Genomic DNA, 42,206 nt, shown 5'->3' on the forward strand with positions numbered 1-42,206 from the left:
GGTGACCGCCGGCCACTCTTCGTCTGAATCGATAATGTTAGTCAGACCGAGCGTCTGGCTGATCCAGCCCGGTGCCCCTTTATTGCCGGCGACCCAGGGATCGCCTTTCAGGCGCGGGCTGGAAAACCAGTAAACCACCTTCAGCGGCGCTGACGGCGATTTGTGCAGCTGCTGCTGAACCTGTGCTATACGAGCGGCCAGCTGCTGTTTGAGCGCTTCGCCACGCGCCGGCACATCAAAAATGCGCGCCAGCGCGGTGATTTCCGCAAAGATCACCTCGATCCCATACGGTGTGGTGCGTGCACCGTCGCTATTGGACGTGGTGGTGACGGCTTTGCCGATGCAGTCGGCAGGCGAAATCCAGGTTCGGATGCCGAGCTGTTCAAACTGTTCACGCGTGGCGACTTCACCCTGCGGCCCGACGTGCCAGCTGTACTGCGCCAGCACCAGCTCCGGGCGCTGCGCCACCACCGCTTCAAAGCCTGGGGCGTTATCGGCCAGCCGTTTAAGCTGGCTGCCCTGCCCTTGCAAATCGGCGGGCAGCGCGCCAAACCACACCGAGGTTGCGGCAATTTTATCTGCCAGACCGAGCGCCAGCAGCAGTTCCGTTTCATGCTGGCCAACGGTGACGACACGCGCAGGCGGATGAGCGAAGGTCTCTTTGACACCGCAGTTATCAACGGTGAGCGGATAGTTACTGGCATTAGCATTGAATACAGGAAGCGACAGCAGCGCCGCAATAATCAGGGAGAGCGAGTTTTTCATCATGGTACTTTCATTGTTACGTTATAACATAACAATATGCATGACCAGGCGTGGACTGTCAATAAACAGGATTGGGCATACCGACCGGAACTGCGCGCATCATGAAGAGGATGACGTTAGGGTATAAGCAAGGCTGCAACAGCAGCCTGCCCAGTTCTGATGATTAAATAGGCTCTGATGATGCCATCGAATGAAGTAGTAGCTGAAACAGAGATTTTATTCAGGATGTTGTGCGGCTGGCTTTAAAGTCCGGGCCACATACCGCCATCAAGCCTTAAATTTGAACCCGTTATGTAACCCGACAACGGGCTGGCCAGAAAGGTGATGGCGTCCGCTATTTCTTTGAGCGTCCCTACGCGCGCCATGGGCACATTGGCATACAGGGGCAATACGGCCTGTTCAATATCTTCCCATGGCGCGTCAGCTGAAAGCCCTGCATCTTTGGCCGTTTGACGAAATGCTTTTTCCAGGCTTGCACTATGAATAGTACCCGGTGAGAGAGTATTTACGGTTACGCCATCGTGTGCGACCGCTTTTGCCAGCGATGAGGTCATGGCAATAATCCCTGCTTTAGCAGCAGCATAATCCGGACGCCTGGCGGGAGGCATCAACGCTGCCAGGCTCGAAATATTAATGATTCTGCCCCATTTTTGTTCACGCATCCCAGGAAGAAAAAGATTAATGACACGTAAGGCTGAAAGGACATTTTTATCATACCCAGCCGCCCAGGTTTCTGGCAAAAAAGACGTCCAGTCCTCTGTGGGGCCGGAGCCACCCGCATTATTAACAACAATATCAACGGATTGTACAAGCGAACAGACTTGCTGATAAAGCAGTTGAATATCTGCCTCACGGGTTAAATCTCCCGTTACTGCGTATGCTTGTCCACCTTGCTTTAAGATATCGCTGGCGATATTTTCAGCTTTAGCTGGATCCCGGCCATGTATAATAACGCGGGTGCCTTCAGCGGCAAGCCCTCTGGCTACCGCTTCTCCAATACCTTTGGTGCTACCCGTTATCAGAGCAATTTTGCCGTCGAGTTTCAGATCCATTACTGTTCTCCAGAATACGTGAAAAATCTATTGGAAAATAAACTGATGAATGAATCAATTACGCACCTGAAAGTGCCTGTAGGCGATGATGAGAAAACACGTTGTCTCGGACCAGAAGGTTCGGTCGCTTATGTCACGCAATGTTTAACTATTATTTCCGGCAGATGGACACTGCAGATTTTATTCAGGTTATTTGCGGAGCCTGCGATGCGTCACTCGCAATTCATGAAGAGTATGCCGGAGATATCGCATAAAGTCCTGACTCAACATCTGCGCAAGCTTGAACGTGATGGGCTGATAACCCGCACTGATTTTGGTGAACTGCCCCCGCGTGTTGAATACGCACTCACGCGTGCAGGCCATAATCTGATGCCCGTGCTGCTCTCAATGCGTGAATTCTCACGAGACAACCTGCCAAAACCGGGACAGGATTAATAGTGCAAAAAAATTGCACTATTGGCAGCAGGGAAATAATCACGCATCCTCAGCAAGGTCGTCATCACGCAATTTAATGCCATTACTGAGGAGGAGTATCAAACGTAATTCTGCTTTGCTTAAAATAGTCGGCCGACGAAATAATCCACGCCCAGAGCGGCATCATTTTCATCATCATTTCTTCGCCCGCGTCCGTGGCCGTATAGACGACACGCGGTACTTTTTCCTGATAATCACAACGGGAAATAAGGCCGTCACGCTCAAGCGTACGCAGTGTGCGTGTCAGCATTCGTTGCGTGACGCCATGGAGTAAACGACCAATTTCTGCATGGCGCAACGGTCCATGGGTGACCAGAATATGCAATATACCCAGCGACCAGCGATTGCCGGCGTGTGAAAGAATTTCACGCTTTAATGTTTCATCATCGTGACTCAACGCCTCACAAAATTGTCTGGAAAACTGCAGCAGGGCTTCGCGATTGGGTTCCATCTCTCCTCCGGTATCACGGGTGTACCTGATTGAATCAGGGTTTGTCCGCTGTCAGGATGACGGATATAACCTAAGGAGACAAGCATGCTACCCGTTGATCAACATGTCGAAAATATTCTTATCCTCGGCGCAGGAGAATTAGGCATGGCGGTGTTAAACGCCATGGCTAAAAAAGTGCAGCAGCATCCTCTGATCAAAATAAATGTATTACTCAGAAGCGAGGCTGCACATGCCACGTCCGGCCCACTTAAAACCCGGCTGGATGCGCTGCAAAAGCTAAATATCACCGTTGTGGAAGGCGACCTGCAGAAAAATAGCCTGAGCGAACTCTCAGCATTATTTCGCACTTATGATGCCATCATTAATTGCAGTGGTTTTGTCGGCGGGCCGGGAACACAGCTCAGAATCACTCAGGCCGTGCTCAAGGCGGGTGTCGCCCGCTATTTTCCCTGGCAGTTTGGCGTGGATTATGACGTTATCGGCAAAGAGAGTGGGCAACCGGTGTGGGATGAGCAGCTTGAAGTGCGCCACCTGCTGCGCGCCCAAAGCAACACTGACTGGGTAATTGTTTCGACCGGTATTTTTACCAGCTATCTGTTTGAACCCGATTTTGGCGTGATCGATGCCGGGAATAAAACGGTTTATGCCCTCGGTGACTGGAACTATGCCCTGACACTCACCACGCCAGACGACATCGGGCAGCTGACAGCCGATATCTTCTTTCATCAGCCCGCTTTTCAGAACGACATTGTTTATATTGCTGGCGATACGCTGACTTACGCAGAGCTGGCTGACCTGATGCAATCTCACTGGAAAAGCGCGGTCAGGCGAGTATTACTTAGCCGGGAAAGGCTAAGGGAAAATGCAGAACGTCATCCCCATGACACTGGCGCGGCCTACCGGCTGGCCTTTGCCCGTCCGGACGGTGTGGCATGGCCTAAACAGGAAACGTTTAACTACCGCGAGCACATTGCCACCACCAGCGCCGCTCAGTGGCTGACGAATCAGCCAGCGGATTCCTGAGGATTTCAGGCGTAGCGGAATGTCCTCAGGCGCAACGCCTGGCCTGAGGGCTATCGGGCCATTCGCCTGAAATCCCGGCGCTTTGACAAACCGGCAGGTTGCGTCAATACTTTCCCCCGCACCGCTATCCGCCAAAATCAGTACCAGCATAAAACAGAAAATTCGAGCTCCCCGCCTGCCCTACCGTTGCAACCCTTCCCCTAGCATAGCTCATCTAATAAATTCAGGTGATTATATGTTTTTTAATTATTTTAATTGAAATTAACCATCTCCCTGCCGATAACGCCATTGCCATCAGGCAAAAGCGTGGACAACAACAACCAGGGAGATTCACCTTAATGAAAAAAATACGTGTTTTTTTGGAAGATATCAGAGTCAGCAGAAAACTCATGCTCGGGTTTGGTGTGCTGCTTATCCTCAGCATTGCTGTAGCTTCCTGTGGCATCAAAAACCTGCACGACATCGCGGAACGTGCGGAAAAACTCAGCCAGTTGAAAGGCATTAACGATCAGTTCGCGCAGGCTAAAGATGCCCGCCTCCAATACGTAAAAACCCACGATGAAAAATTCATTGCCGACAACGAATCGCGACTGCAGGCGATTGAGGGCAGTATCAACCAGCTGAAAACCTGGCGATGGGATAGCGCGCAGACCGCGCTGATTGCCTCTCTGCCGGCTGCGATGAACCTTTATCGTCAGCATCGTGCAGAAACGGTGAACGAAGTGCATAAGCGCCAGAGCATTCTGCAGGCGCTGCGCTTCAGTGACGAAACCACGGCGGTTGCCGCGCTGGCCAGAAACTACGTCAGCACACAGCAGGATACGGCAACCGCGCTCAATGAAATCGCTAAATATCTGAATGGTATCAGTATTCGTGTAAAGCTGATGGCGCTGGACAACAGTGAGGAAAACCGTCTGGCTTTGTCAGGCTTTATAGCTGAAACGATTCAACTCATTGACCAGGCTCGACCACGCCTGAGCGCTGATGACAGCAACGCGCTGGATAAAATTGCCGTAACGCTGGCGGCCAGACGCGACAGCGTGCAGGACTACAACGCCTCCGCGGAAGAAGAAGTGGAAGCGACCCGCCAGCTTGCCATCGCGGGCCTGCATCTGACTAATACCAGTAATCAATTATTTACCCAGCAGCTGGCCGCCACGCACCAGGATATCGCCCGGGCAATCCTGTGGATGTCGCTGATCCTGGCGGCGGCTGTGGTAATCAGCATTCTGATTGCGGTGTTTATCACCCGGCAGATTACCCGTCCTTTAGCGGTAACACTGAACGTCGCGCGGCAGATTGCGCAGGGAGACTTGAGCGTACAGCTGCAAACTTCGCGTAAGGACGAACTGGGCGAGCTGATGCAGGCGGTCGGTGAGATGAGCAACGATCTGCGCGGCATCATTGGTAACATTCGCAGCGGCGTGATGCAGGTCAGCCACGCTTCCGCAGAAATTGCTGCAGGCAATAACGATCTTTCCGCCCGCACCGAGGAGCAGGCGGCCGCGCTGGAGCAAACGGCAGCCAGCATGGAGCAGTTAACCGCTACCGTGAAGCAGAACGTGGAAAACATTCATCACTCCAGCGAACTGGCGCGTGCCACTTCGGAGAAGGCCAATCAGGGCGGCTCGCTGGTCAAAGGCGTGGTTGAAACCATGGACCAGATCAGCGCCAGCTCCGGCAAAATCGCCGAAATCACCACCGTCATTAACAGCATTGCTTTCCAGACCAATATCCTGGCGTTAAACGCAGCAGTAGAAGCAGCGCGCGCCGGTGAGCAGGGACGCGGCTTTGCCGTGGTCGCCAGCGAGGTGCGCAGTCTGGCGCAGCGCAGCGCTCAGGCGGCCAAAGAGATCGAAACCCTGATTGGCGAATCGGTGGCGCGTATCAGCAGTGGTTCACAGCTGGTGGGTCAGGCCGGTAAAACCATGGATGAAATTGTGCATTCCGTTGGCAACGTAACCAGCATCCTCGCCGAAATCGCGCAGGCATCCGATGAGCAGAATCGCGGCATTTCGCAGGTCGGCGTCGCTATCGTTCAGATGGACAGCGTGACGCAGCAGAACGCCGCGCTGGTGCAGGAATCATCGGCCGCCGCCAGCGCACTGCGCGATCAGGCGTCGACACTGGAAGGCTCAGTCGCGCGTTTCGTGGTGCAGTAAGCGGATTTTCACTGACAGAGAGAGCGGGCGGGATGCCCGCTCTTGTCGGATCACGGCTCATCAGCGGGCTGCTGATCACAGCGAATCCGATTGCGGAATGAAATAACGTTTGATGCGTTGTCCATATAACCCAACCGCCAGCCCGGTAATAATCAGTACCAGCGCCACGATTTTCATCGGAGAAATAGCTTCACCAAATATCATCATCGAACCGAGAATGCCGAATACCGGCACCAGCAGCGATAATGGCGCGACGGTGGAGACAGGATACTGTTTAAGCAATGAATTCCAGATCCAGTAGCCTAATAACGTATTGGGGTAGACCTGAAACAGAATGGACAATATCGCATGGGTATCCATATGGCTGATTAATGCGCTGTAGCCCGCGCTGCCATTAATTAATCCGTCCAGCAGAAAAAGCGGAAGCGGCGAAAAGGCGCTCGACCAGACCAGAAACGCGAATACCTGCTTCGTGCCGGCTTTTTTCATGATGATATTGGCAATACTCCAGGCTATGGCGCCTGCCAGCACCAGCAGCAACCCGGCAAACATCACCGAGCCGTCGGTAATAAACACAATGCTCATCAATCCGCTGCACGCCAGCACAAAGCCAGCGATCTGATAGCGGCTGAGCTGTTCTTTGAACACATAACTGCCGAGCAGCAGAGTGAAAAAGGCACTGAACTGCAGCACCAGCGAGGCGATCCCCGCCGACAGCCCGGTTTTTATCCCCAGATTCACCAGGCCCCACAAGCCAATGCCGAATACCAAGCCGTAACCAATAAGGTAGCGCCACGGGACGTCAGGTTTTTTAATAAAGAAGAGCGCCGGGATGGCACACAACGTAAAACGCAGCCCTGCCAGAATAAACGGATCGATGGCGTGCAGCCCTAATTTAATCACCGAAAAATTAATGCCCCAGATGGCGGTAATACCGATGGCCAGCAGCAGGTGTGATAATTTCATGATTGACGTGTTCCATACCAGAGAATAAGTGCGCAGGCACTGACCAGTGCCCCGCCGCCGCACACGGCATACCATCCCCAGTGCGCATAGAGTTGGGTGGCAGCAATAGCGCCCAGCGCGCTGCCTGCCGCATAAAAACACATATAGGCACCGATAAGCCGGCTGGTGATAGCGGGTTTGCCGGCAATCAGCATGCTCTGGTTGATGACATGCACCGTCTGCACGGCGAAATCCAGCATGATCACACCAATAACCAGCAACAATAATGAGGCCTGCGCGAAGGCGATCGGGAGCCACGAGAGCGTTAATAAAACCAGTGCGCATCCGCTGGCGCGCTGCCCGGTTCCCCTGCCAGCCCAGGCGCCACTTCTGGAAGCCGCCAGCGCTCCGGCTATTCCAGCCAGACCAAACAGCCCTGTTTGCGTATGGGAAAGCGACATGGCCGTGAGCGGCAAAACCATGGAACTCCACAACATGCTGAACGCGGCAAAAATCAGCAGAGCCAGCGCGCCACGCTGACGCAGCAAAGGCTCGGTGACAAAAAGACGCGGGACAGACCCCAGCAGCCCGGCCACGGAAGTGGCTGTGTTCTGCGGACCGGCAGCAGGTATCACTTTCACCAGCAGCACGGTAATCAGCAGCATCAGCGCGGCTGAGGTCATATACACCGCCCGCCAGCCGGCGATATCGGCGATGATGCCAGAGACCAGCCGCGCCAGCAGTATGCCCATGACGATGCCACTGGTGACGCTGCCTACCACCTTGCCACGCTGAGCCGGTGCCGACAGGATAGCGGCCCACGCCACCACGGTTTGCGTCACCACCGCCATCAGCCCCACCAGCAGCATCGCCACCAGCAGCGCCAGCAAACTCTCTGCTAACGCCGCCGCGATCAGGGCCAGCACCGACAGCAGCAGGTGCGTGACCACCAGCTTTTTGCGATCAAAGCGATCGCCGAGCGGCACCAGCAAGAACAATCCCATGGCATAACCCGCCTGCGTTGCCGTGATGACCAGGCCGATGGTGCCGGGCGAAACCAGCAGCGTTGCGGAGATGGATTCCAGCAATGGCTGCGCAGAATAGACATTGCCGACAGCCAGCGCGCAGGTCAGTGAGAACAGAAAAATGATGTGAGGCGACAGCACTGAGGTCGTCGCTGGCGAAAGAGGCGCCTCAGAGGTTGCAGGGGTATCACTGGTGCAAGTCATGTTGCATCCTTATGTGGTTTTTTTTTGAAACCGATTTATTCTATAAGTAGCAGCGGAGGTTTTTTTTTGCAACTTGTTTTACTGAAGGCTAAGCTGCCGTCAGTAAATCAGCAGAGTGAGAGAGAAGATGGCCAAACAGGAAGCGCTCAGAACCAGCGAATGCCCGGTCGCCCGGACCGTGGAGGTGATTGGCGAACGCTGGTGTCTGATGATCATCCGTGAAGCGTTTGATGATGTGCGCCGCTTCAGTGATTTCCAGAAAAACCTTGGACTGGCAAAAAATATCCTGGCGTCACGGCTGAAACTGCTGGTCGAAGTCGGTGTGCTTGAGAGTTGTCCGGCGTCAGATGGCAGCGCCTACAAGGAATATGTGCTGACCGAACGGGGACGAGCCGTCTTCCCAATCGTCGTGGCGATGCGCCAGTGGGGAGAGCGTTATTTATTTGAAAAAGGCGAGACACACTCGGTATTGCTGGATAACGCCAACGGCGAACCGTTACCTGAACTGGCCGTTTATTCTGCCCGGGGAGAACGGCTCGATCCCGCCGACTGTCATCGCCGGCGCGTCATAGCCGGTAATCGCGCTGATCAGGCTTCGTCGATCGTGAAATAACCGGGGTTTAGGCGTCGCATCAAACCGATCCCGCTTGTTCAATCACCAGCACCCGGGCTACACCCTGCGGATGTGCCACGTGTTCAGTGCCTTCGCTGGCATAAAAAATATCGCCGGTGGTTAATCGTTGGGTTCTCACTTCACCCGCTTGTTTGTAGAACATGTCAACGCAACCATCCATAACGGCAAACACCTCTTGTCCGTCATTGATATGCCATTTGTAGGGTTGATCGGTCCAGTGCAGTTTAACGCTGGTGTTATCAAAGCTGGCAATATGCTGAGACTCCCAGGCTTTGGAACCCGTAAATTCTCTGCTGCTGTAAAAATTCATGTTTGCGTCCTGTGTGCTGCTGCGGTGATAGCTCACACATGAAATAGCAAAAGGCAGCGCCACGTACCAGATTCAGGGATTGGTTTGTCCTGATTTGGCACCAGCGCGTCCCGTTTTTGCTGCCGGGATGCCTGCTTAATGCACAATGCGTTCATTAAGCAGGCTGTCAAACCGGTGAATGGAAGGCATAACCGCGCGGCGGCGTCGCTGCCGTTCAGAAGGGAATGAAATGGCTGCGAATCACCGTGGTGGCGTCGGTAAAATGCACCACATCTGCCATCACCCTTTTGGTTTGTTCGGACTCCAGCGCCCGGTTGACATCCTGCTGACAGCCAAACGTGTAAACACCGATGGAAAGCCAGCCGCTGCGGTCTGAAGCGGGATAGAACGCTTCCGCCGAAATGAGCCCATAATCCTGCCAGCACGCCAGCGCCAGCGGCAGGTGCGTGTGGGTATAATAGTCGCGGTCAAAGCGATGGGTTTCATCGCCGACACATACCACCATCATCTGATGCATCCTTTTCTCCCGTTAACGCATGCCGCCAGACGCCATCATCACCTCGCCCGTCACCCATCCGGCATCGTCGGAAGCGAGATAAGCCACAATCGGCGCAATATCCTGCACCTGGCCAATACGGCCAAGCGGCGTCTGGCTTTCGTTCCAGCGCTGAAACTCCGATCCCATCGCGCCGGTGCTGTGCGTGCCTTCGGTTTCGATTAACCCCGGATTGACCGCGTTGACGCGGATGCCGCGCGGGCCGAGTTCGCGCGCCAGCACGCCGGTAATGGCATCAATCGCGCCTTTGCTGCCGCTATAGATAGCGCTCTCCGCCAGAAATACCCGCGTTACAAATGAGCTGATATTAATAATGCTGCTGCCCTCGCCCAGATGTGGCACGGCGGCGCCCGTCACCAGCAGCGGCCCGAGCACATTGATGTCAAATTGCTTGCGATACAGCGCTTCGCTGCTCTCTTCGATCTTCGCAAACTGATACACGCCGGCATTGTTCACCACGATGTCCAGCCGGCCAAACTGCGCGAGGGTAGATTGAATGAGTGCCTCAACCTGCGACTGATCGGTGACATCCGCTGCCAGCGCCACCGCCGAGCCACCGGCGGCCTCAATAGCGGCGACCACCTTATCCGCCCCGTTTTTATCGGCGGCATAGTTGACGACGATCTTTGCGCCGTCGGCGGCCAGCTGGCGGGCAATCGCCGCACCAATGCCTTTAGATGCGCCGGTTACGAGGGCAACTTTGTCCTGAAGCTTTTTCATGTTCTGCAATCCTCAATCAGTTCAGTCTGTATGATGCCGTTATGGTGATAGCTACAAAGTTGTTTGAGAACTGCCATTTTTGTATATTCGACGTTCATTTTTGAACGGGGGCGAGCGCAATGGAATGGAGCGATGTACGGATCTTTCTGGCGGTGATGCGCAGCGGATCTTATGGCGAGGCCGCGCGCCGGCTCGGCGTCAGCCATCCGACCGTGGGTCGTCGCATTAAGGTGCTGGAAGCGCAGGCCCATCAGGCGCTGTTTCGCCGCACGCCGGATGGCCTGGTGTTAACCGATGCCGGTGACGCCGTGCTGGGCCTGGCGGAAAGTATGGAAAATGCTGCGCTGGCGATGGAGAGACGGCTTGCGGGCAATCACCCGCGACTGGAAGGCATTTTGCGCATCTCCTGTGCCGAGTGGTTTGCCACCGCCGTGCTGGCGCCGGTACTGAGCGAGCTGACACAGCGCCATCCCGCTATCGTGCCCGAAATTATCGCCAGCTACCGTTTGCTCAATCTGTCGCGACGCGACGCCGACGTGGCTTTTCGCATTGTGCCTTTTACCGAGCCGGATATTGTCCAGCGGCGCCTGATGAGCATGCCCTATGCGTTATACGGCACGCCTGAAAATGCCCGCGCATTGCAACACGACCCCGCCTCAGTGGGGCTGATCCTGATGAATACCGCACAAGCCCATTTTCCGGACGTCGTCTGGCTGCTCGATCAATTTCCACAGTCACGGCGGGCTTTTACCAGCACCAGCCGGGCGGTGCAGGCGCAGATGTGCCGGCGCGGCATGGGCGTGGCGGTGTTACCCCAGCCGCTGGGCGATGCCACCGCCGGACTGCAGCGGATTCCTACCCCACAGCCGCCGCCTTCACGCGATATCTGGGTAGGCTATCATCAGGATCTGCGGCACATGGATCGCCTGCGCGCCATGCTGGATATCGCCGATGCGCTGCTGATTGCGAAGTAACTGTAGCAGCAATTCAGGCGGGCCGCAGACCCGGTAACGGCTCTAGGCTGCGCAGCGCATTTTCCATCAGTCTGGCCAGCAGGTTTTGCGCATTCGGTTCAGTCTGGCTGCCACTTTTTTGTTCCAGCGTAACGCCCAGCGCGCCCAGTGGCGGCAAAACATTGCCGGCGCTCACCAGGTTAGCGGGCATGCCGACCCGCGTGCGCACGGTGATCCCCAGACCGGCCCGCACCGCCGCCCAGATGCCGCTCAGGCTATGGCTGACAAACACGATTCGCCATGCAATGCCCGCCCGGTCCAGACTGTCGATGGCGCGCGAGCGCATCAGGCAGGGATTATCAAACATCACCAGCGGCAGCGGTTCGCCCTGGCTTATCATCGCGCTGACGTCGCAGTCGGGGTGGGCGATCCACTCCAGCGGGAACTGGCCGATCAACACGCCTTTACGCTGCAGCGGTTGTGCCTGCCACAACAGCGCCATATCAAGAGCATCGCTGTCCAGCGCTGCAAGCAGCTCCTGATTACGCGCCACGCGGGCGATAATCTGCAGCCCGGGATGGTGACGTGTAAATTCGCCCAGAATACCGGGCATCAGAGTGTCACCAAAATCTTCCTGCATGCCCAGGCGCACTTCCCCCTGCAGCCCTGTACCGCTGAAGGTGCACAGTGCTTCGTCGTTCAATGCCAGCAGACGGCGGGCATAACCCATCATCACTTCCCCCTCACGGGTTAACGCCAGATGACGCCCGCTTTTCTCCACCAGCTTGCTGCCACATTGCTGCTCCAGCTTTTTCAGCTGGGCGCTGACCGCCGAAGTGGATCGACAGAGCCGCACGGCGGCCTGCGCAAAACTGCCACACTCCATGCCGGTGACAAAACTGCGCAGCGCATCGAGATCCAGCGTCTGAGCTAACTTTTGCATGATCGTCCTGATTTATGGGATGAATGACGGTGTTTTATTTGATTTTCAGGATGGTTATGTTTCGCCACAATCGCGGCTGAGTCAATACGGAGAAACATCATGGCAAAAACACTCGATAGTAAAACGCTGGCGCGCATCGCGCCAAAGCTGGCCGAACTCAGTCAGCAGGTTCTTTTCGATGACATCTGGCAACGTGACGCGCTTACGCCGCGCGAACGCAGCCTGATTACGCTGGCCGCACTGACGGCGCTGGGGCGGGTGCAACAGCTGCCGTGGCATATCGAATTCGCGCTACAGAATGGCCTGGCACGAGAAGAGATCGTCGAAGTGTTCACCCATCTGGCCTTTTATGCCGGCTGGCCGGCGGCGGTGTCAGCGCTAAGCTGTCTGGAAGAGGCGTAACCCTCATGCCTTTTACCCGCATCATACTGCGTCAGGGTTATAGCGACGCGCAATTAACGCAGATTTCCGACATCCTGCAACAGAGTCTGGAGGACGAATTTGCCGTTCCACCCGGCGACCGCTTTCAGGTATTTGAAGAACTGCCGGCGCGGCTAAGGGTGTTTGATCGCCACTATAAAAGTCGCGGGCGTTCAGAGAATTTTGTTCAGTTCATGATTACTGCGGGCAAGCCGCGCAGCCGCGAACAGAAGCACAAGCTGTGTCGCAGATTGTGTCAGCAACTCTCGCAATCGCTGGATATCGATCCGCAGGATGTGATGGTGATTATTCAGTTTAACACCGTCGATGACTGGAGTTTCAGCGACGGATGTCTGATGTCCGAAGAAGCGCGTTTCCACGAGTAACATAGTCAGTATTGCTGGCAGCGCAGGTTAGCGCGCTGCCAGCAATCACTGTACGGCTTCAGTGATGGGCTGTGGAGATTAAAAATACCACCTCATTGACGACCAGCAGATTGCAAAGCGGCGCGCTGGCGGTCGCGCGTGAAGATCTGCCACGTCACCGCGTCATCACTCAGGGTAAAAATAGCCGTGGCGAGGGTATTTTCCTCATCCGGATCCTGCGGCGACAGCCGGTAAATCGGCAACGCTGCATCCTGCTGATCCGATAAAATCGCCCTGGCCGCCGCGCCATCTACCGCTGTTTGCGTCGTCAGCCATGTATCCAGACGCTGCTGGCGCGAGCCGGAACTGGCGGTGACCACCTGTTCGACGGCGGCAAGCTGCGGGTGAATAAGATGGTTAGCGTGCCCGAAAGGCGCAGTCAGTGCGATCACTGAACAGCCTGAGCCTGTCGCTTCAATACTGATCAGGCGGCTATCGCCCTGCTGCCCCAGCGTATGGTGAAACGCGCCGGCGCGCGGCGTGGCGCTGAGTATGGCGATCGCTTCATCCAGCGTGGTCGCGTTCAGCGACGCGCGGGCGATGATCTGGCGCGGCATGCCATCCGGACGATGTTGAGCGCGAATGTTATTGACGGTGTTAACGATGCCCTTTTCATTAACGGCAAAAGTGTGACCGCAAAGTGATGCCGGATAGGCGAAGCTGGTGAACGCGAGCCCGTCATCGGGGGTCACGGTGACCAGCGCACAGTCGTCACGCAGCTGGGGAAAGCCATCTTCGTTGTGCGCAATGATCAACTCCCCGCTGGCACTTTTCCCCGCCACCGTGGTGCAACCATCCGAAGTTGAACGCACCAGATCGCCCCGGCAGTTCCACGCAAACACCTCGTCAATCGGTGCCTGTAATCCTTCAGCCAGCCCTTCCAGCTCCTGCCAGATCAGCGGAAACTGGCGCTGGACCCGCGCGCGCATATTGCGGATTTGCTGCGTATCTTTCATGGCGGTGACCGTTTGCCAGAGACGGGTATGCCTGAGTTTGTTATGCCAGGCATCACGGCTAAAGTCACCGAGTTGCTGACCAATAACAAAAGCCGAACCACGGAAGTCGATTTTTTTCATAGCGTTATTTCACTTCATTTCAGGATACATGTTGCAAAAATTCTTTCAGACGCGGATTACGGCTGGCAGTCAGCAGCATATCAGGTGGCCCATCTTCGGCAATGGTACCGCCATCAATAAAGATCAGCCGCGAAGCCACATCGCGGGCAAAGCCAATCTCATGCGTCACAATCACCATGGTCATGCCCTCTTCAGCCAGCGAGCGCATCACTTTCAGCACTTCATGACGTAACTCCGGATCCAGCGCGGAGGTTGGCTCATCGAACAGCATCATTTTCGGCCTGACGGCCAATGCCCGGGCAATCGCCACGCGCTGCTGCTGGCCCCCCTGAAAGTTCAGACGGATAATGGCTGGCGCGATCGCGCAAGCCGACGCGCTCCAGCAACGCCAGCGCCTGCTCGCGCGCCGCGGCTTTCGTTTGATGACGCACGCGAATCGGGCCGAACATCACGTTTTCCAGCGCAGTCAGATGCGGGAACAGGTGGAACTGCTGAAACACCATGCCGGCTTCGCGGCGGATATCACATTCATTCGCATGCGGATCGGTGATGTGCATTCCGGCGACCAGCAGCGTCCCGGATGAGATCTCTTCCAGTTTGTTGATGCAGCGTAACAGCGTTGATTTACCCGAGCCTGAAGGCCCAATAATCACCACCACCTCGCCGGACTCAATTTTTAAATTGATATTGTGCAGGACCTGCGTGGCACCGAAATTTTTCGACACTGCGTTAAATTCAACCATGCTCATAAAATATGGATCCTTTTTTCCAGCTGCTTCAGTAAAAAGCTCAGACATAACGTCACCAGCAGATAAATCATGGCCACCGCCGTCCACACTTCCAGCGCACGGAAATTACCCGCAATGATCTCCTGCCCCTGACGCGTCAGTTCTGCCACGCCAATCACAATAAACAGTGAGGTATCTTTAATACTGATAATCCACTGGTTACCCAAAGCCGGAATCATGCGGCGTAACGCTAAAGGCATAATGACATACCACAGCGTACTGCGCTGCGATAAGCCCATCGCCAGACTCGCTTCTCTAAAGCCTTTATTAATTGAGAGGATCGCGCCCCGGGTAATTTCAGCAATGTAGGCACCGGAGTTAATCACAATGGTTACGATCGCGGCGGTGACAGGATCTATTCTTATCGGCAATACCATCGGCAGTGCAAAATAGATGAACATTACCTGCACCATGATGGGCGTACCGCGAATAAGCTCGACAAAAATAAGTGATAGCGTTTTGGCTATTTTTCCGCCCAGAGCACGGCAGGTTCCCGCCAGTAAGCCAATAATAAAACCGCCCAGCAGACCTGACAGCGAAATAATCAAGGTCAGCTGCAGACCCTGCAGCAGTAGCGGCAGAGATTCCCAAATATATTTACTGTCAAAATTCATAATTTAACCTGTAAACGCTAAACAAGGCCGGAGAGCTCCGGCCTGGCAGGATTATTTCGGCTGCTTAGCAAACCATTTCACGTAGATTTTGCTGTAAGTCCCATCCGCGCGCAGGGCCTGCAGCGCGGCGTTGATCTTAGGCGTCAGGCTGCTGTTTTTCTGCATGGCAAAGCCATACTGCTGCGGCAGAATCGTGTCGTTTTCACCGCTGGCTTTGACTTTGCCATCGCCCGCCGTTTTCACGTAGTACAGCACATTGGGCGAGTCGTGGACCACCGCATCAAGGTTGCCAGCCTGCAAATCCAGATAGGCGTTGTCGATATTAGGAAACTCAACATAATTTGCCTTGTATTTACTTTTCATAAAGCTGGCTGCGGCCGTGCCCTGTTTCAGACCCACTTTCTTGCCGGTTAAATCGCTGAATTTCTTAATGCTGTTATCATCGCTTTTGACAGCCATTAATAAGTCGGCGTCATAATAACCGTTGCTGAAATCCACCACCTGCTTACGCGCATCGGTAATGGTAATGCCTGCCATCGCGACATCCAGATTCTGTGATTGCAGCCCCGGAATCAGGCCACCAAAGTCCATTGGGTGTAATTCATAGCTGACATGCATTTTCTTCGCGATGGCATCCCATAAATCAATGTCAAAGCCGACGTATTTATCACCTTGCTTAAATTCAAAAGGAACAAAAGCCGTATCAACCCCGACGGTTAATTTATCCTGCGCCGCAGCGATAAAACTGGCGGAACAGGCAACCAATGCCAGTGTAACCTTTAATTTATTTAAAAATGCAGACATAATAACCCTCAGCGTCAGTAATGTAGCGTGCAATGATTGTCATCCAGCGAAATAACCCGGCGGACATGGTCAAAGAAGGTGGTTAATATAATGGGCGCATCAGGTACGCCCGGGGTAATGCGACAACTTATGCAGGAAGCAAGTGATCCTGCGTAAAGGGTACCGGCGTCTGTGCGCCGTTCATGATCATCGAGAGAAAACTGTAATAGCCGTTAATGCCTATCAAATCCACCACGCCTTTCTCGCCCCATAAATCGATGGCTTGTTGCCAGGTAGCATCACTGATTTTCTGTTGCTGATGTAACTGCTGGCAAAACTGATAAATCACCCACTCATCAGGCTGCAAATCCGCGGGCTGACGTTTTTCATTGATGGCCTGCACCGCTGCAGCAGAAATCCCCTTTTCGCGCGCTATCGGCGCATGGATTGCCCACTCTACCGGCTGTGACCAGTGCCTTGCCGTCATTAAAATCGCCAGTTCCGATAACCGCTGGCCCAGCGCACTGCGATAGCGCAGATATTCCCCCATACGCTGTGCATGTGCCATTAACTCGGGGCTGCGCAGCAGCGGCTCAAACGGTGGCAGCAGCGCGCCGCGCGGCCCGTTGATAATCTCTTCCGCGAGCGGACGTTGCTGCTCATCCCAGTCCTGCTCCGCCAGCGGCGGTAATCGGTTAATCATAATTTGCCGGTCTCTTCACGTATCACGGTGTTCAGCGTATCCACGACAAAATCCAGTTGTTGCGGGGTGACGATAAACGGTGGGGCAATTAAAATATGGTCGCCATATTGCCCGTCCAGCGTGCCGCCCATCGGATAGACCAGCAAACCGCGCGCCATACAGTTGGCCTTGATGGCTGCGTGAAGTTTCATCGCCGGATCGAACGGGGTTTTTGTGGCTTTATCACGCACCAGCTCCACACCGGCAAACAGGCCGCGGCCGCGCGTATCACCCACGTGCGGTAACTCCCCCAGCACGTCGCGTAGCGCCTTGTGCAGATAAGCGCCCTGCTGCTGAACCGCCTCCAGCAGATGGTCGCGCTCAATCACCTGCTGTACTGCTAACGCCGCCGCAGCGGCTGTCGCGTGACAAATATAAGTGTGTCCATGCTGGAACAGACCGCTGCCGGCCTGCAGCGCAGACACGATCTTCTCACTGGCCAGCACCGCGCCGATGGGTTGATAACCGCCACCCAGTCCTTTGGCAATGGTAACCAAATCAGGTACCACGCCATCCTGTTCGAACGCGTGCAGTGTGCCGGTACGCCCCATTCCGCACATCACCTCATCGGCGATAAACAAAATGCCGTATTTGTCGCACAGGCGACGTACCCCCTGCAGATAGCCCGGCGTCGGCGGCGTGGCACCGCTGGTCGCACCGACCACCGTCTCCGCGCAGAAGCCAATAATCGTTTCCGGGCCCGCATCGATAATCGCCTGCTCCAGCTCGCTCAATAGCCGCTGGGTATACTGCTGCTGGGTTTCATCGGCACGGCGATCGCGATACTCATTGCAGGCGGAAACACGAATCACGTCGATTAACAGGGGCGCGAACTGACGCCGGCGCCATTCGTTGCCACCCACCGCCAGCGCGCCCAGCGTATTGCCGTGGTAGCTCTGTTTGCGGGCGATGAAACGGGTACGCGCGGGCTGTCCGATCTCAACAAAGTATTGCCGGGCCAGTTTCAGCGCGGTTTCCACCGCCTCAGAACCGCCCGATACGAAATAGGCATAGTTAATATCGCCCGGTGCGGTGCGCGTTAACTGTTCAGCGAGCTGTTCAACGGTATCGCTGGTGAAGAAACTGGTATGCGCATAAGCCAGTTGATCGATTTGACGATGCATGGCTGCGAGGACGTCAGGATGGGCGTGGCCCAGGCAGGAAACGGCGGCGCCACCGCAGGCATCAAGATACTGTTTTCCCTGTGCATCAAAAATGTAGGCCCCGTGTGCGCGCGTAGCCACGGCGGGCACGCTGCGCAGACTGCGGTGAATGATACGGCTCATGCTGGTCCTGCTCCTGAATACGCTTCGTTGTTGAAACGTATCTTGCAGGATCCATTTGAATCACGTCAACGCAATAATGATTCAATCGCATTCAATATTCTTATGACAGATACAAATGAATCATCTGTCAGGATTTGCCGGCATGCACGTAAGCGCCGGAATCGATTAAATAGCGTTCGGCGTTTTCAATTTTACTGACCGCATCACGTCCATGACGGGCCACCAGCATCGCCAGCAGGCACTCGGCCAGGCCCATGCCAGAGACGACTGACGGGAAGAACGATGGGCTGTCCAGTGAAAACCGGAGCGAGCAATCAGCGGCCTGCGCCAGCGGCGAGACCGGTGAGTCGGTAATGGCGATGATCTTTGCGCCCGCCTGCTGCGCTGCGCGCAGTACATCAAGTGATTCGCGTGAATAAGGGGCAAAGCTGGTAAGTAACAGGCAATCCGCGGCGGTCAGTTCACGCGTGAAAACTTCGATATTGCTCGCCAGACCATCCACCAGTGATACCTGACGATTGAACAGCCGATACACATAAAATAATGACCAGGCGATCGGAAAGCTGGCGCGGAAGCCGCAGATGTAAACATTGTCAGCCGCATCGAGTAAGGTCACCGCCTGTTCCATTGCCTGGCGGTTTTCGTTCTGCGTAAAGGCCAGGTTGGTCTGGTGGGCCTGAAACATCGCATCATACAGCTGCGGTTGCGTGCCGGCGGCCACCAGCTTTTCCGCTTTCGAGACATAGGTATCATTGCGCAGGCCGATGTCATCGATGAATGCGTCTTTGAGTTCACTCCAGCCGTTATAGCCCAGCCGTTTCGCCAGGCGCAGCAGCGTTGCCGGTTTCACTCCGGCCTGCTGCGCAAAGGTGCGCATGGATTGCACCACCAGTTGATTGGCATTCTGCAGTGAGAATTCGGCAGCCCGCTGTAGTTCTGGCGATAATTCACTGAACTCACGGACGATAGTTTCCTTTAGATTCATGGCAACAATTCACTGGCTTTGACGTTGAGGTATCTAAACACATTTGAGATCAAGACTCTAGGCGCGGATATCACACCGGAGTGACGGCCTGAAGCAGGGCGCGATGCGTCGCGCCGCGACAATCAGGCTGCTCATGGTGGTTTACTTAACTGAGCGGCCTGTTGCTATGGAGGGCGAACCTGAGGTTAAAAATTTACTTTATTGACGACTCAACACCAGTTTCAGTCCGGCAATGGCAAAACAGCAGGCTAATAGCGCATCTAATCCCCGGCGGATACGACGGTAAAACGCGTTCATTGCTGCGGTGGAAAATATCAGCGCATAGCCGCAAAATACCGCGACGCAAATTGCCGCACAGCCGAGAATAATCAGCGGTAAGGTCGAGGCTGCGGCGTCCGGTTTGAGCGCGACGGACATGATTGCGACCCAGGTTAAAATGGCTTTAGGATTACCGACGTGCATCAAAATTCCCTGCCGAAATAACGCGCCATATGCAACGCGGTGATCGCTGATAACGGTTTTATCGGCAGCGGTGCGGGTTAACGCAGATTTACCGGCTTTGTATGACAGCCACAACAGATATAACCCGCCGCCGATTTTCAACACCAGCAGCAATTGGGCAAACGTCGTCAGCACGGTTAATACCCCGCAGGCCGCCAGCAGCGCCCACAGCATTGAGCCGCCAATTACCCCGCACGCAAGCGCTAAGGCGGCACCGCGCCCTTTATTCATCGCCGTTCCCATAATCGCCATATTACTCGGACCAGGGCTGGCCGTTGCCACAAAATAAGTGGTGTAAATCAGCATTAATTCGTGTGAAAGCGCCATGATATCCTCTGCAGGTGAAATGTCCTGAACCTGTTATATCGGCTTGCTCAGAAATTTACTATGTCTTGTTGATATGAAGAAATGCCGGACGCTGTTCTATTCTGTGGACTGCTGCATGAGCCAGGCTCTTACTTTTACCACGGCAGAACGCAGCAGCGCTTCGTGGGGCGTAATAAGCCAGTACGCGTGTCCGGTATTCAGCGTATTTGGAAACGGTGCCACCACTTCACCGGATGCCAGATTCGCCTGAACAAATCGCCTGCGCATCAGCGCTACGCCCATGCCAGCAAGCATCGCCAGCCACGCCCCGCTGCCATCGCTATACAAGGGCCCTTTACCGGAATCAATGTGCCCGACGCCGGCTTCAGCGAGCCAGCGCTGCCAGTCTTCCCGGTGCATATCATGCAGTAACGTGACGCGACCGAGTGCGGCAAGTGCCGGCGGTTCCCCCAGCTGCTGCGCCACAGCAGGAATGCAGACTGCAAGGTAGTCGTCGTCGATCAGCTTCTCACTCACGCAACCCTCACAGAAACCATTGCCATGCCGTACGGCCAGGTCGATACCATCCGTGGCGAAAGACTGAATGCGGGAAGTAGCACTGATGCGCAGGTCGATCTCCGGACAGGTACGTTCAAAATCAGCCAGTCGCGGCAGTAACCAGTGGGTCGCAAATCCGGTGGTGCAGGCCAGCGTGATGGTATTTTTTTGTGTCTCCTGCACCAGCGTTTCAGTGGCTTCACGTATCAGGCTGAAAGCTGAAGCAATCGAGTAGTAATAGCCCTGACCGGATGCCGTCAGCGCCAGCTTGCGTCCATTTCGCTGAAACAGTGGCAGGCCCAGTTGCCGTTCCAGTTCCCTGATGTGCAGACTGATCGCGCCGGGCGTGACGTGCAACTCCTGGCCTGCAAGGGTCATGCTGAGGTGCCGGGCAACGGATTCGAACGCCTTCAGGGCGTTAAGAGAAGGCAGGCTGTTTCGCATTGTTTAGTTTTCCTAAAAAACAGGCGGAAATTAAATCGTTTTTATTTCCGCTCCGTCAACGTTATTAATAGGCATATAGCACGCGATGCCGTGTCGCTTTTATTCCAAAACTGTTGAGTTATATTGAAATTTTAAGAGAAAGTACCGTTTCACGCACCACACCTCCACACGAAAAAATGATCAGCTACCACGCCCTTTATGGCGATTAACCTCTATCAGGCTTGAGTTTTTATCGTGTCGGGGAGGCAACAAATGGAGACAGGATGCAGATGAAGGATATCGATGTGGGATTTACCCACGTTGCGTTTATGGTGAGGGATCTGGAGAAGAGCATGGATTTCTACCGCCGCTATGCAGGAATGAAGGTGATACACACCCGTGAACCTGACGTCCCGGCTGCCCGCAAGGTGGCATGGCTGAGCGATCATACCCGCCCTTTCGCACTGGTTCTGGTGCAGGCGGATGACGTGTCAGATACGCCACTGGGTAAATTTGGACACTTAGGCATTGCCTGTGCGTCACGCGAAGAGATCGATCGTAAAACAGCGATGGCCGTCGCCGAAGGCGTGTTACGTAAAGCCCCTGAAGAGGCTGGCGAACCGGTGGGATATTACGTATTTTTTGCCGATCCTGATGGCAATACGCTGGAGCTGTCTTTCGGGCAACGCGTCGGGCTTGAAGCGATACGCACCGCTCCCGGTTTACTTTAACTCGCCTGCACGCAGGCAGCGGAGAACATATGGCACTCACGTTGCCGATTTATACTCAACGCCTGGTGTTGCGCAAGCTGATAGTGGCTGATTTGCCGCATCTGTCGCGCTATCGCAATCTGCCAGACGTTGCTCGTTATCAGAGCTGGGAAGAATTTACCCGGCAGGACGCTGAGAAATTATATGCGCAGCAGGATGCGCTGCCATTCAACAGCGATAACACCTGGTTTCAGCTTGCCGTAGCACACCAGGAAGACGACCGGCTGATAGGGGACATCGGAATTCATTTTTTTGATGAAGGAAGACAAGCTGAACTCGGCATGACATTTGATGCCGGATTTCAGAAACAGGGTTTTGCGCTTGAAGCAATGAGTGCCATGGTTACCCTGCTTTTCACGCAGTTTGCAAAACACCGGCTTACTGCCGTGGTAGACACACGTAATATTCGCGCCATAAACCTGCTGGAAAAGCTGAATTTTCGCCGTGAAGCGCACTACCGGCAGAATATTTTTTTCAAAGGGATGTGGGGCGATGAGTATCTTTATGCGCGGCTGGCCAGCGATTAGCGCAGGCATTGCGTTAAGCCATCGCGTTAGCATGTTAAGGAGGCATAGTGACAATTAGCGAAGTAAGCAAGGAAGAGTATCACTTACTGATTCAGGTCTGGGAGGCTGCCGTCAGGGCAACGCATCATTTCCTGAATGAACAGGATATCCTGCGGCTCAGACAGCTTATTCTGGAAAATTATTTTGATGCTGTTGTTTTGAGAAAAGTGAGCGATGAAAACCATGACATTGTCGGATTCATCGGCGTGCATGATGAGAATATCGAGATGCTTTTCGTCTCGCCTGCTCATCACAAAAAAGGGATCGGTGCACGGTTAGTCCGTTACGCTATCCGTCATCTTGCAGCGAAGAAAGTGGACGTTAACGAACAAAATACCGCTGCGCTCGGGTTTTATCAGCATCTGGGCTTTCAGGTGACTGGACGGTCTTCCGTTGATGGTGAGGGGAAACCGTTTCCCCTCCTCCATCTGAAGCTGATGCAATAATCCGGCAGAGGAATCAGGAGAAAAAATGAACGGAAGTTGTCTCTGTAAACGTGTGCGCTACGAATGCGATCGCCTGGCGGGCAGCATTACGCATTGCTGCTGTCATACCTGCAGGAAAGCGCACGCCGCCGCTTATACCTCCACAGCGCGCGTGCGGCGTGAGGATTTCAGGTGGACCCAGGGAGAAGAATTTCTGACGGCATTTAACTCTTCCCCGGATAAGTTGCGTTATTTCTGTTCAGTCTGCGGATCTCATCTGATGGCTGAAAGACCTCATCAGAGCCACGTGATTCTGCGTGTGGCCACGCTGGACGACGATCCCGCTCAGACGCCGGTTTCCTATATCTGGTGCTCGCACACCGTGCCGTGGCTAACAGAACGCGACGATGTGCCTCAGTATCAGCAGGATAAAGAGACATGATGGCTGGTCAAAACGCCGCGGGCGAAACGGTGCACCATCAGTGCCGGTGGATCATTCACCGGAGGAACCTGCTGGCTGCCGAACCACAGCGGATTCGCCGGGCAAATTGAGCCACAAATATAAGCCGGAACCCCTGCAAACATGCCTGCTGCGGGCCGGTGCACATGCCCGGCTGCAATAGCCAGTATTCTGACCCGGCTGCGTCTGAGGATCGACTCAAGCTTATCAAGCCCGCGACACATTGATTCATCCAGCGTCGGTATGCCCGATGCGATAACCGGATGATGCAGAAAAAGCAGCGCTGGCAATCCATGCGTATCGCTGAGTTGTCTTTCCAGCCATTCCAGATGCTCCCCGACGCTGCCAAAATTCTGTTTATTCACCGTGGAGTCCAGCCCCAGCATACGCAAACCGCCCATATCCTGAACAAAATGCAGCGCGTCTGCCGGGGTGTTTTTCGCCCAGTGATTTTCATGCCATGTCGTTTGCATGAGTCGTCGATCATCGGCGTTGCCCGGCAATATAAATGCAGGGTAATGCTGCTGGCGCAGTTGCTCAGCTATCTGCCAGTAACCCTGCCGCCACTCGCCATCAACAAGATCGCCCGTTAACACCAGCACATCCGGTTGCACATGAGTGAGCCACGCCAGTGCCCGCTCCAGGCGCAGCAGGTGATCATTGTCCGGTGCGGCATGGATGTCTGAAATCTGAGCGATTAACATAATGTCTCCGGAAATACACAAGCGAACCAACAGGGCCGTCTGGCAGCATAGCACCCGCACCGTCACGCGACGCTGGCTGCGCGCCGCATTAAAATTCAGTATTATAGCGGTTCCTGCCGCTGACCCGAGTGAGTGCCCTGCCCGCTATGACTGACCACAATGCGCTGTTGGCGCGGTTGACCACCACGCTGGCGACAGAGAGTCGCACGCCGCTGTATAAACGCTTTGCCAGTGCGATTAAAGATGCGGTGCGCGATGGCACGCTGGTGCACGAAGAGATCCTGCCGGGCGAGCGCGAGTTCAGCCAGTCGCTGAACATTTCACGTATCACCGTGCGTAAAGCCATGGACGAGCTGGAAAAAGAGGGCGTCGTGTTCCGTTCCCGCGGCTACGGCACGCAGATTTGCAGCCAGTTTGAATATTCACTCAAAGAACCAAAAGGATTGTCGCAGCAGGCGGTGCTGCGCGGTAAAACGCCGGACACCGTGTGGATCAACAAAAGCAAAATTGCCTGCAGCGCAGAGATCGCCGAAAAGCTGGGGCTGAGCACAGGCAGCGATGTCTATCTGCTGAAACGTATTCGCTATGTCGACCGCCAGGCGGTCTCGGTTGAAGAGTCATGGGTGCCGGCGCGCTACATTGCCGATGCCGATGAGATTGGTATTTCGCTGTATGACTATTTTCATCGCCAGCAGATCCTGCCGGTGAAATCCCAGAGCCGGGTCAGCGCGCGTATGCCGGACGAAGCCCTGCAGCAGCAAATTGCCCTGCCCGCCAATGTGCCGGTGCTGGTGATTAAGCAGCTGGCACTCGACGCACAGGGCAATCCGCTGGAGTACAGCATCAGCTACTGCCGCAGCGATATGTACGTGTTTATTGCTGAGTAAGGCGTTGCTGCCAGTAAGCGCGCAGGGTGGCGCGATCGGGCGCACAGTCGCCACCGCGCCGGGAAACCACATACGACGCCACTGCGTTGCCCAGCGCAACGCTCTCCGCCAGTGACCAGCCGGACGCTAATCCCGCCAGTAATCCGCCAGCATGGCTGTCGCCCGCGCCGATAGTATCGACCACCGTAGTCGCCAGTGCGGGCACCCAGCCCTGCGCCTCAGCGTCGATGTATCCGGCACCTTCGCTGTCCAGCCTTAACACCATTGCGCCGTCAAACTGCTGCTGCCAGCGCGCCATCAGCTGATGGGCGTCGAAAGGTTCGGATGCGCGCAGACGCTCATGCCACAGCAGCTCCGCTTCCTGCCTGTTCACTGTAATCAGTGGCTGCAACGCCATGATACGCGCAAACTGCGCCTCACCGATGTCCGCCAGCCGCGGGCCAAAATCCACCAGCAGCTGAAACGGCGGTGCCTGCTGCTCCAGCCAGTCGATCAGCACCTCGCCGCTTTTGCTGGTGAGCTGATAACCGGAGAGATAGATCCAGCGCTGCGCCGGCTGCGGCAATGTGCGCAACAGCGCGGCGTCCCACTGGTTTTCCACGCCACTAACGGAAAGAAAGGTGCGCTCGCCATCCGGCTCGACCAGCGCCAGACACCAGCCATTATCACCGTGCGCATTTTCCAGTACGCTCTGCACACCGTATTCCGCCAGCTTTTGTCGCACGATACTGGCCCAGATACCGTTCCCCAGCGGCAGCGCGTTGATAGAAGGAATGCCGAGACGATGCAGCGCAATGGCGACGTTAAGCGCACAGCCGCCAACGTTCACGCCCTGCTGATGCAGTTCGATGTCGCTGCCGCGATACGGCAACGTCCAGGCATCGGCAATCACATCCACGACCGCCGCCCCCACCACGCACACCGGCAACCGGCCCGCCAGTCGGGACAGATCGTCAGGCGTCAGCATAGGCGGCCTCGCGCTGCTGGCGGAAACGGACAAACGCGCGGCTGTAGTGAGTGAAATCCAGCACGTTAGCGGCATCCAGCTCCGCTTTTAGCTGCGCATCGATCGCGTCGATACCGTGCAGCGCGCCGCAAATGGCAACCGCCATCGCGCCGATGGTGTCCGTATCGCCGCCCAGATTGGCGCACAGAATGGCGCAGCGGTTGGGATCGGTGGCTGCCAGTTCGACCATAGCGATCGCCGCCGGTACCGATTCAATGGTGCTGGTACCGGTACCGACCAGATCGTAGATCTGCTGCATGGTCGACTCGGTGCCCCTGCCCTGCGCCACCACCTGCAACGCCAGTTCGATGCGGGCCGCCATCGCCGCACTGAAAGTGGTGACGCGCCGCTCCTGCGCCGCGCGGGCAATCGCCGGCAGTTCGTCACGAATTGTTGCCCAGTCGCTACCGTCAATCGCGCGGGAGATTGCCCAGGCGATCGCGGTGGCACCGGCAATCGCCACGTCGGATTTGTGCGTCGGGCTGGAGGCCAGCGCGACAGCGTCAATAAAAGCCGGCAGGTCACGTGCTGGTAGCAGACAGCCCAGCGGCGAGACGCGCATCGCCGCGCCGTTGGTCAGGCCGTTATTTTCCAGCTGCGCCACCGGCGTGCCGTTTTTCAGCGCGTTAAGCGCGATTTTGGAGGTCGGCCCGAGCACATTTTTGTTAAAGGCATCAAACGCTTCCGCCCAGCGCAGAATATTGGCGCCGATGGTTTCCGCATCAATTTCGCCGTCGTGGCTGATAATGGCATCGGCCAGCGCCAGCGCCATTGAGGTGTCGTCAGTGAAAGCCGCCCGGCCAAAGTAGCAGGCGGCATTGTTTTCTGCCGGGCCGGGCAGGAAGCGATCGATCCAGCCGAAGTGCTGTTTCACGCGGCTACGCGGCCACAGTTCCGATGGCATGCCCATCGCATCGCCCAATGCCTGGCCGTAAAATGCGCCCAAAATCCGTTTTTCCTGGTGTGTCATCGTCATGGTTACATCTCTTATTTATGGCTGTCAGCGGTTGCTGAGTGTTCAAAAGCGGTTAATTCATCACTGCGTTTTTTGCCGTCGCGGAACAGAACGATAAAGGCGATGGTGATGATGACTATCATCACGCTGCCAAACATCCACATTCCCGCCCAGTTGAAGGTCTGACCGTTGCGCGGCTGGTCATACGCGAACATCTCCTGCATCAGATAGCCGCCCAGGCGGTAACCCAGCAGGCTGCCGATGCCCTGACAGGCCAGGGTGATCAGGCCCTGCGCAGCGTTACGCATCGCCACCGGCGCTTTCTTATCCACATAAATGTAGGCGGTGATGAAGTAGAAGTCGTAGCTGACGCCGTGCAGCAGAATGCCCATAAACAGCAGGCCGAAGGTCAGCAGGTTTTGATCGCCGCCGAACACAAAGAACACGTAGCGCAGCGCGGCGGTGACCAGGCCGAGCAGCAGCACTTTGCCGATGCCGAAGCGTTTAATGAAGAACGGCAGCGCCAGCAGGAAGAAGATTTCTGATACCTGGCCGAGCGTCATCCAGCCGGTGGCGTGTGGCAGACCGACTTCGGTCAGATATCCCTCAGCGAAGATGTAGTAGAACGCCAGCGGCATACTGAACAGGAATGAACAGACGAAAAATACGAGGAAGCTGCGATCTTTCAGCAGGTGCAGTGCGTCGAGGCCGAGCGCCACGCGCAGGCTGAACTTGCCGGTGCTTTTGGGTTCGGTGGCTGGCAGGGTCAGGGCGAACAGGCCAAGCAGCAGCGAACTGGCCGCGGTGATCAGCAACGGTACATTGCTGGCGGAGATATCGCCAAAGCCGAGCAGCGGCGGCAGGAAACCGCAGGCGATGCCGGAGGCGATCCAGCCGATAGTGCCCATCACGCGGATGCGCGGATAGTCGCGCTCCACGTCACCGACGTGGGAAAACGCAATACTGTTGGTCAGCGCAATGGTCGGCATGTACGTGAGCGCATACAGCAGCAGCAGCGGAAAGAAGCTGCTGAAGTGCGTCTGCTGCGCGGCAAAGAACATCAGGATCGCGCCGGCGATGGTCAGCAGCGATAACACTTTCTGTGCCTGGAAGAAACGGTCAACCAGCGAGCCGACCAGAATCGGTGACAGGATGGCAGCGATGGAGGTACAGGCGTAGCACCAGGCGATCTCAACCGGCGAAAAGCCGTTTTTGCTGAGAAACGCCCACAGCGGCACGAACCATGCCCCCCAGATAAACCACTCTAAGAACATCATGAACGACAGCTTTGGAATTGTAGTTTTCATCGAAATAGACTCCCCGGTGTTGGTAGAACCAATCTAGCACCAGAATGGATACCTTTATAATACCTTTAGCTGATAGTTTGAGCTATCCCACAAGATTTTTACCTTATGGATAACCGATTAGCGAGGAGGATTGGGTGCGGATGGGCGTGACGGTCTGGCGGGGTGTGGAGCTGTATTCTGCGGCTGTGAGGCGGTCGCCATGAATGGCGACCCTACGGCGATAATTGCAACGAAATGCGCACGGTTTTGTAGGGTGCGCACTTGGTTGTGCAGATTATGCAACCAGGTCGCCATGAATGGCGACCCTACGGCGATAATTAGAACGAATTCGCACTGTTTTGTAGGGTGCGCATTGATGCGCACCTGGTTATGCAGATTATGCAACCAGGTCACCATGAATCGCGACCCTACGGCGATAATTACAATAAAATGCGCACGGTTTTGTAGGGTGCGCACCTGGTTATGCAGATTATGCAACCAGGTCGCCATGAATGGCGGTCCTGCGCCGATAATTGCAACAAAATGCGCACGGTTTTGTAGGGTGCGAATTGATGCGCACCTGGTTATGCAGATTATGTAACCAGGTCGCCATGAATGGCGACCCTACGGCGATAATTACAACGAATTCGCACTGTTTTGTAGGGTGCGCATTGATGCGCACCAGGGAATAACAAGTGCTTTAACGCGCAGGTATCTTCTACCGATTCACCAGCTTCGCTGGCAGCGCGACCACTAACAGCGAGCTGAGCAGCAGACACACGGCGAAGAACCACAGCGCGCCGTTGCTGCTGCCGGTGAGGTCCAGCGCCACGCCCATCACGGAATTACTCACCAGTCCGGCGATATTGGCGATCGAACAGGCCAGCGCAAAACCCGCCGCGGCCGCCGTGCCTTTCAGGAACGTAGCGGGCAGACTGAAAAACACCGGCACCGCCCCGATAATCATTGCCTGCGCAATCGAGAACAGCAGCACGGTCATCGCCACGTTATGAGCAAAGAAGGTGCTGGTGCCCATCGCTGCCGCGCCAATAATAAACGGAACAATGATGTGCCAGCGGCGTTCACGCAGGCGGTCTGAGCTGGCACCGATCGCCAGCATACCAATCAACGCCGCCAGACTGGGGATCGCCGTCAGATAGCCAATGGTGGTGATATCGGTGGTGCCGGCATTCTTAATAAAGGTCGGCATCCAGAAACCCATGGCGTAAGCGCTGAGCAGAATCGAGAAGTCGATGCCGCCGAGCATCACCACGCGAATATTCAGCAGACCATCGCGCAGGCTGTGTTTCAGCCCTTTGGCGTCACCTTCGTCGCGCGCCAGTTCGCGCAGCACCGCCTGCTTCTCACTGCTGCTGAGCCAGCTGGCGCTCTCGACGCTGTTCGGCAGCAGCCAGAACGTCAGCACACCCAGTAACACGCTGGGCAGACCTTCCAGCAGAAACAGCCACTGCCAGCCGCGCATGCCGTAAACCTCATGAAAATGCCCCATGATCCAGCCGGAAAGCGGTCCGCCAATCAGGCTGGAGAGCGGCAGGCCAATCATAAACAGCGCAATGATGCGGCTGCGGCGCCACGAGGGAAACCATTTGGTGAGATAGAACAGCACGCCAGGCAGAAAACCGGCTTCGGCCGCGCCGAGGAAAAAGCGGATGATGTAGAACTGGGTCGGCGTTTGCACCAGCAGCGTGGCGGTCGAGAGCAGGCCCCAGGTAATCATAATGCGCGCGATCCAGATCTTTGCGCCGACCCGCTGCAGGATCAGGTTGCTCGGCACTTCAAACAGGATATAGCCGACAAAAAACAGCCCGGCACCCAGACCAAACGCGGTCTCGCTCAGCGCCAGATCGCTCGCCATCTGTAGCTTGGCCAGGCCGATATTGATGCGATCAAGGTAGGCCGCGAGATAACACAGGCAGAGAAACGGAATCAGCTTCCAGGTGATTTTACGATAAATCGAAGCGGTGTCTTCGGCTGCCAGCGCAGCAGGACGGGTTGAAACGTCAGTCATGGTGTTCTCCGGGCGCAATAACCCCGTCGTCGGGGAGATGTTGTTATGCGTCTCAGCCGCAGCCGAAACGGACTGTTTGTGCGCACTCCGTGCAGGTGAAACGCGCCCTTAACGGGCGCTGAACTTCCCGAGATACTCCAGCGCCGCGGCTTTACTTACCACGTCGCCATATTTACTGTCGATATCAAACAAATTGGCCTGATGCGGCGCATCATGGCGATCGCCCACGCATTCGCGCACCACCATGGCGCGAAAACCGTATTGCAACGCATCCACTGCGCTGGCGCGGATGCAGCCGCTGGTGGAGCAGCCGGCGATCAGCAGCGTATCAATGCCCTGCGCCACCAGCATCGATGCCAGAGACGTGCCAAAAAACGCGCTGGCATACTGTTTGGTGATCACCACTTCTGCGGCAAGCGGCTGCACCGCCGGACAAAACGCGGCGAGCGGATTGCCCTCCACCATGTCACGCATTACCGGAGCTTTCTGCACCCAGATCCCGCCGTCCTGCTGATGCTGCGGATGGTAGCGAATCTGCGTATGGATCACCGTAATCGCGCACTGGCGCGCCGCCAGCAGCAGGCCCTGTGAGGCGGCCACCGCCTCTACCACGCCCGGGGCAAACAGCGCGGCGCCCGGCGTGGTGTAGCCCTGCAGAAAGTCGATCATCAGCAGCGCCGGACGCTGACCAAAACCGATGCGGTTGCCCCAGACACCGGCGTAGTTATCACTGACACTCTGGCTCATGCTTTCTCCTTACCACGCACCGGACAGCAGTGCGCCCGCGCCCGGCACCACCGGCTCCAGCTCCAGCGCCTTCAGCAGAGCGTACGTGGTGGCAATGGCGGCCGTAATTACCGGCTTGCCGGTCTGCGCCTCCACTTTTGCCACCGCCGGCAGCGACGGCATCTGCACGCAGGCCGACAGCACCACCACGTCAACATCCGTCAGCGTCATGTCCGCCACGATGCCGGGTAAATTGGCCGGGTCGTGGCGGGCGACGGCGAGGTTATCGGCAATTTCCAGCGCGCGCCACTGCTTTACCTCAATCCCTTCGCGCTGGATGTAATCCACCACCAGCTCGGTCAGCGGCTTCATGTAAGGTGCCACCAGCGCGATCTTCTTCGCGCCCATAATATGCAGTGCATCGACCAGCGCGCCGGCACTGGTGATCACCGGTGCCAGCGCCTCGTTGTCACGCGTGACCTGCGTCAGGCGCTGCTGCGACTGGCGATGATAGCCTGGGCCCATCGCCATGATCGCCACCAGACAGGCATAGCCGAGCACGTCAACGCGCGCGTCGGACAGCTCCAGCGCACAGCGGTCGGACTCTTTATCCATCGCCGCCAGCTCATCTTTATTGACATGCTTCATGCGCATACGGCTGGAGTGGAAGGTAAACCGCTCCGGGCGAATCAGCTGGCGCGCCTGCAGCATGGCGGGAATTTCGGTTTCCATGGTGATGTTGGAACTCGGCACAATCTGGCCGATACGATACGAACGCGTCATGGCTGCGTCTCCGGAGTCAGTGAGGGGCCAAGGAAGGTGCCAAAGGCATTAAAGAAGCCGTGAAAATCATCCCACGGGATCATGTGACCGGCGCTGGCTACCCGGCTGATCTCAATGGTCGGCAGCAGCTCGCGGATTTCGGCTTCATCTTCCGCCTGAATGACGCCGCCCTTGCCTGCCACCATCAGCAGAGTTTTTGCCGGCAGCTGAGGGAAATATTGATGGATATCGAGCTGGTGAAAATCGTCATAGGCGCGACGGATGGCCGGCGTATAGCAGGTGTGCAGCCACTCGGCGCGCAGCTGGCGCTGGTCATCGCTCCAGGCCGGGCAGTATTGCTTCATGGCTTCAGCATCCATGCCGCGCTGCGCGTCGCGAATGGAATCTTCATACCACGGCCACTGACCCGGATAGAGACGCCGGCCCGGACCGGAAACCGGCGGATCGATCAGCGACAGCGACAGCACGCCGGCCGGCTGTTTCACCGCCGCACGCATGATGAAGCGCGCGCCCATCGAATGGCCAACCAGGTGATAGCGCGTCAGCCCCAGCGCATCCGCGAAGGCGTTGATGTCATCGGCGCAGCTCTCCATGCCGTAATCCAGCCCTTCACCGCTGCTGGAGAGCCCGCGACCGCGCACGTCCAGTACCCAGGTATCAAAATGCTGCGCAAAAACTTCCGCTACAAAACCCCAGGTGATCGCCGGGCTGGTGATACCCGGTACGAGGATCAGCGCGGGCCCGCTGCCGCCGTAGCGCAGATAGTGCTGGCGAATGCCGTTGGCCTGTACCTGACCGCCGTGCATAAAACGGCTCATGAGGTCACCTCGCTTTTCAGCGGCGCGGCAAACACATCGTAGCCGTACACCCAGGCCGGGTCTTCCTGGGTGCGCAGGAAAGTATTGGCGTTAGAGACGGACTGCACGCGTGACGCACGTTCTTTGCGGTTGGCTTCATACAGGCGGAATGCGGTGCGATAATTATCAAGACCGGTTTCCGTCAGGCAGCGCGACAGCATGGCGGCATCTTCGATGGCCATCGCAGCGCCCTGCGCCATGTGCGGTTTCATCGGATGGCAGGCATCACCCAGCAGCACAATGCGCCCTTCGCTCCATACTGGCAGCGGCTGGCGGTTGAGCAGCGGCCATTTGGTGACCGATTCGCTGCACTCGATCAGCGCCTGTACCACCGGATGGTAGTGACCAAACGTTTCCAGCATCTCCTGCTGACTACTTTCAACGAAGCTGCCTTTGATATCCCACGCCGGGTGCGGCACACCGGAGACGTAATAATATTCGTCACGCGCTTTGGTGGTGTAATAGACCATCAGATGACGATCTTCAGACCACCACTTAACGCAATCTTCAAAGCTGAGGTTGTATTTGCGCAGTTGTTCGCCGCGGATCAGCGCACGGTGCGCCACCCAGCCGCTGTAAGTGGGCGCTTCCACACCCAGCAGATGTTCACGCAGCTTTGAGTTAATGCCATCCGCGCCAATCACGATATCCGCGCGCGCTTCACTGCCGTCCTGAAAACGCAGCACCACATCGCTGCCGCTGTCTTCGACGCTGCTCAGGCACTTGCCGAACTGGACGCTGCCCGGCTGCAGACTGGTCATCTGCATGGCCTGCAAATCGCCCCGGTGCACCGTGACATAAGCCGCACCGTACTCTTTGCGCGCATAAGCGCCCAGCGGAATGCGTGACAAATACTCCCCGGTCTCGCCGTCGCGGCTGAACCAGAAATCGGGATGCGAAGCCAGATCCTCCAGCTGCTGTTCAATGCCCATGCGGCGAAACACCTTGAGCACGTTCGGCCCCATGTGGATGCCGGCACCCAGACGGGAGAAAGCCGGGCTTTGTTCGTAGACCGTGACATGAAATCCCGCTTTCTGTAACAGCGAGCCGGCGGCAAGCCCGCCCAGCCCGGCGCCGATTACCGCGATACGTTTCATATTGCTCATATTTCCCTCTCACACTGACGCTGATTTGAAGGTATGCACGCGGATAAACGATCAAACCCGACGCTGAATTTATAGTGCATACGCTTTAATTATTGAGGTTATGACACTGTTAAAAGCAACCGTATTTACAGTGAAGACTCGATAACATGATGTTAATCACAGCCTGATGATAAGGTTAAATAGGCTTTTCTTATGTCAAAAAGAAATGCTTGCACTGTTCTTCGCAACACGTCTATAACAAACACATAAAGCGTGTTCGCTATAAATAGCTGAAGTTTTGCGCAGCAAATTGTCTGACATCTAACCCTGAGAGGAAACCGCTATGGCAGTAAATCAGAGCCAGTTAGGCCAGATGTTCGAGCAGGTTTTACGGCTGTCGAAAGTCGACGCCAGCCAGAGTGTCGCCATCCTGAAAAGTCACTATTCCGATGCACGCACCGTGCAGGCCGCCACTGATGCTGCACTACGATTGGGCGCGAAGGTGTACTGCATTGAGCTGCCGGCCTTCAATCACCCGATGGCAATGGGTAACGACATGACCGCCTACTGCGGTGATACCGCGCTTACCGGCAACATTGCCGCGCAGCGCGCGCTGGAAGCGGCGGATCTGATCGTCGATACCATGATGCTGCTGCATTCGCCGGAGCAGGAACAAATCCTGAAAACCGGGACACGAATTTTGCTGGCCGTCGAGCCGCCGGAAGTATTGGCACGAATGTTGCCAAACGAAGAGGACAAGTCGCGCGTGCTGGCTGCGGCGGCGGTGCTGGAAAAAGCGCGCATGATGACGGTGAAATCGCCGGCCGGCAGTGATTTTCGTGCCCCGCTCGGCCAGTACCCCACGGTAACGGAATATGGCTACGCGGATGAGCCAGGCCGCTGGGATCACTGGCCGAGTGGCTTCCTGTTCACCTGGCCGAATGAAGAGCAGGCTGAAGGCGTGCTGGTGCTGGACGTCGGCGACATCCTGCTGCCGTTTAAATCTTACGCGCGTGAACGCATCACGCTGGAGATCGAGAAAGGTTTTGTCACCCGCATTCACGGTGGCTTTGAAGCCGAGTATCTGCGCGATTACATGCGCTACTTCAACGATCCGGAAGTGTACGGTATTTCCCACATCGGCTGGGGGCTGCAGCCGCGCGCGCAGTGGACAGCGATGGGATTACACGACAAAAACGACGGCATGTGTATGGACGCGCGCGCCTTTTACGGCAACTTCCTGTTTTCGACCGGACCGAACACCGAAGTGGGCGGTAAGCGCAAAACGCCGTGCCATATGGACATTGCTCTGCGCCGCTGCGACATCAAAGTGGACGATTTGCTGGTGGTGGCGGAAGGTGAAGTGGTGGCACCGGAGGCCTCACGCGCGCGTTAATCGTGCGCAGGGAACGGCTGTCAGCGCAGTGACAATGCATTACACTGCCTGACAGTTTCCGGGAAAAAGGATAAAGGCATGTCGCACCAGCAGGATCCGCGCGCAGACCAGCGCTATGACTATACCGAGCAGGTTGGCCATCTGTTGCGCAAGGTGTATCAACGCCATGCGGCGATTTTTCAGCAACACGTCGGTGATTCACAGATAACCGCCGTGCAATTTATTACCCTCTGTGCGCTGCGCGATCGCGGTCCGAGCGCACAGAATGATTTAGTGCGCTATACCGCCGTCGATCAGGCCACCATTCGCGGTGTGGTTGAGCGTCTTAAGGCGCGCGATCTGGTCAGTCTGGGTCCCGATCCCACCGACAAACGCAAAGTGATTGTCATGCTGACCGATGCAGGCCACCGCCTGATTGACAGCACGACAGACAACGCGATGCGCATCACCGAAATGACTTACGGGCAGCTGAATCCGGCCGAACGGGTCGCGCTGATTTATCTGCTGAAGAAAATGCTGGACGATACGAGCCAGCCCTAACCCGGGGCGCTTAGCCGCCTCGCTAAGGCGGTTAATAATGAAAATGCTGGCACATCAGACTGCCACACCGGTTTCACCTGCATCCACGTGCCATTACGCCCTTGAGGTGAACGGCGCGACTCACTCCATCAGCAGCTATCGCGATACCTCGCTGCTGCTGGTGCTGCGTAATCAACTCCAGCTTAACGGACCCAAATATGGCTGCGGCCTGGGCGAATGCGGCGCCTGCACCGTGCTGATCGATGGCGTTGCCGCGCGCGCCTGCGTGATCCCGGCGTATGGCGTGCGTCAGCGCGCTATCACCACGCTGGAAGGCCTGGGCAACCGCGAAGCACTGCACCCGGTGCAGCAGGCGTTTATTGAGGCGCAGGCCGCACAATGCGGTTACTGCCTTAACGGCATGATCATGACCACCGCCGCGCTGCTGCGCGCTCAGCCCTGCCCTGATGACCGGCAGATACGTGCCGCGCTGAGCGGTAATCTGTGCCGCTGTGGCACCCATCAGGAGATTCTGTGCGCGGTGAAGCGCGCCATCACTTTATGCCTGCAGCAGGCGGAGGCGGCATCATGAGTGCGGCTAACGTCCCCACGCAGCAGCAGTTGCTGGCAGCCAGCGACGTCCTGTTGATTGTCGATGAGATTCAGCCACCGCCAGGGCTGGTACCCAAAGGCCAGACGCCGACGCTGAAAGCCAAAGAGCGCGCACTGTTTCTGGCTATTGACGGTTCCGGCAGCGTCTGGGCCTTCAATGGCCATGTCGATCTCGGCACCGGGGTGAAAACCGCGCTGACGCAAATCGTCGCCGAAGAGCTCAGTCTGCGCATGGATCAGGTACAAATGGTGCTGGGCGATACGCTGCGCGTGCCCAACCAGGGTGCCACCATCGCCAGCGCCACGTTGCAAATTTCTGCCGTACCACTACGTAAAGCGGCTGCAACGGCGCGCCAGTGGCTGTTACAGCAGGCCGCCGCGCGCTGGCAACTGCCGGTGGAGAGCATCACGCTGGACGGCGGTTTCCTGCAGCACCCCGGCGGTGAGCACCTGTCATTTGCCGAACTGGTGCAGCAGCAGCGCAGCATCGTGCCGATTGATCATCAGGTAACACTCAAGCCCGCCAGTGAATATCGCCTGGTTGGTACCAGCTCGGCGCGGGTGGATATTCCCGCCAAAGCCACCGGCGAACTGACGTGGGTGCATGACCTGCGCGTGCCCGGTATGCTGCACGGCCGGGTCATTCGTCCACCGTATGCGGGCTATGACACCGGCAGCTTTGTCGGCACCTCATTGCTCAGCATTGACGAAAGCTCGATCGCGCATCTCGAAGGCATCGTGAAAGTGGTGCAGATCGCGGATTTTGTCGGCGTGGTGGCCGAGCGCGAGGAGCAGGCCATCGCCGCGATGGACGCGTTACAGGTGCGCTGGAAGCCATGGGAACACAGCCTGCCAGACCTGCGCGATATCGAACAGGCTATTCGTGATAATCCCCGCACCTCGCGCGTGGTGCATGACAGCGGTGAAGTGGATGCCGCGCTGGCGAATGTCGCGCAGCGTTTTACCCGCAGCTATGTCTGGCCTTATCAGCTGCATGCGTCGATTGGCCCTTCCTGCGCGGTGGCCGACTATCAGCCTGATTCGCTGCAGGTGTGGAGCGGCACGCAGAACCCGCACCTGCTGCGCGCCGATCTGGCATGGCTGCTGGAGAGGCCGGAAGAGACCATTGAAGTGAACCGCATGGAAGCCGCCGGTTGCTACGGTCGCAACTGCGCCGATGACGTGGCCGCCGATGCGGCGCTACTGTCACGCGCAGTAGGCCAGCCTGTGCGGGTACAGCTGACGCGCGCCCAGGAACACGTGTGGGAGCCGAAAGGCACTGCACAGCTGATGGAGGTGGATGGCGGGCTGGACGCGCAGGGCAATCCGCAGGTGTATGATTTCACTACATCTTATCCGTCCAACGGCGCACCCACCCTTGCGCTGCTGCTGACCGGCCGCGTCGATCCGGTGGCGCTGGCGTATGAAATGGGCGATCGCACCTCCATTCCACCTTACGATTTTCCCCATCTGCGCGTCACCATTGAGGACATGGCGCCGATTGTGCGCGCCTCGTGGATGCGCGGCGTTTCAGCCCTGCCCAACACCTTTGCCCATGAATCCTATATGGATGAGCTGGCCCACGCGGCAGGCGTCGATCCGGTGGAGTACCGGCTGCGCTACATTCAGGACGATCGCGCCGCCGAACTGATGCGCGCCACCGCTGCACGTGCAGACTGGACGCCGCGCACCGCCATTCAGCAGACCGCCAGCGAACCCGGGATTTTGCGCGGACGCGGTTTTGCCTACGCACGCTATATTCACAGCAAATTTCCCGGCTTCGGCGCCGCCTGGGCTGCCTGGGTCGCGGATGTCGCGATTGATAAGCAGAGCGGCGAGATCGCCGTTACGCGCATCACCGTGGGCCATGATGCCGGCATGATGATCAACCCGGAAGGGGTAAAGCATCAGATTCACGGCAATGTCATTCAGTCCACCAGCCGGGTGCTCAAAGAACAGGTGACGATTGAAAGCAACCTGATCGCCAGCCAGGAATGGGGCAGCTACCCGATCCTGACGTTTCCGGAAGTGCCGGATATCGACGTGATGATGGTGCCGCGCCCGCACGAACCGCCGCTCGGCGCGGGGGAATCCGCGTCGGTGCCCAGCGCCGCGGCCATCGCTAACGCGGTTTTTGATGCCACCGGTATCCGTTTTCGTGAATTGCCCATTACCGCTGACAAACTGCGTCAGGCGCTGAACGGCCCCGATCCGCAGCCGGAGCCACAGCTGGCCGCACCGGCCCAAACCGCCCGCCGCCGCCGCCGAAAATGGGCGCTGGGTGGCGTAACAGGATTGCTCGGCCTCGCCGCTGGCGTGGCGATTAACGCGCTGCCGTGGCGCGCACCGATTGCGCCCGTGACACCCCCGGCCGCCGGAAGCTGGTCGGCAGAGATGCTGGAACGCGGTCGTCAGGTGGCCGCCGCCGGTGACTGCGCGGTATGCCATACCACGGAAGGGCGCGCGACCAATGCCGGCGGCCTGAAGATGGAGACGCCGTTTGGCACGCTGTACACCACCAACATCACGCCGGATAAACAGACCGGCATCGGCAGCTGGTCATTTAACGCCTTCGATCGCGCCATGCGCGAGGGCATCAGCCGCGACGGCCATCATCTCTATCCGGCGTTTCCCTACACCAGCTTTCGCCAGCTGAGCGAAGGCGATATGCAGGCGCTGTACGCCTGGCTGATGTCGCAGCCGGCGGTACAGCAGGCACCGCCAGAGAACCAGATGCGCTTTCCCTATAACCTGCGCTTCCTGATGGCGGGCTGGAACGCGCTCTACCTCGGGCGCGGCGAATACCAGCCTGACCCCCGCAAAAGCGCCGAATGGAATCGCGGTGCCTATCTGGTGAACGGAGCCGGACACTGCGGTGCCTGCCACTCGCCGCGTAATTTGCTGGGCGCGGAAAAACGCGGGGACAATTTCCTCGCCGGTGGCTGGGTCGACGGCTGGGAAGCGCCCGCGCTTAATCAGCTGAGTAAAGCCCCGCAGCCGTGGACGGCGCAGTCGCTGTATAACTACCTGCGCAGTGGTTACGATGCGCAGCACGGCGTTGCCGCCGGACCAATGGCTCCGGTGGTAAGCCATCTCGCCACCCTGCCGGAAGCCGATGTGCGTGCCATGGCCAGCTATCTGGCAGACATTAATGGTCAGGCAGCGCGCCCTGTCGCTGTGCCGGCGGCAAAACCGGCATGGAACACTGCTGCGGGGGAACGGCTGTTTAAAGGCGCCTGTCAGGCCTGCCACAGCGCCAGCGAGGGCGGACCGCAGTTGTTTGGCGTCAGCCCATCGATGGCCAACAGCAGCAGCATAACCAGCGCGACGCCGGATAATCTGTTACAGGTGGTATTGCACGGTATCGACAAACCGGCAACCGATGCGCTCGGTTATATGCCTGGCTTTGCCGCCAGCTTGTCGGATAAGCAGGTTGCAGATATTGCCGCCTGGCTGCGCCAGCGCTACGCACCTGACCAACCGGCGTGGCAGAATCTGAGCGAAAAAGTGGCGCAGGTGCGCGCTAATCCCGGCAGCCACTGACCGATTCAGGCGCGCTGCAGGTCAGCGGCTTGCCCCGGATCGTGGCAGATCCGCGTCGCGGATCGTGCCCTGATGGGCCGGCAGAGTGATGAGAATGGCCGGGTCGAGCAGCGCGCGGGCACCGCTGTCGCCCTGCAGTTGAGCGAGCGCCGCGCCATAGTGCGCGGCAAATCCCACCGGGTGGCCCGGCTGGTTTTGCCAGCTGAGCCGTACCTGCGGCGCACCGTTGCGCAGCGCCTGCGCCACGCATTGATGATCCTCCGCCCTCACCCACGCCATATCACCGGGTACGATCAGCCAGCCATGCCAGTGGGCGGTGGCCCGCACGCCAGCGGCAATGCTTTCACCGCTGCCGGCGCTGGCAATAGTGCAGGTCGCGACGCCGCACTGCTGTGCCAGCTGTTGAATAGCGCGATCTTCCGGCCGGATAATAAGGAGAAGCGGCAAACCGCTGCGCTGCGCCTGCTGCAGCGTCAGCTTCAGCAGCGGCTGAGGCACGCCATTATCGTCAGGATACGGTGCCAGCAGTTTGTGCCCGGTACCGCCGGCCTGACGAAAGCGGCTGCCGAGACCGGCAGCAAGGATGAGAATGCCTGGCGTCTGCATACAAGGATTGCTTCCGGAAGTTGGGGCGCACAGTATGGCGCGCCCCGGCCGGGTTAGCGACGGTTTTTCCACACCGTCTGGATGTTACAGAACTCGTGGACGCCGAAGCTGGAGAGTTCGCGGCCATAACCACTCTTTTTCACGCCACCAATAGCGACGCGCGGATCTGAGGCGCCGTTGCCGTTGATAAACACCGCGCCGGTTTCCAGCTGCTCTGCCAGTTCCTGCGCCAGCGCTTCATTGCCGCTCCACACGGTGGCGCTCAGGCCAAACTCGCTGTCATTCGCCAGCTGCAGTGCATGTTGCGCATCGCGCGCGACGGTGATCGCCGCCACCGGCCCGAAGATCTCCTGACGAAAAGCGGTCATCGCGGGCGTGACGTCGGCAAGAATGGTTGGCGCATAATAGTTGCCGATGCCCTCGATCTTGTGGCCGCCCAGCACCAGACGTGCACCCTGCTGCAGGGTTTCCTGCACCTGATGATCCAGTTCATCACGCAGATCGTAGCGTGCCATCGGACCGATATAAGTCTCTTCCTGCAGCGGATCGCCCACTTTCAGTGCCTGCACGGCTGCGCTGAAACGCGCCTCAAACGCTTCTGCGATGCTCTCTTCAATGATGAAGCGTTTGGCTGCCATACACACCTGCCCGCTGTTCTGGTAGCGTCCTGTGACCGCTGAGGCCACTGCCGCATCCAGATCGGCATCCGCCAGAACGATAAAAGGATCGGCGCCGCCTAACTCCAGCACGGTTTTTTTCAGTACCGCACCGGCCTGTGCGGCGATAGCCCCACCAGCACGAACGCTTCCGGTCACGGCGATGGCCGCGACGCGCTGATCTTTAATGGCGGCAGAGACACCGTCGTTATCCACGTTGATCACGTTGAATGCACCACGCGGCAAATCGGTTGCGGCAAACAGTTCCTGCATCAGCCAGGCGCAGCCCATGACGCTCGGAGCGTGTTTCAGCAGGTAGGTGTTGCCCGCCAGCAGCATGCTGACCGCGCCGCGCAGGACCTGCCAGTAAGGAAAATTCCACGGCATCACCGCCAGGATCACACCGAGTGGACGAAACGATTGCCATGCCTGCTGGTTTTCCACCAGCGTGGGCTGATCGGCCAGCATTGCCGGTCCGTGTTCAGCATACCAGTCACACAGGCTGGCGCATTTCAGGACTTCGGCACGCGCCTGCGCAATGGGTTTACCCATTTCCAGCGTGGCGAGCGTAGCCAGTTGATCCTGACGCTGGCGCAGCTGCTCACCCAGTTGACGCAGTACCTTCACGCGCTGTGCTATCTCTGTGTTACGCCACTGCGCAAAGGCGCTGGCGCTTTGCTGTAAAGCCGTTTCCAGCTCGGCTGCACTCTGCAGGGGATAAGTGGCAATGATTTCGCCGCTGGTGGGATTACGTGAAATAACGTGATCAGTCATAAGATGCCTTCGTCAGATAATCGGGTTGATCAGAGTGGGATCTACCTTACGTCAGCTATCAGGTGATGAAAAATGAATAGATGAGAGCAAGTTGTTCACCTGAAATGAATTGAGAGACAGCGCAGGCCTGAAGATTTTCACTTTCCACCCTCACAGGGTGATTTAAAGACGTAAGCGAATATTCTGCAGGTTACGCTTATCAGCATCAGTCGCCTCAACGGGTTATCCACTTATACAGTGACTAGATCTTAAAGAAAGATCATAAAGAGATCTAAAAGAGATCCTAAGAGATCCCCGATCGCGGCAGGCCGCACCCGACAAGGGCTGAGAAGGTGATCGTGTTCACTATAATCAGTAAAGTATCCACTATAGTCAGTACTTTATTCACTATAGACAGTAGAATGTTCACTATAAACAGTGTTAATGTTCACTGTAAT

The 42,206-nt window shown here is 56.9% G+C and carries 45 protein-coding genes and 1 pseudogene (1 of these 46 running past the window's edge); 16 read left to right on the forward strand and 30 right to left on the reverse strand.

Annotated elements, in window-relative coordinates; all coding sequences use genetic code 11:
• Together AC6I8F_RS22305 and AC6I8F_RS22310 are read right to left on the reverse strand one after the other, a co-directional pair.
• Nucleotides 1–768, reverse strand: the 5' portion of a protein-coding gene (locus AC6I8F_RS22305; RefSeq protein ID WP_498028905.1) for an ABC transporter substrate-binding protein. It extends 252 nt beyond the left edge of the window; 768 of the gene's 1,020 nt are visible here — the first part of the coding sequence; the start codon lies at nt 766–768; its stop codon lies off the left edge, out of view.
• A gap of 239 nt (nt 769–1,007) precedes the next feature.
• A complete protein-coding gene (locus AC6I8F_RS22310) occupies nt 1,008–1,817 on the reverse strand; it encodes an SDR family NAD(P)-dependent oxidoreductase (protein ID WP_498028906.1) in 810 nt (269 codons plus the stop codon).
• Between the two features lie 45 nt (nt 1,818–1,862).
• Between AC6I8F_RS22310 and AC6I8F_RS22315 the strand changes: the two genes are divergently transcribed.
• A complete protein-coding gene (locus AC6I8F_RS22315; protein WP_072208581.1) occupies nt 1,863–2,252 on the forward strand; it encodes a winged helix-turn-helix transcriptional regulator in 390 nt (129 codons plus the stop codon).
• A gap of 82 nt (nt 2,253–2,334) precedes the next feature.
• Here the strand turns inward: AC6I8F_RS22315 and AC6I8F_RS22320 are convergent, their stop codons facing one another.
• Nucleotides 2,335–2,742 (reverse strand): winged helix-turn-helix transcriptional regulator, encoded by a 408-nt coding sequence (locus tag AC6I8F_RS22320; protein WP_288444923.1) that lies wholly within the window; start codon nt 2,740–2,742, stop codon nt 2,335–2,337.
• 84 nt (nt 2,743–2,826) lie between these two features.
• On the opposite strand from AC6I8F_RS22320, the gene AC6I8F_RS22325 reads away from it, so the two are divergent.
• On the forward strand, nt 2,827–3,765 hold the full coding sequence (locus tag AC6I8F_RS22325; RefSeq protein ID WP_498028907.1) for an aromatic alcohol reductase: 939 nt from the start codon (nt 2,827–2,829) through the stop codon (nt 3,763–3,765).
• A 389-nt stretch (nt 3,766–4,154) separates the two neighbouring features.
• Nucleotides 4,155–5,927 (forward strand): methyl-accepting chemotaxis protein, encoded by a 1,773-nt coding sequence (locus tag AC6I8F_RS22330; protein WP_223815660.1) that lies wholly within the window; start codon nt 4,155–4,157, stop codon nt 5,925–5,927.
• Nucleotides 5,928–6,002: 75 nt separating this feature from the next.
• On the opposite strand, the gene AC6I8F_RS22335 is transcribed toward AC6I8F_RS22330, so the two are convergent.
• Together AC6I8F_RS22335 and AC6I8F_RS22340 are read right to left on the reverse strand one after the other, a co-directional pair.
• Nucleotides 6,003–6,893, reverse strand: coding sequence for an EamA family transporter (locus tag AC6I8F_RS22335; RefSeq protein ID WP_498028908.1), 891 nt, complete (start codon nt 6,891–6,893; stop codon nt 6,003–6,005).
• Nucleotides 6,890–8,101, reverse strand: a complete 1,212-nt coding sequence (locus tag AC6I8F_RS22340) for an MFS transporter (protein ID WP_498028909.1) — start codon at nt 8,099–8,101, stop codon at nt 6,890–6,892. Before AC6I8F_RS22340 ends, AC6I8F_RS22335 begins: the two co-directional genes overlap by 4 nt.
• 127 nt (nt 8,102–8,228) lie before the next feature.
• Between AC6I8F_RS22340 and AC6I8F_RS22345 the strand changes: the two genes are divergently transcribed.
• Nucleotides 8,229–8,714, forward strand: a complete 486-nt coding sequence (locus tag AC6I8F_RS22345) for a winged helix-turn-helix transcriptional regulator (RefSeq protein WP_058781018.1) — start codon at nt 8,229–8,231, stop codon at nt 8,712–8,714.
• A 19-nt stretch (nt 8,715–8,733) separates the two neighbouring features.
• On the opposite strand, the gene AC6I8F_RS22350 is transcribed toward AC6I8F_RS22345, so the two are convergent.
• The 3 genes from AC6I8F_RS22350 to AC6I8F_RS22360 all read right to left on the reverse strand — a co-directional run bounded on the left by AC6I8F_RS22350 (nt 8,734) and on the right by AC6I8F_RS22360 (nt 10,321).
• Nucleotides 8,734–9,045: a hypothetical protein gene (locus tag AC6I8F_RS22350; protein ID WP_058758957.1), complete on the reverse strand. Its 312-nt coding sequence runs from the start codon at nt 9,043–9,045 to the stop codon at nt 8,734–8,736.
• Nucleotides 9,046–9,259: 214 nt separating this feature from the next.
• Nucleotides 9,260–9,553 carry an EthD family reductase gene (locus AC6I8F_RS22355; RefSeq protein ID WP_223815658.1) on the reverse strand — a complete coding sequence of 98 codons (294 nt, stop codon included), beginning with the start codon at nt 9,551–9,553 and terminating at the stop codon, nt 9,260–9,262.
• A gap of 21 nt (nt 9,554–9,574) precedes the next feature.
• Nucleotides 9,575–10,321 (reverse strand): SDR family NAD(P)-dependent oxidoreductase, encoded by a 747-nt coding sequence (locus AC6I8F_RS22360; protein ID WP_394517577.1) that lies wholly within the window; start codon nt 10,319–10,321, stop codon nt 9,575–9,577.
• Nucleotides 10,322–10,440: 119 nt separating this feature from the next.
• Here AC6I8F_RS22360 and AC6I8F_RS22365 point away from each other — a divergent pair, with 119 nt between their 5' ends.
• A complete protein-coding gene (locus tag AC6I8F_RS22365; RefSeq protein WP_058758955.1) occupies nt 10,441–11,295 on the forward strand; it encodes a LysR family transcriptional regulator in 855 nt (284 codons plus the stop codon).
• Nucleotides 11,296–11,308: 13 nt separating this feature from the next.
• Here AC6I8F_RS22365 and AC6I8F_RS22370 read toward each other — a convergent pair whose 3' ends face one another.
• Nucleotides 11,309–12,217 (reverse strand): LysR substrate-binding domain-containing protein, encoded by a 909-nt coding sequence (locus AC6I8F_RS22370; protein WP_498028910.1) that lies wholly within the window; start codon nt 12,215–12,217, stop codon nt 11,309–11,311.
• 99 nt (nt 12,218–12,316) lie between these two features.
• Here AC6I8F_RS22370 and AC6I8F_RS22375 point away from each other — a divergent pair, with 99 nt between their 5' ends.
• Nucleotides 12,317–12,619 carry a carboxymuconolactone decarboxylase family protein gene (locus AC6I8F_RS22375; RefSeq protein WP_088517450.1) on the forward strand — a complete coding sequence of 101 codons (303 nt, stop codon included), beginning with the start codon at nt 12,317–12,319 and terminating at the stop codon, nt 12,617–12,619.
• A gap of 5 nt (nt 12,620–12,624) precedes the next feature.
• Nucleotides 12,625–13,023, forward strand: a complete 399-nt coding sequence (locus tag AC6I8F_RS22380) for a tautomerase family protein (protein WP_021508831.1) — start codon at nt 12,625–12,627, stop codon at nt 13,021–13,023.
• 92 nt (nt 13,024–13,115) lie between these two features.
• Here AC6I8F_RS22380 and AC6I8F_RS22385 read toward each other — a convergent pair whose 3' ends face one another.
• The 9 genes and pseudogenes from AC6I8F_RS22385 to gcvA form a co-directional block, all read right to left on the reverse strand.
• Nucleotides 13,116–14,138, reverse strand: coding sequence for a C45 family autoproteolytic acyltransferase/hydrolase (locus tag AC6I8F_RS22385; RefSeq protein ID WP_498028911.1), 1,023 nt, complete (start codon nt 14,136–14,138; stop codon nt 13,116–13,118).
• A gap of 19 nt (nt 14,139–14,157) precedes the next feature.
• Nucleotides 14,158–14,881 (reverse strand): annotated as a pseudogene (gene glnQ / locus AC6I8F_RS22390) (glutamine ABC transporter ATP-binding protein GlnQ).
• A gap of 2 nt (nt 14,882–14,883) precedes the next feature.
• Nucleotides 14,884–15,540: a glutamine ABC transporter permease GlnP gene (gene glnP / locus AC6I8F_RS22395; RefSeq protein ID WP_498028912.1), complete on the reverse strand. Its 657-nt coding sequence runs from the start codon at nt 15,538–15,540 to the stop codon at nt 14,884–14,886.
• A gap of 51 nt (nt 15,541–15,591) precedes the next feature.
• Nucleotides 15,592–16,344: a glutamine ABC transporter substrate-binding protein GlnH gene (gene glnH / locus AC6I8F_RS22400; protein WP_498028913.1), complete on the reverse strand. Its 753-nt coding sequence runs from the start codon at nt 16,342–16,344 to the stop codon at nt 15,592–15,594.
• 127 nt (nt 16,345–16,471) lie between these two features.
• On the reverse strand, nt 16,472–17,026 hold the full coding sequence (locus AC6I8F_RS22405) for a carboxymuconolactone decarboxylase family protein (protein ID WP_498028914.1): 555 nt from the start codon (nt 17,024–17,026) through the stop codon (nt 16,472–16,474).
• Nucleotides 17,023–18,351 carry an aspartate aminotransferase family protein gene (locus AC6I8F_RS22410; protein WP_058770403.1) on the reverse strand — a complete coding sequence of 443 codons (1,329 nt, stop codon included), beginning with the start codon at nt 18,349–18,351 and terminating at the stop codon, nt 17,023–17,025. The genes AC6I8F_RS22405 and AC6I8F_RS22410 overlap by 4 nt, the downstream gene beginning before the upstream one ends.
• A gap of 127 nt (nt 18,352–18,478) precedes the next feature.
• A complete protein-coding gene (locus AC6I8F_RS22415; protein WP_104093462.1) occupies nt 18,479–19,336 on the reverse strand; it encodes a MurR/RpiR family transcriptional regulator in 858 nt (285 codons plus the stop codon).
• A 198-nt stretch (nt 19,337–19,534) separates the two neighbouring features.
• The gene (locus tag AC6I8F_RS22420) at nt 19,535–20,164 is read right to left on the reverse strand and encodes a LysE family translocator (RefSeq protein WP_021508823.1); all 630 of its coding nucleotides are present in this window, start codon (nt 20,162–20,164) and stop codon (nt 19,535–19,537) included.
• Nucleotides 20,165–20,260: 96 nt separating this feature from the next.
• Nucleotides 20,261–21,145: a transcriptional regulator GcvA gene (gene gcvA / locus AC6I8F_RS22425; protein ID WP_031279955.1), complete on the reverse strand. Its 885-nt coding sequence runs from the start codon at nt 21,143–21,145 to the stop codon at nt 20,261–20,263.
• A gap of 269 nt (nt 21,146–21,414) precedes the next feature.
• Between gcvA and AC6I8F_RS22430 the strand changes: the two genes are divergently transcribed.
• From AC6I8F_RS22430 to AC6I8F_RS22445, 4 genes are read left to right on the forward strand one after another with little or no spacing between them, the layout of a single operon-like run.
• Complete coding sequence (locus tag AC6I8F_RS22430) at nt 21,415–21,855, forward strand: VOC family protein (RefSeq protein ID WP_031279954.1); 441 nt, start codon at nt 21,415–21,417, stop codon at nt 21,853–21,855.
• 29 nt (nt 21,856–21,884) lie between these two features.
• Nucleotides 21,885–22,421 (forward strand): GNAT family N-acetyltransferase, encoded by a 537-nt coding sequence (locus AC6I8F_RS22435; protein ID WP_498028915.1) that lies wholly within the window; start codon nt 21,885–21,887, stop codon nt 22,419–22,421.
• Between the two features lie 47 nt (nt 22,422–22,468).
• The gene (locus AC6I8F_RS22440; protein ID WP_058781008.1) at nt 22,469–22,906 is read left to right on the forward strand and encodes an acetyltransferase; all 438 of its coding nucleotides are present in this window, start codon (nt 22,469–22,471) and stop codon (nt 22,904–22,906) included.
• Nucleotides 22,907–22,931: 25 nt separating this feature from the next.
• Entirely contained in the window at nt 22,932–23,327 is a 396-nt protein-coding gene (locus AC6I8F_RS22445; protein ID WP_059011473.1) for a GFA family protein, read from the forward strand.
• Here AC6I8F_RS22445 and AC6I8F_RS22450 read toward each other — a convergent pair.
• Complete coding sequence (locus AC6I8F_RS22450; protein WP_498028916.1) at nt 23,306–24,049, reverse strand: metallophosphoesterase; 744 nt, start codon at nt 24,047–24,049, stop codon at nt 23,306–23,308. The genes AC6I8F_RS22445 and AC6I8F_RS22450 overlap by 22 nt on opposite strands.
• 146 nt (nt 24,050–24,195) lie before the next feature.
• On the opposite strand from AC6I8F_RS22450, the gene AC6I8F_RS22455 reads away from it, so the two are divergent.
• The gene (locus AC6I8F_RS22455; protein ID WP_058758945.1) at nt 24,196–24,936 is read left to right on the forward strand and encodes a GntR family transcriptional regulator; all 741 of its coding nucleotides are present in this window, start codon (nt 24,196–24,198) and stop codon (nt 24,934–24,936) included.
• Here AC6I8F_RS22455 and AC6I8F_RS22460 read toward each other — a convergent pair.
• From AC6I8F_RS22460 to AC6I8F_RS22500, 9 genes are all read right to left on the reverse strand, one after another.
• Nucleotides 24,923–25,903, reverse strand: a complete 981-nt coding sequence (locus tag AC6I8F_RS22460; RefSeq protein WP_498028917.1) for a PfkB family carbohydrate kinase — start codon at nt 25,901–25,903, stop codon at nt 24,923–24,925. The genes AC6I8F_RS22455 and AC6I8F_RS22460 overlap by 14 nt on opposite strands.
• The gene (locus AC6I8F_RS22465; RefSeq protein ID WP_498029027.1) at nt 25,890–26,912 is read right to left on the reverse strand and encodes an ADP-ribosylglycohydrolase family protein; all 1,023 of its coding nucleotides are present in this window, start codon (nt 26,910–26,912) and stop codon (nt 25,890–25,892) included. Before AC6I8F_RS22465 ends, AC6I8F_RS22460 begins: the two co-directional genes overlap by 14 nt.
• Before the next feature lie 17 nt (nt 26,913–26,929).
• Nucleotides 26,930–28,204 carry a nucleoside permease gene (locus AC6I8F_RS22470; RefSeq protein ID WP_498028918.1) on the reverse strand — a complete coding sequence of 425 codons (1,275 nt, stop codon included), beginning with the start codon at nt 28,202–28,204 and terminating at the stop codon, nt 26,930–26,932.
• Between the two features lie 117 nt (nt 28,205–28,321).
• Nucleotides 28,322–28,693, reverse strand: coding sequence for a hypothetical protein (locus AC6I8F_RS22475; RefSeq protein ID WP_498028919.1), 372 nt, complete (start codon nt 28,691–28,693; stop codon nt 28,322–28,324).
• A 208-nt stretch (nt 28,694–28,901) separates the two neighbouring features.
• Nucleotides 28,902–30,212, reverse strand: coding sequence for an MFS transporter (locus AC6I8F_RS22480; protein WP_021508813.1), 1,311 nt, complete (start codon nt 30,210–30,212; stop codon nt 28,902–28,904).
• Nucleotides 30,213–30,320: 108 nt separating this feature from the next.
• Entirely contained in the window at nt 30,321–30,959 is a 639-nt protein-coding gene (locus AC6I8F_RS22485; protein ID WP_498028920.1) for an N-carbamoylsarcosine amidohydrolase, read from the reverse strand.
• A 9-nt stretch (nt 30,960–30,968) separates the two neighbouring features.
• Entirely contained in the window at nt 30,969–31,721 is a 753-nt protein-coding gene (locus AC6I8F_RS22490; protein ID WP_021508811.1) for a maleate cis-trans isomerase family protein, read from the reverse strand.
• A complete protein-coding gene (locus AC6I8F_RS22495; RefSeq protein WP_058780992.1) occupies nt 31,718–32,539 on the reverse strand; it encodes an alpha/beta fold hydrolase in 822 nt (273 codons plus the stop codon). The genes AC6I8F_RS22490 and AC6I8F_RS22495 overlap by 4 nt, the downstream gene beginning before the upstream one ends.
• The gene (locus AC6I8F_RS22500) at nt 32,536–33,684 is read right to left on the reverse strand and encodes an FAD-dependent monooxygenase (RefSeq protein WP_498028921.1); all 1,149 of its coding nucleotides are present in this window, start codon (nt 33,682–33,684) and stop codon (nt 32,536–32,538) included. The genes AC6I8F_RS22495 and AC6I8F_RS22500 overlap by 4 nt, the downstream gene beginning before the upstream one ends.
• A 322-nt stretch (nt 33,685–34,006) precedes the next feature.
• Here AC6I8F_RS22500 and AC6I8F_RS22505 point away from each other — a divergent pair, with 322 nt between their 5' ends.
• The 4 genes from AC6I8F_RS22505 to AC6I8F_RS22520 all read left to right on the forward strand — a co-directional run bounded on the left by AC6I8F_RS22505 (nt 34,007) and on the right by AC6I8F_RS22520 (nt 39,733).
• Nucleotides 34,007–35,059, forward strand: coding sequence for a 2,5-dihydroxypyridine 5,6-dioxygenase (locus AC6I8F_RS22505; protein ID WP_498028922.1), 1,053 nt, complete (start codon nt 34,007–34,009; stop codon nt 35,057–35,059).
• 78 nt (nt 35,060–35,137) lie between these two features.
• On the forward strand, nt 35,138–35,599 hold the full coding sequence (locus AC6I8F_RS22510; RefSeq protein ID WP_021508807.1) for a MarR family winged helix-turn-helix transcriptional regulator: 462 nt from the start codon (nt 35,138–35,140) through the stop codon (nt 35,597–35,599).
• Nucleotides 35,600–35,642: 43 nt separating this feature from the next.
• Nucleotides 35,643–36,170, forward strand: a complete 528-nt coding sequence (locus tag AC6I8F_RS22515; protein ID WP_374710389.1) for a (2Fe-2S)-binding protein — start codon at nt 35,643–35,645, stop codon at nt 36,168–36,170.
• Nucleotides 36,164–39,733, forward strand: a complete 3,570-nt coding sequence (locus AC6I8F_RS22520; protein WP_498029028.1) for a molybdopterin cofactor-binding domain-containing protein — start codon at nt 36,164–36,166, stop codon at nt 39,731–39,733. Before AC6I8F_RS22515 ends, AC6I8F_RS22520 begins: the two co-directional genes overlap by 7 nt.
• A gap of 21 nt (nt 39,734–39,754) precedes the next feature.
• Here the strand turns inward: AC6I8F_RS22520 and AC6I8F_RS22525 are convergent, their stop codons facing one another.
• A complete protein-coding gene (locus AC6I8F_RS22525) occupies nt 39,755–40,339 on the reverse strand; it encodes a nucleotidyltransferase family protein (RefSeq protein ID WP_058770416.1) in 585 nt (194 codons plus the stop codon).
• Between the two features lie 53 nt (nt 40,340–40,392).
• Complete coding sequence (locus AC6I8F_RS22530; protein WP_498028923.1) at nt 40,393–41,769, reverse strand: aldehyde dehydrogenase family protein; 1,377 nt, start codon at nt 41,767–41,769, stop codon at nt 40,393–40,395.
• Between the last annotated feature and the right edge of the window lie 437 nt (nt 41,770–42,206).

Source organism: gamma proteobacterium symbiont of Axiagastus rosmarus, assembly GCF_059730925.1.

Excerpts from the sequence above, each read along its gene's own strand:
- AC6I8F_RS22310 (WP_498028906.1), bottom strand. The coding sequence starts at position 1,817 with ATGGATCTGAAACTCGACGGCAAAATTGCTCTGATAACGGGTAGCACC.
- AC6I8F_RS22315 (WP_072208581.1), top strand. The coding sequence starts at position 1,863 with ATGAATGAATCAATTACGCACCTGAAAGTGCCTGTAGGCGATGATGAG.
- AC6I8F_RS22320 (WP_288444923.1), bottom strand. The coding sequence starts at position 2,742 with ATGGAACCCAATCGCGAAGCCCTGCTGCAGTTTTCCAGACAATTTTGT.
- AC6I8F_RS22325 (WP_498028907.1), top strand. The coding sequence starts at position 2,827 with ATGCTACCCGTTGATCAACATGTCGAAAATATTCTTATCCTCGGCGCA.
- AC6I8F_RS22330 (WP_223815660.1), top strand. The coding sequence starts at position 4,155 with ATGCTCGGGTTTGGTGTGCTGCTTATCCTCAGCATTGCTGTAGCTTCC.
- AC6I8F_RS22335 (WP_498028908.1), bottom strand. The coding sequence starts at position 6,893 with ATGAAATTATCACACCTGCTGCTGGCCATCGGTATTACCGCCATCTGG.
- AC6I8F_RS22340 (WP_498028909.1), bottom strand. The coding sequence starts at position 8,101 with ATGACTTGCACCAGTGATACCCCTGCAACCTCTGAGGCGCCTCTTTCG.
- AC6I8F_RS22345 (WP_058781018.1), top strand. The coding sequence starts at position 8,229 with ATGGCCAAACAGGAAGCGCTCAGAACCAGCGAATGCCCGGTCGCCCGG.
- AC6I8F_RS22350 (WP_058758957.1), bottom strand. The coding sequence starts at position 9,045 with ATGAATTTTTACAGCAGCAGAGAATTTACGGGTTCCAAAGCCTGGGAG.
- AC6I8F_RS22355 (WP_223815658.1), bottom strand. The coding sequence starts at position 9,553 with ATGATGGTGGTATGTGTCGGCGATGAAACCCATCGCTTTGACCGCGAC.
- AC6I8F_RS22360 (WP_394517577.1), bottom strand. The coding sequence starts at position 10,321 with ATGAAAAAGCTTCAGGACAAAGTTGCCCTCGTAACCGGCGCATCTAAA.
- AC6I8F_RS22365 (WP_058758955.1), top strand. The coding sequence starts at position 10,441 with ATGGAATGGAGCGATGTACGGATCTTTCTGGCGGTGATGCGCAGCGGA.
- AC6I8F_RS22370 (WP_498028910.1), bottom strand. The coding sequence starts at position 12,217 with ATGCAAAAGTTAGCTCAGACGCTGGATCTCGATGCGCTGCGCAGTTTT.
- AC6I8F_RS22375 (WP_088517450.1), top strand. The coding sequence starts at position 12,317 with ATGGCAAAAACACTCGATAGTAAAACGCTGGCGCGCATCGCGCCAAAG.
- AC6I8F_RS22380 (WP_021508831.1), top strand. The coding sequence starts at position 12,625 with ATGCCTTTTACCCGCATCATACTGCGTCAGGGTTATAGCGACGCGCAA.
- AC6I8F_RS22385 (WP_498028911.1), bottom strand. The coding sequence starts at position 14,138 with ATGAAAAAAATCGACTTCCGTGGTTCGGCTTTTGTTATTGGTCAGCAA.
- glnP (WP_498028912.1), bottom strand. The coding sequence starts at position 15,540 with ATGAATTTTGACAGTAAATATATTTGGGAATCTCTGCCGCTACTGCTG.
- glnH (WP_498028913.1), bottom strand. The coding sequence starts at position 16,344 with ATGTCTGCATTTTTAAATAAATTAAAGGTTACACTGGCATTGGTTGCC.
- AC6I8F_RS22405 (WP_498028914.1), bottom strand. The coding sequence starts at position 17,026 with ATGATTAACCGATTACCGCCGCTGGCGGAGCAGGACTGGGATGAGCAG.
- AC6I8F_RS22410 (WP_058770403.1), bottom strand. The coding sequence starts at position 18,351 with ATGAGCCGTATCATTCACCGCAGTCTGCGCAGCGTGCCCGCCGTGGCT.
- AC6I8F_RS22415 (WP_104093462.1), bottom strand. The coding sequence starts at position 19,336 with ATGAATCTAAAGGAAACTATCGTCCGTGAGTTCAGTGAATTATCGCCA.
- AC6I8F_RS22420 (WP_021508823.1), bottom strand. The coding sequence starts at position 20,164 with ATGGCGCTTTCACACGAATTAATGCTGATTTACACCACTTATTTTGTG.
- gcvA (WP_031279955.1), bottom strand. The coding sequence starts at position 21,145 with ATGCGAAACAGCCTGCCTTCTCTTAACGCCCTGAAGGCGTTCGAATCC.
- AC6I8F_RS22430 (WP_031279954.1), top strand. The coding sequence starts at position 21,415 with ATGAAGGATATCGATGTGGGATTTACCCACGTTGCGTTTATGGTGAGG.
- AC6I8F_RS22435 (WP_498028915.1), top strand. The coding sequence starts at position 21,885 with ATGGCACTCACGTTGCCGATTTATACTCAACGCCTGGTGTTGCGCAAG.
- AC6I8F_RS22445 (WP_059011473.1), top strand. The coding sequence starts at position 22,932 with ATGAACGGAAGTTGTCTCTGTAAACGTGTGCGCTACGAATGCGATCGC.
- AC6I8F_RS22450 (WP_498028916.1), bottom strand. The coding sequence starts at position 24,049 with ATGTTAATCGCTCAGATTTCAGACATCCATGCCGCACCGGACAATGAT.
- AC6I8F_RS22455 (WP_058758945.1), top strand. The coding sequence starts at position 24,196 with ATGACTGACCACAATGCGCTGTTGGCGCGGTTGACCACCACGCTGGCG.
- AC6I8F_RS22460 (WP_498028917.1), bottom strand. The coding sequence starts at position 25,903 with ATGCTGACGCCTGACGATCTGTCCCGACTGGCGGGCCGGTTGCCGGTG.
- AC6I8F_RS22465 (WP_498029027.1), bottom strand. The coding sequence starts at position 26,912 with ATGACACACCAGGAAAAACGGATTTTGGGCGCATTTTACGGCCAGGCA.
- AC6I8F_RS22470 (WP_498028918.1), bottom strand. The coding sequence starts at position 28,204 with ATGAAAACTACAATTCCAAAGCTGTCGTTCATGATGTTCTTAGAGTGG.
- AC6I8F_RS22475 (WP_498028919.1), bottom strand. The coding sequence starts at position 28,693 with ATGGCGACCTGGTTGCATAATCTGCATAACCAGGTGCGCACCCTACAA.
- AC6I8F_RS22480 (WP_021508813.1), bottom strand. The coding sequence starts at position 30,212 with ATGACTGACGTTTCAACCCGTCCTGCTGCGCTGGCAGCCGAAGACACC.
- AC6I8F_RS22485 (WP_498028920.1), bottom strand. The coding sequence starts at position 30,959 with ATGAGCCAGAGTGTCAGTGATAACTACGCCGGTGTCTGGGGCAACCGC.
- AC6I8F_RS22490 (WP_021508811.1), bottom strand. The coding sequence starts at position 31,721 with ATGACGCGTTCGTATCGTATCGGCCAGATTGTGCCGAGTTCCAACATC.
- AC6I8F_RS22495 (WP_058780992.1), bottom strand. The coding sequence starts at position 32,539 with ATGAGCCGTTTTATGCACGGCGGTCAGGTACAGGCCAACGGCATTCGC.
- AC6I8F_RS22500 (WP_498028921.1), bottom strand. The coding sequence starts at position 33,684 with ATGAGCAATATGAAACGTATCGCGGTAATCGGCGCCGGGCTGGGCGGG.
- AC6I8F_RS22505 (WP_498028922.1), top strand. The coding sequence starts at position 34,007 with ATGGCAGTAAATCAGAGCCAGTTAGGCCAGATGTTCGAGCAGGTTTTA.
- AC6I8F_RS22510 (WP_021508807.1), top strand. The coding sequence starts at position 35,138 with ATGTCGCACCAGCAGGATCCGCGCGCAGACCAGCGCTATGACTATACC.
- AC6I8F_RS22515 (WP_374710389.1), top strand. The coding sequence starts at position 35,643 with ATGCTGGCACATCAGACTGCCACACCGGTTTCACCTGCATCCACGTGC.
- AC6I8F_RS22525 (WP_058770416.1), bottom strand. The coding sequence starts at position 40,339 with ATGCAGACGCCAGGCATTCTCATCCTTGCTGCCGGTCTCGGCAGCCGC.
- AC6I8F_RS22530 (WP_498028923.1), bottom strand. The coding sequence starts at position 41,769 with ATGACTGATCACGTTATTTCACGTAATCCCACCAGCGGCGAAATCATT.